Below are 44606 nucleotides of genomic sequence, written 5' to 3' on the forward strand. Positions count from 1 at the left end.
TTCGTTACTACTGTATCCTTTACTTCTTCTACCTTTGCTGTTGGTTTTTCGACAATATTAAAAATTACTAATAATAGAAGCGCAATGCCACTAATAATATAGAACTTTAATCGTTTCAAGTTGATTGTCTCCTTTCCGCTACTTTAAATCATGAAAAAACACACTTAAAATAAGCTTTCACTTTTTGTAAGTATTTTATAGCCATATAGTTGTAACTTAATCAGTTACAACTATAATAAAAAAAACACGCTTTCTCTCTAAATAAGAATGCATTGGAATATTTTTTATATTTGATTACTTTCATACTATTTAACTCTCTTGTAATCATTATAGTTACAAACAAAAAGTAAGTCAATTCTTTTTAGAGAAATTTATCTTCCTTTTAACCTATTAAAATTGGAAGCTTAAAATAATTTTATCGAACATCATTCAGTCGTCTTATAATAAATAGGGAAGCAAAAAGAAAGTAAAAAAGATGAATCTTTACTTGGGAAATTTAAACATGATGTCGAGGATGCTTATGAGGACTATGATAAAATCATAACTGCTTATCCAATGTATTAAAGAATGTGAGGTACCAAAATATGAAATATAAATATACCATAATAAAAAACAAAGACCTAGATTCTTTAAAAATAGAATTGCCAAAAGAACTAGAAATTGTCGCAACATTTTTAGAAAATGATATACAATGCATTCCAATTAATTGGTGGTTACAACAAATTGACGAAGTATTAGATAACTTAAAAGAACATAATGAATTTAAAGGTACATTATGCGCAGTTCAAGTAAAAAAAGATGACACCATAATAGCTGATCTATTTTCTATCCATGATCCTAATATATGTAAAATTGAAACAATCGAATTAAGAAAATTAATTGAAGCTTGGGGAAAAGCACAAAAATCTTATAGAGATAACAACTAATAGAAGGCCAGCTTTCTAAACTATATTATACATAATAGCTCCCCTGCCCTCTCATCTAACATCTACTCCTTTAAATACCAAAACGTCACTTTTCTTTTCCCTTCCATCTTCGCCATTCCTCCTTGCAAATACACACCATTCCACATCAATATCCCAGCCTCCGTAATATTCTAATAACACTTTTGCCCTTCTTCAAACCCAAACAACATTAACACCCTTTCAGTACTTTGAATCGTCTGTTCTCTACTGAATCGATCTACCAAGTAAAGAGATTTGGTATGGTGCAGAACAAGCTAGTGGAGATACAATAGAAATACATTGGTTTATACCAAAAGATATTTTCTATCCTAAAGGGGATTAGAGAAAGAGGTTTTTATATGTGGGAAAATCTGATTTTAGAAATCGAAAAAATAGAGAAAAGCTTTAATGATAAGCTGAATACACCAGCAACAGATACTGAAGTTCAGAAATTAAGAGAACGTGTGAAAAAGAGTTTTAATGTTGATTTACCAAGTGAATATGAAGAATTTCTTAAAACTGTAAATGGCTTAGATTTTAACGGACTAGTGATTTATGGAGTCGATTCTTCTTTACTAGAAACAGACAGAGACGAACCAATTTGTGGGCTTATAGACACGAATGAAATCTGGTATGAAAATGAATTTCAAAAAGAGTATCTTTTCCTTGGAGATTCAAATATTGCTTGGTTTTGCAAAAATTTATCTGATGGTACTTATCTAGAACTTGATAAACCATCTGGTACAGTAATGGAAATATATAATGATTTTAATACGATGCTTGAGGAAGCATTAAAAACACGTCTTAATTGAAAATAAAGCGCAATTTAATTGCATAGATAAAACAGTCTCTCTCATAACGGAGGTAGTAAAGAATATGTTTAATTTTTTGAAAAAGTACGTTGTAGCAGACAGAAGTGTCCGCTCTAACCAAACACCTATTTTCTATCCTATATATCAAGAAGAGATAGATGAAGCAGAAGATCTATTACAAATACAGCTTCCTAAAGAATTAAAACGTTTTTATCAAGAAATTGGTTGTGGCTTTTTAAAATCTAATAAAAGAACGTTTTTCAACAGATTCATGGACCCGATTTCGGTTGCAGATTTTCGTTTAAGACAAGATATTTATGAATATGATCCAAACTTAGATGGTATAGACGATGAGGAATCATTAGCGTTCTTTGAAGTAACGGAATTAAGTTTTTTAACAATTAAATTTAAAGAAGAAAATGAATCAGGCCAATGTCCTATTCATTATGGTGAAACAAAGATAGCAGATTCTTTAGAAGAATTTTTAATTAAAATGGCTGACGAACCTGACTATTATATTCAATAGATATCAAATTTCAGTTTATCCAGTTTGTTCATCTTTTGAAGAACTACTTTCTAGCTTACATGATTTTGAAGATGAAGAATAAAGACGCAAAATAAAAGAAGAACGCCTATCAGTGAGGGTAAACGTTCTTCTTTTTTTTGCTGTAAATTCACTTAAATTTCTTTTGGTGCTGGATAGTCTCCATAAAGATTAGAAGGTGCTCCGCCACCATCTCCTTTATTGTAAGCTGGTGCAGGTGTATCTCCTCCATTATAAGCAGGCGCTCCGCCATCTCCAATATTAACATAGTCAGGTCTTGCAGGTGCTGGTAAATCCGCCTCTCCTGCCTGTTGTGATTCTATAAAAGAATTTAACCCTAAAGAAACAATCCCTGTAAAAGCTAGTCCTACTACCGCTAATTTGAATTTCCCCATTATTTTAACGCCCCTTTTTCTAATATTTTCTTATTGATCTCATGACTCATATAAAAATACTCACTTGCCTTCTGATATACTTCATCATGATGAAATTGAATTGCTAGCTTTGCAGCATATTCTTGAATGCATTCCCATAAACCTTCTTTCTCAAAGTAAGATATCCCTGCTTGAAAGTCTTTTTCTAATTCTGAAGCAGAAACTTTTTGATTTAAAAGTTTTAACATCTTAAAACGATGTTGATATTCAATGTTATTTACTTCCTCACAAATTTTTTCTCCCCTTACAACAAGTTCTGCTGCAATCTTGTTTTCTCCTAATTTACTTCGCTCTCTTGCTTCTACAAAGATTGCTTTAAAATGATTAGGAATTTTTTGAGATACTTCCGAAACATAACGAATTGCTAAACTTGACATATTTTGTTTTGCATACATCAGACCCAGGTTATATCTAATTCTTAAGGACAATATCTCCTCATTTTGTTTGTTTAAAATATTGATTGCAGATGTATAATAAACTTCTGCTTGTTCATATTGCTTTAGATATAAATAAGATGAAGCCAAAGCATTATCACATAACGCAATACCAATCTCATAACCTAAATGTTTAGAATATACCTCTTTTGCTTTTTCAGTATATTGTATACATTGCACAGCTTCTCCTACGTGATAATAAAATGATGCTAATCTATAATTAAACTCCGCTTTTCCTATCTCATCAGGGACATACTGCAATAGCCTTTGAGCCTTTTCATAGTATTCTCTTGCTTCATTATAATTCGTTGTTAATGTAGCATGTATTGCCTTAAAAAAGTGGTAGTAATAAGAAAGAATTTCCTCAGAAGGTTTGTTATATGATTTAATAACATCAAAACTATTTTTTGTAATACTTAAACTATCAGTTAACACTTTATATCTAAAATCTAATAAAGCGTAATATAACAATAAATTTTGATCTTCTTCGACCTTAGCAATCTTCCCATCAATTTCTTCTTTTAAGCTTGTCGCTTTTTCTACATGTTGTTGCAACATTGACTGATACCAAGCGTCTAATGAATGTTTAATTTGCTCTTTCGTTACTACATGTATACTCATAACGCTTCCCCCTTATTTCTACCTTTAATATCCTGAATATTAATATAATTACACAAATTGTATATCAAACCCCTCCTTTACGTTAATTGAAAAATAATTATCAGAATATCCTCATGTTTATACACAATTAAAAACCACCTCACAAGAGATGGCTTTCATAACCCCTTCACAAAAACTGCATCAACCCTCAGTTTTGAAAATAAAAAAGGCAAGTGATTTTAAACCACTTGCCTCATAAGATTTATTTAATTATGAAAAGAAGGCTTATAGAACGAACGATTATCAAGCGCAAAGACACGCTCTGTGTATTCACCTGGTTTCGTGCGTCCAAGGGCACGATCCATCATGTTCATCTTCGCATCTAAATTATCAATGTAATGCAGAATTTCAGCTTCTTTTACTAATGGTGGTTTTGGACTACCCCATTCCGCTTTCCCGTGATGAGATAAGACGATGTGCTGAAGAATTAATACTTCTTCTCCTTCAATTTTCAGTTCATCTGCTGCTTTTCCAATTTCGTTTACCATGATGGAAATGTGGCCAAGTAGATTTCCTTCTAATGTATACGTTGTTGAAATTGGACCAGATAATTCAATTACTTTACCAAGGTCATGTAAAATAACGCCCGCATAAAGTAAATCTTTATCTAGAGATGGATATAGCGTAGAAATTGCTTTCGCTAAATCAAGCATCGATACAACGTGATAAGCAAGTCCTGATACGAACTCATGGTGATTTTTCGTTGCTGCTGGATAGTCTAAAAATTCATTTTGATGCTTATTCAATAAATGTCTTGTGAGACGTTGAATGTTTGGATTTCTCATTTCAAATATGTACTGTGTAATCTTTTCTACCATATCTTCTTTTTTCACTGGTGCTTTTTCTACAAAGTCTGAGATATCTGTCACTTCATTCGCATTTGCAACGCGAATTTGCTTCACACGAAGTTGAATGCGCCCTTTATAGTTTTGAATATCTCCAGCTACTTTCACAATCGTTTCCGCTACATATTGCTTCTCTACCTCAGGTGATACATCCCATAGCTTCGCTTCAATATCTCCGCTTTGGTCCTGCAAGATCACTGTTAAAAATGGCTTCCCATTACTTGCGATACCTTTTGTCGCTGTCTTAATTAACAAGAAGATATCGACTTGTTCACCAACTTCATACTCTGCAATTTTCTTTTTCATCCTGATTCCTCCACCAACTTAAGTACTTTTAGTATAGCACACTACACCTTATTTTCTTTATGCTCACGTGTTAATTTTATAATCTGTTTTTCCGCAAAGAATGATAATAGATGAGCATGACATGTAAAGAAAATCACTTGTCTATCCTTCGCAATTTCTTTTATTAACTGGATTGTTCGTTCTGTTCGTAGTGCATCAAAATGCACAAAGCTGTCATCAATAATAAATGGATAATCATGTTCAAACGTCCGTGCTAGCGCAAACCTTAGTGATAAATACAACTGCTCCGCTGTCGCCTGACTGAGCTCATGACTGTAAAAACGAATACCATCACTTCGTTCTACGATAAACGGCTCTGTTTCTGATGGTGAAAATATTTTACTATACTTTCCGCCTGTTAAGTATACAAAATACTCCTCGGCCTTTTGTAAAATGCGCGGCAGCTGTACTTCATGATAGTATTGCTTCGTTTTTGTTAACACCGTTTTTGCTGCTGCATATGCAGCCCATTTCTTCACTTGCTCACGTACTTGTGATTTTTTCATTTCCCATTCATGTAATAAATCACCGTACGTACTGCCTTCTTCTAAGTTCGCAATCTCCACGCGGTGCTCCGCAATGCGCTCGGTCAATTTCTTCTCTTCTGAAAGGAAGTCTTGTATATGGAGCACTTCTTGATTTAGGTTTTCTTCATACCCTTCCACTTGATAGTGTTCCACTAATGATAAGCTTGTTAAACGCTTTTCTAACATATCAATCTGTGGTGATAGACGCTCTACTTGCTTCTCTGCCTCTTCACGTTTCTCCGCCCTCTTGCCCGCTTCTAAAAACGTTTCTTCATCAGTAGCTGCTGCCATGTTCCAGAGCGCATCTCTTTCTAATGTGAGTTGCTCCACTTGATGCTGTAATAGTTCTCGTTCTTCTTTCCAATCAGCAAGTTTTCCTAAAAGCTGCTCCTCCTTTTGTCTTTTTTCTTTTTCCTTTTGAATACGATCACTAATCATATGAAGATGATCAAAATCTGTATTTTCCATAACGTTCTCTAGTTTATGTTCAAACTGCGAAATCATTTCATATAATATTCCTTTTCGCTCCATTTGTTTTCCTATTTCGCGATATAACTGCTGCATCTTTTCAATGCGTTCAAATGCCGGCAATACATGTGCATATGTATAAAAACTTGGGAAAGAATAACGCTCTTTATATGTATCTACTTGCGCTCCCGCATGAAATGTATCTCGTTCCCATTCTTCATATGCAGAAACACTTTTATCATATGTTCTTTCAATTTGTTGTAACTTATAAGATTCTCGCTCAAATAATTTACGGATTTCTTCATCTTTCTCTAATTGATAACGAATGGACAGTGCCTCTTCATTTTGCCTTCCGCCCGCACTTTGCTGTAGCGAGAGCAGTTCTTCTTGTAAGCTATCTGAAGAAGTATCTTTATACAAAACAAGCGCAAGTACAATTAGAACAAAGACGATAACACTTGTAAATAGCAACGCACGGTTATCTAAAAATACACTTGTCAGCAAAATCACTGTATTAATAGCTAACAAAAGAAAACAAATTGTCTGCCAGCGCTTTTTCTTTTCTTGCGCGGCTTTTGTTCTTTCTTCATATTTACGCTTAATTCGTTCTGCACCAGTACCTATAAAAACTGTATCTTGAAACGATTTTTCCTTTTCTACTAGCGCCTGCCGCTCTTCATTCGATAACATTTGCTTTCGAATGTGCCCTACATTCTCTTCCTGTTCTTCTAGTTGCTCTTGAGCTACTTTAAACCGCTCATCCAGCTGCTCTTTCCGCTTATCTAATTCTCTCTCCTTTTGCACAGTTTGCGTTATCATTTCTTTTGCGGCAAGGCTTGTATCAAATGAAAGTACACTCTCCTTTTCAAAGGTGGTACCAATTTGTTGCTCGAGTTCTTCTATCTCTTCTTTCATATTTCCAATGTTTACTGTAATATCACGCAATTCTTGCCGTGCATTTTCATATGACATATGCTGCATACGAAGTTCTTCTACATAGCTCTCTTTCTGCAAGAGCTCTTCTTGTACTTCCACCCCATCCACTTCTGATTGTACCATTTCCATCCTTTTCTGAATGGAATCCAATTGCACCCCGAGCGGCTCTAGTCTTGCTTTTATCGTTTCATAACGTTCTACTCCTCGAACAGGAAACGGAGCCCCATGCTCTTCCAATACTTTTTCATATGCACGCTTTTCAATCACAAGAGGTTGTAATGCGGCCAATACTTCATAGTCTTGCTTACGTTTCTCTGCCATCTCTTTTTCATTCCGAATATGAGCAAGGCGCCCTTCACTTTCTTTTAACTGCCCCATTAGCTTTTCATACGTACCAATCTTCCCTTGCCACGCCCCAAGCTTTTCCTGGAGCTTCTTTATTTCCTGAAGTGACGCATTAATTTCCGGCTTACGACCGTTCGGTTTAAAACGTTGATCCATTTCTTTTTCTAACTTTTTATCTAGCTGAAGCAATGCATCACTTCCAACTGCACTTGCTGAAAACAAATAATTCCCGATTTCCGCTTCACCAATATGATGAATATTTTGCAAACCATGCATATCAAAAGAAAATACGGAGTCAAACAGGTTTTCATTCATCCCGCTCAGTAAGTCGTGTAATACCTCTTCACTGCCCGTTTTTCCATCTTCAAAATAAACCGTTACTTCCCCGGCAGCTGTTTTCGGCAGGCGCTCAATTTTGAGACGACCATATTTCTCCGTCATAACAGTCATCGTCCCGCCATATTTCCCGCCTTCTTTCGGTTCATAACGCCGCTGTCCCCTTGTTGGAAAACCGAATAAAATACTCTTCATAAACGAACGAATCGTTGATTTTCCGGCTTCATTTTCACCGTACAGCACCATCAGCATCGAAAGGTCCATTTCCACATTTTCTAATTTCCCATAACCGTAAATATGGAGTTTCTCAATTCTCATTTTTTATCCCTCTCTTGCTGGAATAATTGCTCTAATATAATATTTTCCGCTTCCTTTTGAATATCTGCTTTTTCCTCTTCTGAAAAAGACTCAATTACATTACGCGCAACCGGAGATGTCCAAATCGTTCGCAGCACCGCATCCATATTCGTAAATGACTCTAGCTCTTGCAGTACACTACCAACAAAATGATTCTCCTCTTTTAACCTTTCAATTTCCGCAAACGAAACCGTCTCATTCTTCCACTTCATCACATACACAAAATCTCTTCGTTCTTCTCCCGCTGCTAAAATATGAAAAATCTCTTCCACTCGTTTTTCATCACGTAAATAAGGAGACAATGGCCCTTGTCCGGTAAACACAACTGTCAAAAGAGTGCCTTCCTCTGCCTTACGCCATTCATTCAGCGCTTCCGTACAAGCTGTCATAAGATCATCAACTGTTTGCAGTTCATCAATACTAATCTCCGTCTCTCCCCAAACAACATCTGCCGTACTGAAAAAGGAACAATTCGTTCCTCGCTCTGTTATCTCAACAAGATACGCTCCCTTTTCACCTGTTTCCTTCCGGTGACGCCCTTGTATATTACCTGGATAAATGATATACGGCTCCTCTGCTAAAATCTCTCGCTTATGTATATGACCAAGAGCCCAGTAATCAAATCTTTTTTCTTTTAACTCACGAATTTGAAACGGCGCATAACGATTATGTTCCGCATCGCCTTCCACGCTCCCGTGCAGCATCCCAATATGAAAAGGTGCATCGCTCATTTTTTCATACTGCGCCGTCATATTATCCGTTACTGCTTGCTGCAAGTAACTAAATCCATAAATAGAGGCAAGCAGTTCACCATCTTTATAAAACGGCTTTTCTTCTACATATGGCTCTATAAACACATGGACATTTTCCGGAAACTCAATTGCCGCCCAGCTTCCGCCTAAATGATCATGATTCCCATGAATAATATAAACAGGAATCTCATACTGCGAAAGGCGCTTCATCTGCTCTCTCACAAACACTTGGGCCCTGAGGCTTCTCGTTTCCGCATCATATAAATCTCCTGCTAATAATACAAAATCAACGCGCTCTTGAATTGCTTTATCGATAATACGCTCAAACGACTGAAACGTACTTTGCTTCATTCTTTCCCAAACAGATGACGGCACATTCATTTCCATTCCCTTAAACGGACTATCCAAATGTAAATCTGCCGCATGTATAAACTTCACTTGTTTCACAAATAAACGATCCTTTCTTTATCCTATAAAAGTTTCACTCTACCCCGCATTAACGGGCAATAACCCCCACCAAAAATTCAGCAAAGGCTTAGAAGCTAGGTGGGAGAAACTGCCCGTAAAAGCCCGATTGGTTCAACTAATGGTCAGTAAAAAAACACTGACCAAAGTTTCACTTTATTTTAACATGCTATGTCATATATTTCTTTGCATATTCTATCGTTTTATGACAAAATAGTTATAAGATTCTGATTTTAATCTTTGGAGGGGAATTTTCATGGGAGTATACGTTCTAACAGTCTTTGAAAAAGATGGTTCAAAAGCATTAGACGAATCATTCGAGGCGACAACAGAAGCAGAAGCGAAATCAAAAGGAGAATCCATTTTACGAGAAAAAGGATTGTATGAGAAAACACATCGCTGCACATCTTCAGCAGGAAAGCTCGTTTTATTCCAGCGCTAAAAAAAGAAGCGTCATCCGCTTCTTTTTCATTCTATATCTTCATCACACCACGTAAATACCACATCTAGAATCCGGTTACCAATACGCACGCGCCTGTTCCACTCTCCAGTTTGAATTTGACGCGTTAGCTCTTGTTTCATCTTTTCCGTCCAATCGTGAATGGTTCCATTCCCGTCGTACGGATATACGCTAGGAAACTCTTCCTGCAGAAGACTAAGGCTCTCTGCATCCAAATGAAAATGGAAATAGTAGTTCGCCGTAAGCGATGGCTCTTGCAATCGTAAAAATGGATCGTCAATTTGCTTTCTATTTCGGTAAAAAGTAAATATATTCACCTTTCCGCTCGTAATTTGATCAATTTGAATTTCGTGCTTCTCTATAATCACGTTCGCCCACCTCGTTATATACTATTTATAGTATATATGTCTTTTGCACCGAAGTTAACCATTTTCACACGAAATTCATTTCCTTCAACCATTTCCCGTACCTCCAAGTAACAATCAGAACAAATAAACTACACCAAAAATGAAGGGGAGCGATTACATGTATTTCGGTAGCAAAGGTTGGTACGTAAAAGAATTAAAAAAATTAGGTATCCGTTCTTATGAAGGTAGAAAACTAGAATCATATCGTACGCATGTGTTGGCTAGTTTACTTGAGAGAGTTCAGAGAGAATCGGCTTAATACAGGAAAGAAGCAACGTTTGTTTACGTTGCTTCTTTTTATTTTACATTTCATCTACTACATACCAAATATGACTTTCGTAGTTAATGAGCATGAATCATTATGCTCTCTTGATAAAAACCATCCAATATCACTTGGGCTTTTATTATAGAATGATCCTTCAAATGATTATACGTATGTATACTAAATTTTCCATACTTATCGACCCGTCCGCTCCCAATAAGCATGTGGTTACCTGTTAGTACAATTGTTGAATGAGGTTTTGCATGACCTGTTACACACGTATCACTACGTGTCACGGAATCTACCATTATTTTTGTATCAATATAATCAACAGATCGAATACGCTTCTTTTCTATTCCCTCTTCCATTCCCTGAAATGCTTGATTCCTATCAGCTTTTTTAGGACTAAAACTCAAATTTTTTCGCCAACTAAACCTGTACAATGCGGCAATAACACTATTAGATGGAAGCATTCGTGTTATTCTCTCCTCCACTTCTCCAAACATTTTTAATTCATTCAAACCAGTAACATATCCCTGATATAATGAAATAAATTTACAGCTATACACTCTATGAGTAAATAAAAAGAAAATACCCATTGATTACTTTCACATATTATTGCTTGCTAGATACCTTACAAAAAATGTATACAATACAACTTTTTACTCCAGATGCAATAACAACGCTAACCAAAAGTAGCCATGTTACATTCACTAAAGATGGAATCTCTCCTTCAAATACATCCATAATAAGTATTTGACCGATTATTAAAATGATCCAAGAGAGTACATACTGTCTCCTACTTTTGATATATACCATTTCATCCTCATAATAGACTGCCATTATACTTCCTTGCCAAACGCCAATACCAAAAGCAAAGAGTGTAATCGCCAGCAGCTCAGCCTGTAAATCCCAGGTCATAGGATGTGGTATTGTGTATATAATTATCCCTGCAACAATTAGGAAAATGAAAATATCCATCCATTTTATTTTTCGAGGCTTAATTTGAATCCAAACAAAAAAAATCACTATAGAAATGAAAAACAAAGTTACCATTTAATGATTCTATTTCCTTTCTCTATTAGATGATTCTGTATATCTAATAAGATTGAATTGTTTCAATCTTTCTTGACTCTTACTTTTAAAATAAAAATGATAAAACATGTAACTTTCCGATACTTTCTGTAGCATAGCATAAAGAAGAAATAAAAAAATCGTACAAAAGGGCAAGCCTACAATGTACGATTGGGCATATATAATATATTGTTCTACAGATAGATTAACTTCTTTTCAATAGATACAGCTACTGCTTCTGATCGTGAATTAACGCCTAGTTTATTGTATATATTGGTTAAATACGATTTTACTGTTCGTTCTGCTACCCCCATATCAAATGCAATTTCTTTGTTCTTATATCCACGTGCAATCGCTTTTAGAACAAAAAGTTCTTTTTCGGTCAAGTTAGGTTTTTCAACAGGATTCGTATATACCTTTTTCCTTTTATAATTAACTAGCTTTTCCATAACATCTGGTTGTAGTAAAGTCTCACCCCTAATAGCTGCCTCCAATGTTCGAAACAAATTGTCACGACCAGTATCTTTTAATAGGTATCCTTTTGCCCCGAGCTTAATTCCCTTTATCATTAATTCGTCTTCATTATAGGTAGTCAATATAATAATTGGAATATTAATCTGTTGTTTCTTTAAATGTTCAATTGTATCTAAACCATTCATTTTAGGCATATTTAAGTCCATTAAAATGACATCAGGTTTCTTTTCCTCTATCAAACAAAGAGCTTCTTCTCCATTTTCAGCCTCACCTATGATTTGAAATGAATCACTAGTTTCTATTATTAATTTCAGACCTTCTCTTACAACAAAATGGTCATCAACAATTAATACATTATACTTCATGTCTATCCCCTTCTTTATTCATCGGTACTTGAATGTATACTTTCGTACCCTTCATCTTTTCACTTACTATCTGTATTTTCCCCTCAATCAGACGAACACGCTCATTTAAACCAATTAAACCATAGTGTCCAGGATTCTTCCCGATATACCCAGTATCAAAACCAATTCCATTATCCTCAATTTCAATAGTTAGTATCTCAAGGTCATCCATATAATCGACTGTTATATTTACATCCGTTGCCTGTGAATGTTTCGCAATATTTGTTAAACATTCACTTATTAAATATAAACAGTGTTCCTTTACTAAGCTTGAAATATGCGGGGGACTTTGAATATTAAATCTCACATGTATAGATGTGGCCTCAGAAAAACGTTGGATTTCTTCCTCTACCGCTTTATTAAATGAATTGGTGGTATAACGCAAATCATCAATAACCAACCTTGCATCATGTAAAGTTTTTCTGGCTCTTACCATAGTTTGTTTAATAATTTCTTGAGATCGCTTAGTATTCCCTCTTTGCATATGGGCATCTATTGCTTCCAATTGCATAATTAAGCTTGCTAGACCTTGCGCTAATGTATCATGTAAATCTCTTGCCATTCGCTGTCTCTCATTAGCTAACGTCAATTCTTCCACTCTCATATATGCAGATTCTAACTCTTGAATGTATCTCTGTATGCGATTACGTGCATCAAATTGCTGCTTATTAATATAGGAAAAAGGAATAATAATTGCTAACACTAAAAGGAACATCGAGATAAGAATAGATAATTTATTTACACCATAATTGATACTAATTGCAACACAAAATATTGCATACATAATCGTAAAGACAGCAATTACTTTGAATATCTTATTATATACATATAAACTTTGTGCAATTAAAATGGGAGTTAACCCAACAAAAACCGCTATAAAACCATTTGGCACAATAAATGCAGCGAAAAATACAATAAAAAGTTGAATGAAAAAGAAGTAAAGCAATTGATTCCTCTTTAATAAACTAGCACACCAATGAAAAATAGTATGTATAACAATTACGATTGTAAAGAACAAGCTATCAATAGAGAAAAGGTTATTATGAAATCCTAAAAGCATTGAAGCTATATATACGAGTGTTATCCATAACATTATAAATTTCCTCGGAATAAACACCGCTTCTAATAAATTTGTATTTAAATCTATATTTGAATTTACCTTCTTCATTTTCCACCTCCACCATTAGATTATACTATAAATCAATCTTATAACATCCTACATGGCAGCATTCTTAAAGGTGAAACAAATTAACAGTTATATCGATTCAGTGTTTCATAGTCAAGATGCTTTTTTGGAGGAAGTCATTTCGTCCATCCAAGAAAACGGAATGACTTCTATTTCAGTATCTCCCTCCTCTGGAAAACTTCTAACGGGGGTACCGTCACATTACCATCAAGTTAAGAAATTGGTTGTTCCCCAAAACGAAAAAAATGAGCTGAATTCTCATAAATAACTGTAAAAAGATAAAGTTTTCGTTTTTGGGATACTTACTTGATGGCGATGTATGGTGACCCCTAATATATATCATTTAATACAATAAGCAATCACATTTATATATGTTTCTTTTCTAATGTATATAAAAAAGATGGTTGGACACCATCTTTTTTACGCAATTCTAAATTATTTTTAATCTTATCCAGCTTAAAGACAATAATAACAAAAAGAAATTGGATTGCTACTAAATACTATGCTTGTTCTGATTGTTGAACATGTAAAGGAGGTGGAATAATCCAACCTTTTTTCTTATTCATACGAAGCAATATAGCTCCAGCTTGTGCTTTTTTCATATGGAATTGACCAAACATCATCCCTACATCTTCTCGAAGAGATTGTCCCATAGCTTGGCTACATGCTACTAAACCAGCAGCAAGGTCTATAGAAACTTTAGTTGCAATTTCTGCATCATTAATACGAGCACCAGGAGGGATCGTTTCAATAGATGCAACTGGTCTTTCTGGAGGTGCTGGTGGCAATGCGACGCCATTTAATTTTAATAAATTTTTTAATTCTTCAACTTCTGATTGGATATCATTCTCTACAAGATTTTCTAAAAATTTTTTTAAATCCTCATCTCCTGTATGGTTAATGAGAACTTGATAACCAGCAATTGTGCCTTGTGCCGCTGCAAGATAACTCCAAATTCCAAAGACTTCTCCGTAATGCATTGGTTCATGTTGTGGATTCCCACTTAAAACACCCATTAAAATCTTCCTCCTTAAAGAAATTAAACGCTTAACAACAATGCTTAATATAGAAAAAATTTTCCTAACCATGTTCAAGATTAGAGAAAATAAGTTCTTATAACTCATATGGAACACCTTACCCAAATATAGTAATTACATCTTGTAGGATATGCTGTTACAAAAATTTTATTCTTATAAATAACATGTGTATTTTAAGTAACATAATCCATTGTCATCGGTAGAAAAAATGCAAGCACCTAAGTCTAAAAATAATCTTAAAAAATTCTTTGGATAAGATAAATAACAATATAAAAGCAGCATTCCAAAACATCCAAAACTTAATTATAGTAGAAATTTGAAACGTACCTTTCGTAATAACTCCTAAGTTATGGATTTCTTTAACTTCATTGTATTTGTCAGCACTTTTAATAATGGAAATTAAAGATATTTATTATACTTTTAACCTAAATGGCTTTATACATTCTCGAACGAATAATGTTCAAAGAAGCTGGGGACATTATTACTAAATATGAAAGGAGAGAAAACCATGAAGAAAAAATTATCATCTATTTTAGGTGCTTTAGTGTTAACTATTATGTTTTTGGGTACAAATATTCATGCTGAATATGATGGGAATAATATGGATAGAGTTAATAATGATATTACGACTCAAGTTAATGACAATAACTTGAATAGAGTTAATAATGATACGAGAACTCGAAATGTAAACACAACAAATGATTTGAATGATACTCGCGATAATAATAACAATTGGGCGTGGCTTGGTTTATTAGGACTAGTAGGTTTATTTGGTCTTAGAAGACGAGAAAAAGAAACACGTTAATGTAGAACAGTGTATGTAACTTCTTTAAAAGATACTTATTTATCAAAAGGATGGAAAAAGCAGAAATTAGGAATCGCCTTTAATAAGGCGGTTTTTTATTTATCAAAATCAATAATTATTATATAGAAGGGGTTATTATTAGTCGAAAATAACTTGAAATTTGTTTCCATAATATCAGGAAATAAATACTGATATTCAGTCTTTGGCAATAATGAAACGAGACGTTTCTTAGACTCTTCACCAATTGTCTGACAAAAAGTTGTTTTACCAGATCCAGATAAACCAGCAATGCCTAACGATTGATCAGTTGGAAGTCCTGCATCTAATTTGTTAATATTGTTCGCAATTAATTGATTTATTTTCATTGTGATCTCCTTACAATTCTCTAAATTTAATATTGCCATGTTAGTAAAACTTCAAATGAATTTGTTGTGTTTTTTTTGAATCTACAAACTCATACTAATTGTAGACGAAGATTTCTAAATTTCTTGTTATATATTCGCTTATACCGTTTTGAAGAAACAATTTCATGGCTCAAATCCAGCAATTAGTGGTCCTTTTTTCAGCGCACCCCACAAAGTATTTACTTAACTCTCAGTTATATCCTGCCACGTTTGCTAAATTACAGTTATTACAAAACTTGTTATTTAACTTAATCCTTTATTCCATTAAAAATGACGCTTTCCGTGTTCCGGAAAAGTGCCCGATTGCGGAAAGTGGAAATGCGATAGAGCTGCAAAAATGGCCCCTACACTTTTTACTAAAGCACCCGTTTCCTATCGCAAAATCTGAAAATGTAATCAAAATTGCAACTGAATTTGTAATGTGTTTTGTATCAATATTTGTAATTACTTTTTTACGTATGAAGGAAATACATGAAGTGAGACGTATATGTATACAGATAATAATGTCTTTTAATTTTGATGCAAAAAACCAAGAACAACACTACAATTCGTAAGTAGCATTGTCCTTTAAAATTGTTTAAATTTTGATAAATGCAATAGCAAATGCTTTAAAAAGGGATATTAAGGTTGTTTAAGTCTAAGAAATTATTCAATACTCTCGCTCGATCGCTTAAAAAGAAAAAGTCGTAGCCATACAAATGCTTACGACTTTTTCTATAATAAAGATGAATTTAACTGTGTGACATAGCTTTCTTAATGTAGTTAGAAAGCTGTTTATCAATCTTATCTATCCCTAATTTCTCTCCTATTTTAGGATTCTCTTTATAATAACGTTCAGCTGCTTTGGATATCTCAGTATCTCTAAAAGTCAGCTTATTGAGGAGTTCATTCCATCGCTTTGCCAATTGCGTTACGTCTCGTTTTTCAGGTGGTGTTCCTTTCTCATATTCCACTTGTATCTTTGCAGTTATTTCGGCCCATTCACTTACATATTGCTTTCTTTCCTCTAGCCCCATTTGTTTGAACATCTTCTCCTGTTGCTCTTGGGTAAAATATTTATCTTTACTCATATTAATCACCTCAATCAAATTTATAAATTGCTCTGCGCTTACTTCTTGTTGACTATTCAGCAACTCGTATATTCTTTCCAACCGACTACATAATTGTTCTTGTATTCGAATGTGCTCTTTTATACTTTCTAACTGTATTTTTATAACTTCGATCGGATTCAAATTTGGATTTTCCATCATCTCTTTCATTTCACCCAAAGCAAAACCTAACTGTTTAAGTGACATAATTTGTTGTAGCTTGGAAATATCTGTTTCATTGTAAATCCTATGTCCCTTATCAGAAGACTGCGAAGGAGAAAACAATCCAATTTTGTCATAATGATGGAGCATCCGTACCGTAAGTCCGGTTTGCTTAGCTAATTCCCCAACTTTCCAAGTTTTTTTATTCAGAATCAACCCCTCATTTCGTACGAATTATTTTTGCCGGCAACATTACTATACAACCTGACATCGTGTTAGGTTCAAGTACTCCTTTAAAACTTTTTTGTTGTATATATTAATTACAATTTTCATAACAAAGATGCCTTCTTATTTAAAAATCATGCCTGAATTTGGAACTATTGGCTAATGGTGTTTCTTTGAAATGAAGTTTGATAGAAAACATCTTATAAAGTGAAACTTCCATCAGTGGGGGTTTTCTTCATCCCCCACTGATTAAGGTTTCCCTTTATAAAAAAGCTTGATCAAAACTCACTTAGCATTCTTTGATTAAAGGGATAAAGCATCATGACTCTATTTCAAGTCCACAAATGGAAAAAGTCGATACCCTCGTAGTTGAGAATATCGACTTTCATTTTCAAATTACTTTATTTTTCGTAGTACTTTAGACATTCTGATTAACATTCTTTATAAAAAAACTCATTTTTCAGTGGCATCACTAAAAAATGAGGATCTAATTATTCAACAATATATGATAAATCTATTAACTTATCGAATGAAAACCTTACTTTCAAGACTCCGTATCAGATTCTGGAGCAATTGCCTTTTTGATAAATAGCGCAATAACGAAAGCAATACAACATAGGAATAAGGCAAACCAGTAGGCATGGTGTACGCCGATTGTCATGGCTTCATTCATTAACTGTTCTGTTACTGGAGTTGATTGTTTTTCAATATGACTTTGAGTACTTTGGGTCATAATACTTACAAAGATAGAGACTCCAAGTGCTCCTGCAATTGGTTGCAAAGTATTTGCAATAGCTGTGCCGTGTGGATATAGATGCTTCGGTAATTCATTTAATCCATTTGTTTGAGCTGGCATCATAATTGCTGAAATAGATAGCATCAATATGATATATACCATTATGAAAGACCATATCGGTATTGAAGGAGTGATATTACTAAAGAATATCATGACCCCAACCAACATAATTGTACCAGGAATTATTAATTTTCTAGGACCATATTTATCAAATAAAGTACCCATTACTGGTGACATCAAGCCGTTTAATAACGCACCTGGCAATAACAATAATCCAGCTACCTTTGCAGTGTATCCGAGAGGTCCTTGTAAATACATTGGCATTACAATTTCAGATGCAAACATCGCCATAATAACAATAACAAAAAGACTGACGCCTCTTGTGTAACTTTTATATTTGAATACACGAACATCCAATAGTGGTTGCTCTAATTTCAACTGGCGCAAAATAAATAGGACTAAGCTAATTATGCTAATCATGATAATAGAAATGCTTGTTGTTGATAAGAAACCTCTTGAATGTTCTCCAGCACTACTAAAACCATAAATCATTCCACCAATACCAATAGTTGAGAGAATAATCGATATAATATCTATCTTAGGACGTGTAACCTCTCCGACATTTTGTAAATATTTTAACGCAAATACAATTGAAAATAACACGAAAGGTATAACAAATAAGAATAACCATCGCCAACCGAATAAATCAACAATTACCCCCGATATAGTAGGCCCCAGTGCAGGTGCAAACATGATAACCAAGCCAAAGGTCCCCATAATTTTCCCACGCACTTCAGGAGGATAAAGTAAGAGCAAAGCATTCATAATAACAGGAATTAACACCCCTGTACCAATAGCTTGTACCATACGACCGATTAACAACATTGGAAAATTCACTGCACAAGCAGCAATCATTGTTCCAATTAAAAAAATAGTCATAACACCTATAAACAATTGTCTTGTAGTGAACCATTGAATTAATGATGCGGAAATTGGCATTAAAACACCCATAACAAGCATAAACCCAGTTGCCAGCCACTGAACAGTTGGAGCATCAACGTTGAATACAGTCATTAACTTAGTTAAAGCAATATTCAATAAGGTTTCGTTTAATATTACGAAAAATGCACCAATGATGAAAGTTATTAATATTACTCTAGAATTAATCTTCTTTTCCATAAAGTTCCTCCGATATTTCCACCATAAACAAATATAATGAGCAGTAATCCATTATTTAAAATGCCTTCTGAAATAGTCTCATTTGCCATGGCTTGTTTATTTTACAGATAATATATCTTTCTAATTCCTTATACAACGCAAAAATATTTTACATCATTCCTTATTTATCCCAACTACTTCTCTTAGTTCTTTCAAATAATTGGGGCAAGGCATAACCTTAATTATCAATCCATCACGCTCTCTCACTTTTTATTTTTTTACCACCATACCGCTTCCTTTCAAATTAGAAAATCACAGGTAATCTGCCTGTGATTCAGAGTAAAAGGGAATAAACCCATCCTTATGCAATTAAAAGGAAGCCAAAATAGCCGTCACAAAATTACCCTTCTTTTACTGAATAAAAAAAGAAAGGCAGAACAATCCACCTTTCTACATAACACATATTTTTATGCGAATGAAGATTATTAAAAAAGGACAGACTAATCCCATTTACTCTGCATACACAAACAGAGCCTTTGAACATATTTAATTACTGGTTCAAAGTTGGGAAACGAAGTCTCATAGCATGTGTCATTTTTTAATAATCCTCCTTAAAATTACAACTTTTATTATAAAATTTCGTTTAGAAAAGTCAAGGAAAAGTAAGAGTTCTTTTTCTTTTCGGATATCATTCTGATTTAAAACATGGCTTATAACACAATTATTTTTGGAGAAAACATGATATTCTTTTGCAATATCCTTTGTATCAAAAAGATGCATTTATAAAAAAGATTACTTATATCCTCTTCTAAATAGCTGACGAACCGGATACAATACCAAAACTACCTTTTAAGCACTTTTTTATTTTATAGAGGTTATTGGCTTTAAACCCAAAGAAAAGACACCCTTATGGGTGCCCCTCTCCGACTTGATAACCACTTTAATTTTAATAATATGTAATTGGACTCCCATCCAATTACTATTTTACCACATTTATCTACATGGAATGTTGAGAAAATTAAAAACGGCTCTGCTACAGTGCCAAAACTATCTTTTACGTATCTAATTTTAAAGACCTTTTGATAAAACTTTCCACATTATAGAGATAGGATTATTCTCGTAACTGAAAGGAATAACTACAAAAACCCCCTTAAAGTATATCTACTCTAAGGGGATGATCGTCTCATTTCATAAGATACTTTTTTATTTTATATACGTACAGCCGTACCACTTACGGCAACCATTAGCATTCCATCACGAACGACCTCGTAGTCTACATCAATGCCCACAATTGCATTTGCTCCTTTTTGCTTCGCAAGTTGTTTCATTTCTTCCATTGCAATATCACGCGCTTCCTTTAATTTACTTTCATATGCACCAGAACGGCCACCTACAACATCACGAACAGAAGCAAATAAATCGCGGACAATATTTGCACCCATAATCGCTTCACCATTTACAATATCAACATACTCAATAATTTCTTTCCCTTGAATTCCAGACGTTGTTGTTACAATCATTACTAACACTCTCCTATAATCTATCAAAATTTATTGACGTTTCTTATACTTTTATTATTACATTGAAAAAATAAATAAACTATCTAATAACCTTACAGAAAGATGACATCTTTGTAATAATTCATAAATATTTTCTCCATTAAACACTCGCTCTACTTTTTCTAATCTCAATTATGTATAAGCTATAAAGGAGTACCCCTAGACCTAGAATTTGTTCATTCTTAGACGCATTGGAACCTAATGTAATAGTAGGTACATTTAATCCCATAAATCTTTCGCTCCATTCTATAGGCATATACCCTTGCTTACCGATTGCCAATGTACGTCCATCTGTTGTACGAAGAGTACTTTGAATAAAATCAACCTCAACTTCGACATCGGACAACTTCGTTTCTTTATCAGTCATTAAAGAACCACGTATCGAGCCAAGGCTTTGTATCATCTTCTCATTAAACATACCAATCTGGTTATAATTCGAATCATACATTACCCAATCATACCCGTCAGCTCCAGTATGAAAATATGCAAGAATTTCGCCGCTACTCGTTTCTAATCCATAAACATCTCTATTTTTCAAAAAAGGTATTACTGAAAAAAGAATATTAGATGAAATGATCTTTGTTCCAGCAACATATCCACCATCAGGATGGTATAAACCAAATTGTTTGTTCCCTTTAGGTAATTCTAATACGACAAAAGTATCAACATCCCAAAACGCTACATTACTTTTCACCGCATTCTTTTGTATCAAATTCCCTTTTCTTAACTGCCAAAATCCAATTCCGAAAAAAACAGAAGAAACGGTCATAATAAAGATAATCTGTCCCCAATTAACCTGTCCCCAAGTTCCGTATACACACCATAGCGCAAACAGAAAAATACCAGTTCCAATAAGAAGTTTAAACTTCCCTTTCCGCTTATAATAATCAAATAATTCCATTTCTGCATATCTACCCCTTATTTGTATTTCCCAACTATTAATATATCAAAAACAAATTATATCCTCTAGAAAAAAATGGCTCCGATCTAATATCGAAGCCATTTTTTAAGTATAAATTTTTAAGCGCTCTCATTAAAACAATTCATTCATTTATCCAACATTAATTCTATTTTTTTCAGAAAGTTTATTTGCTTTATATCCACAGAAAAGGAACAAAAGTATTGTAATGGAGATGAATAACCAAGAAAATCCTCTCAAAAATGCGAGTTCCCCCGCCAATGTTTACTGTTGATTTAGAATAATGTTTGATCAAATTGATACTAATAACCTTGATAAACGAACAAAAGAAAGAGCGTGTTTAAAAAAAAGATTGATCAAAATACGCTCTTAATATATTTAAATGGATCATTCTTTTATAAAAAAGTTTGATCTTTTTTGTGATCCTTTTTCAATTAAAGCGCCCGATTGCTGAATAAGAAAAGCACATTTCTTTCTCTGCCTATTTTACAAAAAATAAGCTCATAGAGTTGACAAGTAAACAGTCCGCTCTGAAATAAGAGAATAAAATAAAGGGGTAATACTTTATTAATTACGGTATCTAATATGTCGCCTTGAATAAGAAAGGTGATTTCAATACCAGTCATTTCAGCATAGGAAGCATTTCGGTGTCATATGGTAAATGATGGAACAAATTGTTTTAAATCCTATATTGAAAGGAATGATAGTGTGTCAAAAAAAAATATTTTTGATTATATCGTGGTTGGTGCTGGAACTGCCGGAGGGGTAATTGCTAAAAAATTAACAGATGACAAAAAAACTTCCGTCCTCGTCCTTGAAGCAGGAACGAATATGTCGAACAATAGTCCTTCTCTTGAGGAAGCAGCAAATGTAGCTAATGATAACAAGCTTTCGGTTAACACTCTTTCTAAAACGGAGGAAAATATAGGACGTCAGCTTAAATTATCGAATGGTAGAGTAATTGGTGGAAGCTCGCAACATAATTTTATGTATGCAGTACGCGGAAGTCGTAATCTTTATAATGAGTGGGCAAAACTCGTTGGACCTCAATGGAGTTACGAAAATGTTCGTTCCTTATTCAAACAAAATGAAACCTACACAGGAAATACACAAAAACCGGATCAACGGGGAACAAAAGGTCCAATTTTTGTTAGACAACAAATCATCCCAAATGATGGACTTATAAATACTTTAGCTAAAGCAACATCAAAAGTTTTAGATATCCCTATTGTCAAAGATTATAATACAGGCATAAGAGATTGTACATTTTTCAAATCGCAATTTATTCAAAAAGAAGTAGATGGAAAGTTTGTTCGTTCATCTACTGTAACTGGATACTTAAATAAAAATATTGTTACACAGGGGAATGAAGTCCACCCAGATGAGTTTGGGGTCGGTCAGAGAAAATTGGTCATTTTCGCAAAAACAACAGTGAATAAAATTCTATTTAAAGAAAAAAAGGGGGTTAACATTGCTGTTGGCATTGAATATGTCAGGAACGGAGTATCACAACGAAGTTTTGCCCGAAAAGGAATCATTGTCTCTGCAGGCAACTTTTCCTCCGTTATTCTACAACGTTCAGGAATCGGCAGACCGGCTGATTTAGCTAAAGCAGGGATATCAACATTAATAGAGAGTCCAAATGTTGGTCACAATTTTCAAACTCATTATTTTGTGGGAATGGGAGTAGAAGTAAAAACAAATCGACTTCTGCAGGTATTGTCTGCTGACCCTGATCAGCCAATAGTACTAGGTGCCTTTAAAAAGGAAAAAGAACCTGGTGGTCGTCGCCTTCAATTAATAGGGCTTCCACTACCATTCTTTATCCCGATTCAAGATGTGTTTATTAATCAATGGCAATTTAATTCCGAAAAGCAAAGCAATATCATGAGTTTTTCGATTTTAGATCTTAACCCTAAAAGTAAAGGTAAGATTACAATCGCACATAGTGATCCGGAAGCTTATCCATCGATTAGTTTTAATCCGTTAAAAAATCCTGATGACTTAAATTATATGGTGAATCAATATATTGAGACTTTCAATATTATGATGAAAGCTCGTGAACTAGATCCGAATGGTATTTATAAGGTTGTATACCCTCCCGAAAATATATTCAATTTAACGAATGAAGAAGAAAAGCGAAACCGACTTACTGATTTTGTCAAGGCCTCCTACACGAATTTCACTCATTTTGGAGGGCAGTGTAAAATGGGTGAAAATATTGAAGAAGGAGTTGTTGATGGATTCTTGAATGTTTTTGGAACGAAAAACCTTAAAGTCGCTGATCTTTCCATCGCTCCTATTTTACCAGATGGCAACACTTCCACCGCTGCTCAGATGATCGGTTTAAATGCGGTACGATTTATTCGTGAGGATACTTCCCCATATGTGGTGGATGATGAGGAATTGGAAGATTTTGAAGATGAAGATAAAGACGATGAAGATGATGAATGACAGGAGTAAGATATAGAAAACAGGGCCTTTCTGTTTTGGGAGAAGCTCCTTTTCAGACTTTTGAAAAAAACTATCTCAAAGAGGTTGGATACCTTTTTAAGTATCCAATCTCTTTTTATTGACATAAAATCCGATTTAGAAATTCACACTGAATATTGCATTTATTTCCAGTTTACATAATGTTCTTTTATAAGAACTGAACCAAAACCAACCCTCTTGGCGCCCAAGGGGGTTCAACGAGTCTGTTTTTATCGTTTATGTAGCAAGTTATATATTGTTTAAAAATCAACGTTTGCGCACGCCCAAGTGCGCCTGATGGCTGTATAAAGAAGTGATGTTTTATGCAACCTCTTATTTCATTAAATGGCCCGATCGTGGAATAGAATGACCTGCATTTTTTTAACAACTTTATTATTTTTCAAACGACTTTATCGTAAATTAAACAACTGTTTTGTCACTTTACATAAAGTTTGATTATTTTCTATTTTTGTTATTCTACAATTTCCAATTAAATAGAATAACGAAAATAGAAAAACAAATGAAAATCAGCATACCATCTCAAACTAAAGCACCCATTAGCGCCATTAAGAAGTAAAATAACAACTGTTTCATTTATTCTCACTAATTGAACTACCCCCACCTTCACTTCGTTTAGAGGAGGGGATCTTCTCGGTTAAAATAATAAAAACTAACTTCTAATCATTTCTTTACATTATTGATATATAGTCTAGAATCATTGCCCTCTGTACATTAAATAAATTTGATTTGTAATATAATCTGAACTGAAATGAAGCCCCTTTCTTATCCACCACATGATGATACCCACTAATGAGGCCGTTTTAATCTCAATAGCAACATAATCAGCAGGTAAATCCTCCTTGGTATTCTTTCTTCTTGTTTCTACTAATTGCTTTAATAATAAAAATAATTGCTCCTCAAACTGATTCATATTAAATAAAATAGGCAAATAATTTCGATGAATATATAAATAATCAAGCAATTGTGTTAACTGTTGTTTTTCTGATAGATCTTTTGCATGTATTAAAGCAATAATTTTATTAGAAAGCTCTATTAAAATCTCATCGGTGATTTGCGTTAGTAAATCTTGAATATCCTGATAGTGTAAGTAAAACGTTGTTCGATTTAATCCTGCTTTGGCTGCGATTTTCTGAACCGTTAAATTTGAAATAGTGGATTCCTCGCGTAAAAGGGAAAAGACAGCATTTTTAAACATTTCTCTTGAGCGAATTGTACGAGGATCCTCTTTTTTAGGTATAGACATTTTAAAACTCCTTTATAGATTTTCCTTCGACTTTCTCGACATCATATATTTTCTATGTCGATTAGTGAACATTTAATAAAAAATTGTTCATGGTCAGGAATATGTATCTTTGTTACTATGGATTTTATCGACACGATGTCGAGAATGCAAGTCTAAAATAAAGGAGTTTATGGATGCAGAAGGAAATAACAGAGAAAAATAAAAAAGTTTTATTAATTATACTGATTGCAGGCTGTTTTTTATCAACATTAAATCAGACGTTATTAAATGTTGCATTAAGTGGTTTTATGGATGTATTTCATGTAACGGCTACAACTGTACAATGGTTATCAACAGGCTTTATGCTAGTAAATGGTGTTTTAGTACCAATTACAGCGTTTTTAATGAAACGTTTTACAACAAGACAGCTATTCATTAGTTCGATGTTCTTTTTATTCATCGGGTCTGTATTTTGTGCCTGTGCGATGAATTTCGGTATGCTGTTAACAGGAAGAATGATTCAAGCAATTGGTGCTGGAATTATTATGCCTCTAATGATGACAGTTATTTTATATTTATACCCTATCGAAAAGCGTGGAAGTATTATGGGAACAATTGGCTTTGCGATAATTTTTGCACCAGCCATCGCTCCTACATTATCTGGTTTTATAATTGAATATATATCATGGAGATGGCTATTTATTGGGTTAGCCCCATTTGTATTAATCGTCATTGTTCTTGCGTTCAAATATTTAATAAATGTTGTAGAAACAACAAAAGCGAAATTGGATATCACAAGTTTCATTTTATCAACAATTGGCTTTGGCTGTATTTTATTTGGATTTAGTAGTGCAGGAAGCAAGGGATGGGATCATCCCGTTGTTATTACAACAATTATCGTCGGAATAATCGTTACGATTTTATTCTGTTTACGTCAAATGAAATCCAAAGATCCATTATTAAATCTATCCGTATTTAAGTATAAAATTTTCACTCTCACATCGTTCATCAATATACTAATTACAATGATTATGTATGCAGATTTAATTCTTTTACCAATTTATTTACAGAACGGACGGGGTTTTACAGCTTTCGAAGCAGGTTTACTTTTATTACCCGGAGCTGTGATAAATGCCTTCTTATCACCTGTCACAGGTAAGATGTATGATAGATATGGCGCTAAACCACTCTTTATTGCAGGGTTACTATTTATCATTATTTCCATGTGGGGAGTAATTGATTTAACCGAATCCACAACTTATATGTATTTAATGGTTCGCACCTGTATTTTACGAATTGGATTAAGCTTCATTTCTATGCCTTTAAATACAGCAGGATTGAATGCTTTACCAAGAGAATTGGGTTCACATGGTTCAGCAGTAAATAATACCATTCGCCAATTAGCTGGTGCTATTGGAACAGCAGTTGTCATCACAGTGTATACAATTCAAGCAACTTCACATGCCTCTGTGCTATCTATGGAAAATGGAAATATTACAGCTATCCAACTAGCGAAACTAGCTTCTATCTTTGGCTCAAATGATGCTTATGCCTTTATGTTAGTTTTATCTATTGTAGCGTTAATATTTGCATGCTTTATGCCTAAAAAAACAGCAATACAAAAGGCAAAGGTTAATCAAGTAACAGATTAATTAATATTATTATCCATCATATTCAAAATGCAAGCATATCTGAGATTTGTCAGATATGCTTTATTTTAAATATGTTATAGTTCCATGACAAAGAATATATTACAAAATGCATAATATATGCATTTTGTAATATCTACTAAAAGGGATAGCCCACACATTTTCAGGTCCCGGATAAATTCGCTTCTACTTATCAAGGTTCAGGCGGTAGTCGTCAAAATGCTGGTGTGAAAATTCCACTAGATATGGAGCAACTTATTAACCAATTACAGTTTGATGAAACATATGAGATTCCCGAGATTTATATTGGAATGTATCAAAAACTTCCGGATATTGGTATGCATTCTTAGCTTGAGTTAGAGGAATATTATATACCAATTAAATGGAGGTGTTGAAATTGAATATTCAGGAACATAATTATAATTCAAATGAAATCCTTATAACTGGCGCAGCAGGAGCAATTGAGCAAATGAAATATGAAATCGCACGTGAACTTGGAGTTACACTCGGTCCAGAGACATCTGCACGTGCTAACGGTTCTGTTGGAGGAGAAATTACAAAGCGTTTAGTTCGAATGGGTCAAGAACAACTAATGGGACAATATAGAATTCATTAAAGATATCTACATAGAAAAAATAAAGATTAAAAAGGTACCTACTGCTTCGTAAGGTACCTTTTTATCCCGCATTAACGGGCAGTAAGACCCCCACCTCAAGATTCAGAGAGAAACGAGGAAGATAGGTGGGGGACAACTGCCCGTAAAAACCCGATTCGTTCAACTAACCATCAGTGGGGGATGAAGCCCCCCACTGATGGAAGTTTCACTTTATTGGACGTTGCCTCTTTCTTCTTTTCCTTCTATTTATCTACACAATTTATACTCTCCAGTATCTAAAAACACCGCACTGTCATTATTTTAAACTGCTAGAAAGCTCCGTAAAAATAACTCCTAGCGCATAAGCACCAGCATCCGGATACCCTAAGCTTCTTTCGCCAACCGTACCAGCGCGACCCATTCGAGCTACGATTTCTTTTGTATATTCTGCTCCTTTAACGGCAGCCGCTGCTCCTTTTTCAAAAGCAGTCTTAAAGTCTGTGCCAGTTGCAGCACTTTCTGACCAAGAATTTACACAAGGTACAAGTGCATCTACAAGCGTTTTATCGCCTACTTCTGCTCCTCTTCCGAAAGATCGCTTACCGATAGACTGTATCCCTTTAAGTGAAGCCTCCAGCATTTCAGCAAACTCTCCGACTGTTAATTCCATTTTCCCTTCTACAGCCTTACCTGCAGCTCGGAAAGCTCCGCCCCAAATTGGACCAGAAGCTCCACCGCAATGCTCCATAATAACCATAGAGCACGCATCTAGGAATGTTCCTATATTTAAACGCTCTTGATCCAAAATCGAGCGCCATTCTCTCTTTAATTGCTTGAATCCCTTAGCAACGCTCATTCCAAAATCACCATCACCTGCATGCGTATCCAATTCGCAGAATGGTACTTCGTTCTTAATAATAACTTCGCTCATTTTATCTACAAGATAAATCATATTATTTAATGTGATTACCTCATTCTTGATAATCGCATGTTCCTCCGCTGTTTCCGTCTCAAAGAAAACAGGCTTGTCTTCTACTTCTTCTTCAATATCAACGTATTCTACGCTCTCAATTGGTCCATCTACCTTAAACGCAGGTGTATTACACTCTTTAGATAATAATGTTTTCAGCTCATCGTCCAGTTTCATTACAGTTAGAGAAATTCCAGCCATATCAATACTCGTCATGTAATTACCGACAAACGTTCTATTGATTCGTATATTTCTTTTACTTAACTCTCTAGTAACTGCATTGTTAAACAGATACAGTTCTTGAAGCGGTGTACCGCCGAAGCCGTTTACTAGAACAGCAATTTCAGCATCCTTATCTAGTCCTAAATCTTTCACAAGGTCATTTGTCATGCGTAAGGCTAATTCGTCTGCAGTCGCAATTTTTTCCCGTTTTCTGCCTGGCTCTCCATGAATACCGACGCCATATTCCATCTCATCTTCATCCAATTTGAAAGTAGGTGATCCACTAGCAGGAACTGTACAGGAAGTTAGCGCTAGACCAATTGTTCGAACGTTTGCCGCTGCTTTTTCCGCTACAGCTTTGACCTGCATTAAATCCATACCTTCTTCTGCTGCCGCACCAGCAATTTTATGCACTAACACAACCCCTGCAACACCGCGGCGTCCTACTGTATAAAGACTATCTTCTACTGCAATATCATCATCTACGCGGACATATTCTACTTGAATTCCGTCTTCAGTAGCTAAGTGAGCTCCATTTTTAAAATTCATAATGTCTCCACTGTAATTTTTAATAATAAGCAGCGTACCTTTTTTGCTAGCTGTTGCTTTAATTGCCTGATATACCTGGATTTGTGAAGGAGAAGCAAACACATCTCCACATACCGCCGCATCCAGCATTCCTTTCCCTACTAACCCCGCATGTGCCGGTTCATGTCCGCTACCGCCGCCACTAATTAAAGTAACCTTATTTTCATTCATTTCTTTTTTCTTAATTACCTTATATTTCTTTAACAACTCAAGTTCCGGATGAGCCATAACCATTCCATTGCACATCTCCATAACAAGGGTTTCAGGTTGATTTATAATTTTTTTCATTTATTATTCCTCCTCTGTAAGTTTTGTTACACTCTTCGCAAACCTATTCGTATCCACACTTTCATAATTGGATTGATTCATAGGGGATTCCTGCCACGATACATTCCCTTCTGAATTATGATATATTTGAAAGCGCATTCTTATTAACTATAGTAAAATGAAAGCGTTTTATGGTAAACGGACAAAATGAACGATTTGTCTAAAGACACCCACTTCATTTATAGACTAGGATGTTAATTATTAAAAACGAATAAAGTTGTAGGGATGATTATAATGACCTCTTCTATCATTTCAAAAAAAATCATAGCGAACTCGCTAAAACAATTAATGGAAACAGAACCTTTTCATAAAATATCTGTGAGTGATATTATGTTGAATTGTCAAATGCGCAGGCAAACCTTTTACTATCATTTTAAAGATAAATTTGAATTATTAGGTTGGATTTATAAAGAAGAAACGAAGGAAAATATTATAGACTTTCTTGATTATGAAAAATGGGAAAATATTTTCGACCTATTATTCCATTACTTTCATCAAAATCAAAGGTTCTACCTAAATGCATTTAAAGTAATCGAGCAAAATTCATTTAATTATTATCTATTCGAACATACGAAAAACTTATACATCAAGATTATCGATGAGCTATTAATTGGCTGTAAATTAGCGATTTCTGAGGTGAAAAAAGATACACTAGCCTCTTTTTATAGTCATGGCTTTGTTGGAACAATAAAAGATTGGATTGAAAATCATTGCGCTGTAGACCCATCTATCATGTCTTCGATGATGAAAAATATGATAAACAATCAATTAGTCCTTTTACTAAAGCAATCAGCAAACAAATCATAAGGTGGAAAAACAATGAAAAAAATTATGAATGATGTTCAAAATATTGTTCAAGATATGTTGCATGGCTTTTATTTTGAACATAACGATAGAATATCTTATAACCGAGAACACAACGTCATTTACCGGAAAGACCTTGCCAAAATTAGGCAAGATGTTGTCATCATAAGCGGTGGTGGTAGCGGGCATGAACCAGCTGATGTTGGTTATGTAGGAGAAGGAATGTTGTCAGTAGCAGTCAATGGCGAAATCTTCACTCCCCCTACATCAGAACAAATATTAGCAGCAATTCGCTCTGTGCCTAAGGACAAGAGTATCCTATTAATCATAAAAAACTTTAAAGCTGACGTAGAAAGCTTTTTAACTGCTGAATCTTTGGCAAAAGAAGAAGGGAGACTTATTGATCATGTCATTGTAAATGACGATGTTTCCATTGAAGATGATGCTTCCTTTAATAAAAGAAGACGAGGAGTTGCTGGTACAGTTTTCGTTCATAAAATACTCGGAGCAGCAGCTCTTGAAGGCTATTCATTACAACAATTAACGGACATTGGTCGTTCTGTCATTCGGAATCTGCATACATTAGGAGTTGCACTTTCCCCAGCAAACGACCCTATCCAAGGCAAAGCTTCTTTTACTTTACAAGACAATGAAGTTTTTTACGGAGTCGGCATCCACGGAGAAAAAGGGTATCGTAAAGAGGTATTATTCTCTTCTGAAAAACTGGCAATTGAGCTTATGAATAAGCTCAAAAGTATTTACCGTTGGAAAAAAGGAGACAAGTTTGCCATCTTGATTAACGGCTTAGGTGCTACCCCATTAATGGAACAGTATATATTCGCAAATGACATTCGCCGTTTATGTGAACTTGAAGGATTAGATATTCGATTTGTAAAAGTCGGAACCCATCTAACCTCTTTAGATATGCAAGGCACTTCATTAAGCTTCCTGAAAATAGAAGATCCACTTTGGGAGAAATGGCTAAAAGCTAATGTTGGGGTGGCTAGCTGGTAGTTAGAATTAGTCTCAGGTGTGAACGTGTAAACACATCTGGGGCTTTTTGTATTTTGTAAACATATTAATTACTTCAACAAATCGGATAGGAGCCGTCTTTCTTTAAACCATATCGAACTCAGACCTTGACAACCTCGTACATGAATACTAACAAAAGTATTGCCATATGTGTTTTCGCCACTTCCCCCAAAAACCGCCCAAAAACAAGAATTCTGTACATTCTTTACCCTGGTGATATCAATTTGACTATTTGGGAGTACTTATTCTCACTAGCCTGATGGACGATTTAAACAGAAATTACTGCAATCTATGAAATGCAGGATTTCTTAAAATTTTTTCATGAAATAGAAAAGACACCCTCAGTTGCCTTTATCCGACTCGCTCCACATCAACAAGTCTCTTCTTACAATACAAGTATATTAGGTTTCCACCTAATCATATTTATATATAACTATTTATAAAATTTAATATAAATTTTCTTTATACTGTTTCTTTTAGTTTTTCTTGGTTTACCTGTGCGCTTAACTTAATTAATAGTTCACGATCTATTAGTAATACTTCGTTAGCTGCAGCTAGTTTACGTGCTGGTGCTGTGAAATAACTATTAGTTACAACCCAAGCATGATCAGCGTTATAGTATCCTTTTGCTCCAACGATTTCTTGGACAGCTTGGATACCCACGTTATTTTTATAACGTTTTGCTTGTACAATGATTTTATTATTATTATTTGTTAAAATTAAATCCGCTCCAAAATCACCGGATTCCTTCGTAACTTCTACATGATAATCAAGCGATTGGAATAATACCCTCAAATATTGTTCAAATTCTTTACCTTCCATACAATCAATTTCATCGATGTTTGACTGACATATTTCTTGCTCTCTTTTTATTCTAAGTTTTTCCCTTTGAATGTTACGTGCTATTTCTTCTTGCCTGAGAAGATTATATTTCTTTTTATATTTATGTTTTTTATACATATCTCTAACTACTATAATAAGTACTATAATGAAAGCTAGTAGCCAAAAAATATCAGCCTCTGTCATAATACATGTTGCGCTCCTTCATCGTTTAATCCATATGAATATTACTATATAAGAAATTATACACAAAAACTTACATGTAATCAGGTATTAGCAAAAAAATACTTTGTTTCATTTACTCAATGCATTTTTTAGTATCTCTTCCACTTCAATAATTTTACTCTTTTTCCAGTAAAGAATGAATGGATTACTATGAAAAAATATTAGTTTATATTTGGTTCTTGCGTGTATTTTTTATAAATGGCGGTGGTTTATATTAGAAGATAAGTCATACAAGTGGTAATGACGATTGTATTGTAATTAAAAAAATAAACAATTATAATAACCGCTATCCTGACGATAGCGGTTATTGAAGGGTGGATGTTAACACATCCTATATTTTTAATTTGTATCATAACGTAATTCTTAAATGTTGTAAAAGTGTGGAGGGTAAATGCATCTGTATTTTAATTTAATTAAATTCCACCACCATGTTCTGAATATTGAACTGGAATGTTCTTATCTACTGAAACCTGTTTTGGAACGGGTTCATTCAATCCAATCGATAGTACAGCAACACTTACTAAACCTAATACGATTAATTTAATTTTACTCATTTTAGACGCCCCTTTTCTTTTAATAAATTTTTGGCCTCATAACTCATATAAAAGTATTTTCCTGCTTTACATTCATCACCTGCATCATACCATTTTGCTGCCAATTCTTCGGTATAAATTTGCATGTCTTTAAATAATTCTTGCTCTTTGAAATATGAAATAGCTTCTAATACCAAGTCTTCAAGTCTTTCGATTGGTTCATTTTCAATTATCGCTTTTAAAATAGTGAAGTGGTATATGTACTCCTTCGTACAAGACTGTAAACCTTCTTCTACATAGAAACTTGCTTCTTTGTAGTTTCCTAACTTAAAGTGTTCTCTAGCTAATACATAAGTCCCTCTTTTTTGATAAGGTTCTTTGGGATGAGCAAATTGTTTGAAAGCACTTGTAAGATGACGTATCGCTAATTCTGAAAGGTCTTGATCTGCATAGAATAATCCTAAATTATATCGAACTGTTAAAGCTGGGCGTTCTTCATTTTCTTGTTGGAATGTATTTAATGCGGATACTAAGTATTCCTCTGCTAAATCAAATTGTCCCAATGTAACACAGGCCATACCTAACGTATTCTTACATGCCCCAACTTTTGTTTCATACCCTACATTTTCATCAAAAAAATCAAGCGATTTGTTAACATGGTTAATTGCTAAAGTAGGCTGAGATAAGTAGTAGTAATATAGTGCAACACGATAATGAAATTCCGCTTTTTCCGACTCATCTAGAATCATGATAAGTAACTGTTCAGCAAGTTCGTAATGATACTCCGCGCATGAATAGTTGCCTATCTCCGTAGCATAGATAAATTTAAAGAAATGATAATAGTATTTTAAAAAGCTATCTGGTTGATCTTGAATAAATTCAAATCCTTCAAGATCGTTTTCAAAATTCCCACTTAACATTTGGTATCTAAACTCTAACAATGAGTAATAAGTAAAAAGCTCTTTGTTTTCTTTAATTCTATTAAGATTACTATTAACTTCTTTTTTTAGAATGCGTGCTTTCTCAATATGTTGAGAAAGCATTTCATGGTACCAATTTTGTAACAATTTATATTCAGCACTTGTAACAATACCTATACCCAAATGAATCCCCCTTCTCCGCATTTATTATCTAAATATTAACATAATTATTTTTCAGATAGACTAATCCTTATTGCCAACTAATATTTAGAAATATAATACAGAAAATTCAGTCTTTTTAACATGAATGATAACAGCTTGTTTTTTATATCCTAAACTGTTTAGCTTGATGGTAATGGGATAGCACCCAGAAAATACAGATTTACAGCGATAAGCATTTTGAAACAAGTCTTATGAATTCATTATATATTGCTTTATTCTATTAAAATTATAAAAGTTTCTACTTAAATGTAGTGTAGTGTTTAACAAATAAGTGCGAATATTAAACATAGAACTCCCTACTTTTCCTTCAAAAAGCAGGGGGTTTTTGGCAATTTATTTTTTCTCCATCACAGCAAAGTAATTCTCTTCATAGTCCGCAAAGTTAAATACTCTACCTGAAGGCATATTAACAATTTCTCCGACTGTGATATTTTTATTTAATAAGTTGCTACGTAATTCATCGAGATTTTCCGTAAAAAACATTAAAGAAGGTGTACCAAGATTTAATCCAGGCGACATTTTAGCAACGAATTCCTTATTGTGCAGAATGATGCTTGTTTCTGCTCCCTTTGTTGGAGCAATTTCAATCCATCTCATTCCTTGACCATTATTTTCTTCAGAAACTACAGTAAATCCTACTTTTTCTGTCCAAAAGTTCACTGCCTCATCTTGGTTATTTACATACAACATAATTTGACCGACTTTACTAATCATAGACCTTCCCACTCCCTTATATGAGTAAATATCTAACCCTTCCCGTCGCCAAAGTTTCTGAAATCCAATGACAACTTAATAGATACGCCAATAACTAAAAACTTCCTTCAAAAAAACGGAGCAGTTTCATTTAAGTAGGAGTTTCTAAAAGAGAGATAGAATAATAACAAAAGATTTTATAAGGGGGGAATATCATTGCCAATTCCAAAAGGTACTGCTAGTTACACAATTCGTACAGGAAGAGTAGAAGATTCCGAATCAACTTTAGATATACAGAAATCCATTGTTTCTGAAGGCCACTTTCTCATTTCGTTACCTGAAGAGTTTAAAAAAACATCATCAGAGCAAAGAAAATGGGTACAGGGCGTATTGGAAAATGAAAAAGAAACATTACTTGTAGCTGAAAAAGACGGCGAAGTTGTTGGATGGATCGTATTTCTTACCGAAAATAAAAAACGATTGTCTCATACAGGTTCCTTTGGAATTATGATTCATAAAAATTATAGAGGACTAGGAATTGGAAAAATGCTACTACAAGCTTTATTAGACTGGGCAGAGAAAAATCCTCTTATTGAGAAAATAAGTTTAGGAGTTTTCTCAACAAATTATAGCGCAATCTCTTTGTACAAAAAGATGGGCTTCATTGAAGAAGGTCGTAAAATAAAAGAATTTAAAATGAATGATAATGAATATGTAGACGATATTCTTATGTATAAGCTCGTTTAATGATATTTTAACCACAAGTACCACAAAAAAGCCGTTCTCCTTGAAATGCGAGATCGGCTTTTATAATGAATCTCCTTGTTCGGTAACAAATGTTAAGATTTATAAGCTACTATCATAAAACGTTTTGAATTTGTACGGATTCCTTTTTCTGTTTTATTTGTTATGATGAATTTTCCCAAAATGTCAAAGTCCTCTTTCTCTTCACCGAATCTTGGTATGATAGGCGTGTGCTTTAATAGAAAAATGAGATCTTCAGGTGTTTGGTAATAATCAATGGCATCATACTCTAAAATTTGCACATCATGAAAGCCCGCATACTTTAACTCTCGAACATACTTTTCTTTTAATGTACCGTCTTTTTCTCCTAAGCATTGCCCTCTTCCAAACGCTTCTTTTAAGTTCCATTTATCACGTTCGTTGACTTGCTGCGTTAGAAAGACACCGCCATTTTTTATTACTCTTGCTACTTCTGTCGCCATAAAAGGTGCATGACAACAAGACACAATATCAAAGAAATCATTCGGAAATCTTAAATCTTCAGAATCCATTTTGAAAAATTGAACGTTTGACACACACGCTTTTTCCAAGTTAGACTGTGCCATTTCTATCATTCCACTTGAATTATCAATCCCCATTATACTTGAAGCTGCCGATGCAATTTTTAATACATTCTCTCCCCCACCTGTACCAATATCTAGCAAAACATCTGAGGGTTTGCATCTCTTTATTACTTCTTCATAAAACTCCCATAACGCACCTTCAGTTTCGTATTTCAGTTTACTAAAATCCCAGCCGATGGATCTTCCGACTTTATCATAAAATTTTTTATAATCTAACTCATTCATATTGTATATCCACCTTCCAAAAGAGTGTAAAAACTAAGTTTCTGGGACCTTTTAATAAAGTCGGCCAGTTTCTTAGTTCGATAAAAAAAAGCGACTATCACAATGGATTCAAAGTTTTTATTTTCAAAAAAGGCAGACCTCTCCCTTGATGGTTGGTACGCGTTTTTTCCAACCCGAAAACTAGTTACTTCGAACAATACGGAAAGCCATCTACTTCACCTCATTTGAAAGATTCTATTTCATTATACGTCATTACATTTTTTGCGTATATCGTAAAATACAGACTATCAGATGAATTCTGAAACGAAAAAAAGCTACCTTAGCTATCCCTCAAATCTATATTTTATTCAATTTGTTATTTCATTGCACCGAATTATTTGTTATTGTTTAACTTTATATACCACTTGTTTAGAACATGAACGCTCCCTTAAGAAAGGACGATATACATATGACAGAAATATTGGATTTAGTTTTATACTGCATTTTGTTTATCCTAATCGTATCCATAGCTTGTTTCATCTTATTAGTACTCATGAAGATTTTCGGAAAACCGATGAATAAGCATCGTTCTGTTGAAAAAGAACTAAAACAGCATTCTTCCACAACAGATACAGTAGGACATAAAGACTCTAATATAACTACGAAAGATGCCGAAGCAGAGTGGATGGACGCCGTGATGACAGCATCTTTTGTTACTGCATCTATGAAAAGTGCTAGTGAAAACGAAAGTGTTGATCATGATTCAGACACTGGCGGTGATGGTTCTGATTCATCAAACTAGAATCATTCAACTTATCCATCTACAAAACAACAAAAGGAGTGTTTCATAGTCAAAAAATTGGCTTATGAGACACTCCTTTTGAACCTTTTATAAAGTGAAACTTTAATCAGTGGGGTTTTTCTTCATCTCCCACTGATTATTAGCCCTCACCAATCGGGCTTTTACGGACAGTTAATACGGAATAAATATAGATGTACAAAAGAAATATAAATTATTGCAAAAAACAGTTTTGATTTACTAATTTTATTGAAACATTTTTTTAATTCTATTGCGCATGATTAATACAATTCCACCTAGAATGGATAACATTCCTAGAGTAGTTGTATTAGATTCTGTTCCCCCGGCGTTAGGAAGTTCTCTCTTATCATTTTCCACTTTAAGAGGAGTTTTTGTTTGTTTTAATTCCGTTACTTTATTTTCTACATTTTGCTTCGCCTGTTTTAATTCAGCTATCTCTGCTTCTACATCTTGTTTTGTACGTGTTAATTCATTTAATTTCTCATCTATCGCTTGCTTTGTTTGCTTCACATCTGCTATTTTCTCTTCCGCTACAGCGTGTTTTGTACGCATTAATTCCGCTAATTTATCTTCCATCGTTTGTTTCATTTGTATTAACTCTAATACTTTTTCTTCTATTGTTTGCTTCGTACGTGTTAATTCATTTAATTTACTTTCTATCGTTTGCTGTATCTGTTTTAAATCTGATGCTATCTCTTCTCTACGTTGCTTCGTTTCAGATATTTTCGCTTCTGCATCTTCCCTAATCTGCTTTAATTCTGCTATTTTCTCTTCTACATTTTGTTTTGTCTGTTTTAATTCCGCTAATTTCGCTTCTGCATTTTGTTTAATTTGTTGTAATTCTGCTACTCGCTCTTCTCTATGTTGTTTCGCTTCAGTTACTTTTTCTTCTACATTTTGTTTCGTCTGTTTTAATTCTGACGCTCGCTCTTCTGCATGTTGCTTCACTTCAGATACTTTCTCTTCTACATTTTGTTTCGTCTGTTGTAATTCTGATACTCGCTCTTCTGCATGTTGCTTTGCTTCAGATACTTTCTCTTCTGCATTTTGTTTCGCCTGTTTTAATTCTGACACTCGTTCTTCTGCATGTTGCTTTGCTTCAGATACTTTTTCTTCCGCATTTTGCTTCGCCTGTTTTAATTCTGATACTCGCTCTTCTGCATGTTGTTTCGCCTGATTTAGTTCGGATAACTTTTCTTCTGCATGTTGTTTCGCCTGATTTAGTTCGGATAACTTCTCGTCTGCTTGTTGTTTGATAGAATCATGTATTTTGACGGTATCAGGCACTTCAGCGTTAATTGTGTCAGCTCCCGCTATCATCGCTAAAGCTAGTGTAGAGATTGCTACTGTTTTTTTCGTACTCATCATTTTGTACCTCTTTTCTTTCATGAGTAATGAACTATTATGTGTAAATCTGAAGATATAAATATTTATAATACCAGTATAACATTATACCAAATGTTTATAAACGAAACTAGAATAGTAGGGACTCGTAGGGTGAATCATTATAGAGAGAATGAGAAAAGGGAACTCATATATAGAGTTCCCTTTTCTTATTAAAACGTTCTTCTTAACGGCATTATTGGATTCTTCCGTATCCAACAAAGTGCTTACGATTATAAGGTCAATTTAAAACTCGGATATCTACATGATCCCCACCAACATCATATGTACTGTGGAAGAAAACTAAATCACTAAGTTGAGGGTTTATATTTTTTAGAAATTATAAAGCCCTTGTGATATTGGTCAGAATACCAGATATCCTACGTGATTAAAAACATGACTAACAAAGCCAGAACAGTTGAACATTGAACATATACAACCTTAAATATTATATATTAAAAATCTGTTATTCTTCCAAATCCAACCAAGTTATTACTATACCAAGAAGTAGATAACTTAGAATACTTAACTTTCATACTATTACCACTAGCAGCTTCAATAATATCATCTCCGCCAAGATAAATAGCTACATGAGTAATGTTGCTTGCACTATGTGATTCGCTAAAAAATACTAAATCTCCTGGCTCAGCATTAGCTCTGCTAATACTTTGGGAGTTATTATATAATCCTTGAGAAGTCTGATATGCTCTTGAATATCCTGCTTGATTCCATGAATAATAAACAAATCCCGAACAATCAAGACCTCTTGCATCTTTACCTCCCCATACATAAGGAACACCCAAATAATTTTGAGCAACATCAAGAACCTTTACCCAGTGACCACTAGAAGTGAAATATTGCCATTTATTGTCAATTTGTAATTGTCCAGTTACCATTGCGCCGCCTTGGTTGGCATCTAAATAATACCATGTACTACCTTCTTGGAACCAACCTGTTTTCATTGCTCCACCATCATCGGCATTTAGATAGTACCATTTTCCATTATCTTGTAACCAGCCCGTTTTCATCGCTCCACCATCATTGGCATTTAGGTAGTACCATTTTCCATTATCTTGTAACCACCCTGTTTTCATTGCTCCGCCATTATTTCCATCTAAGTAGTACCATTTTCCATCTACTTTTTCCCAACCTATTTTCATTGCCCCACCATCATTGGCATTTAAGTAGTACCATTTACCTTCTACTTGTGCCCAGCCTAGTTTCATCGCTCCACCGGCATTTGGATCAAGGTAGTACCATTTGCCTTCTAATGCAAGCCAACCTGTTTTTTTCGCACCGTTTTCATAAAAGAACCATGTTCCACTTTCTTCTTTCACCCAGCCGCTTTGTTGAGTCGCTTGTGTATTTTGAGCTGTTTCTGCTGAACTTACAATTGGTTGAATGCTCAATCCAAGAGTAGTTGCTAATGTAAGTGCTGCAATTTGTTTTTTCATATTTCTCTCTCCATTCTTAGAACCGTATTGTATTTAATATATATCACTCTTTTAAATGTTGAATCTTAAATTCTATTTAAATGGTAAATATGGAGTTGGATTAATTTGACCAAATTTATATTCCGTTTTCAATTCAAAGTGTAGATGAGGACCAGTAACTCTTCCTGTTGCTCCTACCTTACCTATTACTTGACCTTGTTGAACATAATCCCCTTTTTGAGCTATTCTTTCACTCATGTGGGCATATAACGTGTAATATCCATCTGCATGCTTGATAACTACAACATTTCCATAGTCGTTAAATGAACCAGGTGAGCCAAAGCCAGAAAATTCTACAGTACCAGATTTAGCAGCCATAATCGGTGTACCTGTTTTTGCTGCAAAGTCAATACCCTTATGAGATTCATCCCAACGAGGTCCGTACCCTGAACTCACATTTGGGTTTTTTATAGGCATTTGGTAACCATATGCACTAACTTCTCCAGCATTTTCAAGCCACTGACCATTATCAGCAAATACATAAGTCTTTCCGTCTATAGTAGCTTGTCCAGTTACCATAGCTCCGCCTTTATTCGCATCTAAGTAGTACCATGCACTTCCTTCTTGGAACCAGCCTGTTTTCATCGCTCCGCCATCATTTCCATCTAAGTAGTACCATTTCCCGTCTACTTTTTCCCAACCCGTTTTCATTGCTCCACCATCATTGGCATTTAGGTAGTACCATTTTCCATTATCTTGGAACCAGCCCGTTTTCATTGCGCCGCCATCATTTCCATCTAAGTAGTACCATTTTCCGTCTACTTTTTCCCAGCCTGTTTTCATCGCTCCACCATCATTGGCATTTAGGTAGTACCATTTTCCATTATCTTGAAGCCAGCCTGTTTTCATTGCTCCGCCATTATTTCCATCTAAGTAGTACCATTTTCCTTCCACTTTTTCCCAACCTATTTTCATTGCCCCGCCATCATTGGCATTTAAGTAGTACCATTCTCCTTCTACTTGTGCCCAGCCTAGTTTCATTGCTCCACCGGCATTTGGATCAAGGTAGTACCATTTGCCTTCTAATGCAAGCCAACCTGTTTTTTTCGCACCGTTTTCATAGAAGAACCATGTTCCACTTTCTTCTTTCACCCAACCACTTTGTTGAGTTGCTTGCGTATTTTGAGCTGTTTCTGCTGAGCTTACAATTGGTTGAATGCCCAATCCAAGAGTAGTTGCTAATGTAAGTGCTGCAATTTGTTTTTTCATAATCCTAATAACCCCCTAAATTTATAAATAGATATATAGATAAATTGTTTTTAAGGTAATACATATATTTTAACTGTTTTTCTTCCCCAATTACTTGCTTCCTGTTTTGAAGGAATAAATACATCTATTTTATTACCTTTAATAGCACTACCTGTATCTCTAGCCTCAGCTGGTCCATAACCTTCAACGTAAACTTTTGATCCAAGACGAATAACTGAAGGATCTACTGCAATCACTTTCAAATTAGGATTAGCTGTTAAATCATCGCCCATTTTTGTATATACATGTTGTCCAGGTTTATAGCCATTTTCTGCTGGATCATTTGTATATGCTGTTGACGTCACTGTTAATTCACGAGTATTTATCCATTGACCATTATCTTTAAAATAATTCATTTTTCCATCAATTCTATTCCAACCATTCACCATGGCCCCACCATTATTGGCATCTAAGTAATACCATTGATCATTCTCTTGGAACCAGCCTGTTTTCATCGCTCCGCCATCATTACCATCTAAGTAGTACCATTTTCCGTCTACTTTTTCCCAACCTGTTTTCATTGCTCCACCATCATTGGCATTTAGGTAGTACCATTTTCCATTCTCTTGAAGCCAGCCTGTTTTCATCGCTCCGCCGTTATTACCATCTAAGTAGTACCATTTTCCGTCTACTTTTTCCCAACCTATTTTCATCGCTCCACCATCATTACCATTTAGGTAGTACCATTTACCTTCTACTTGTGCCCAGCCTAGTTTCATCGCTCCACCGGCATTTGGATCAAGGTAATACCATTTGCCTTCTAATGCAAGCCAACCTGTCTTTTTCGCACCGTTTTCATAGAAGAACCATGTTCCAGTTTCTTCTTTTACCCAGCCACTTTGCTGAGTTGCTTGCGTATTTTGAGCTGTTTCTGCTGAACTTACAATTGGTTGAACGCCCAATCCAAGAGTAGTCGCTAACGTAAGTGCGACAATCTGTTTTTTCATATTTTCATTTCTCCCTTTAAGTATTCATAATCGGTAAATCATTATATAACATTATTAATGTATTTTGTATAAAAAATTTCCGTTAAAGTTATTATTTTCACTCTATTCAACCTTTTATGAATCCTAGTTCATCATAAAAACGAATAACCACTTATTAAATTCATTACTTCTTTTGAATCATTATGTATAAAATATTCAGAAATTCAATTTCACTTTCATATCTTTAAAGATGAAGAGTTTTGTTGATTCATATATAAAATTTCAGCCTCCTAACATAAGAATTCCTCTAAAAACATTGTTAATTCTTAAATAAAAAATTTAGTAGTACTCGTTAACCCTGTATAAAATTAATAACCTGAAAAGAAATACTCATGCAGATACTTACATAACTTAATTCATTATTTCACATCCTTCCTAACAAAACCAGAACTAACGTTCGTTTTTTATTATATAATATAATAAATTAAATGTACAAATTTATTATCCTAGTTTTGGAATTAATTTCTCTCTGTTTTTTCATAGTTTGAATGCAAAACAATTAAAAGTCCCTTAGCATGGTTAATTTCCTAAATGTTGGCGCCACTCCTTGATGAAATTTAGTGATTTAGCAATATATAAGGGGTACGGAAACAATTCTAGGTATGAGGGGTTATCTGGAAAAATATTTAAATGAATACTGTAAGTAGGGGAGTACCACATCGCTATCAAGCTAAAATAATTCTATCTCTATTAATAGAAAACAGTTTAAGTGTTACTACAAAAGATGAACCGTAATGTATTTGTTTTTTCTTATTGAAAAATTGAAGAATTTAAAATAAATGATAATGAATATGAGGATGATATTCTTAAGTACAAATTAGTTTAGTGAACCAACAGGTACTTTACTTAAGCAAGATTAAATCAAAAGGGCAATTTCTACAGGAGATTACCCCTTTTGATTGGAGTGAAACTTACTTCACATTGTAAATTTGCAGATTCACAGTATCATTGTAATTTTAAAAATGTACTAAGGATCTAAAAATGAAGTAGCTATTTCTTTTGAAAACATAAGATACTTATAATACAAATTAATATTATATATTTCCGTTTCTGTTCTGTCCCTACAAAAACTCCTAAAACCACATTTGACACTTAATTTATCGAGAATGCCCATGACCGCGCGTTCTAATTTGATAGGACAAAGCTGCCAGACTAATCGTCACTCCCCATATAAAAAATCCTCCATAAACCGGGATTATCACCCCTGGCTCGAAATCCTGGATGTCAGAGAGTCTTATGGAACCCACAATTAATTTATAAAATGTCACGATGCAGACACTGGTAAAGGTTAACCCTCCGAGCCAAGCAGGAATGAGTAGCAGCCAGCCAGGAACCTTCCGTCCACCAATGCCCGGTAATCTTTTTGGGATAATCACTCCCCATGGCCGAACCAGCGCAAGTGCAAGCAATGAAGCGATGATAGCTAAAATAACAGTTAGATCAACCCCGTAGGAATATAAAAAACGGCTAACCTGATCAGCGTTGGTTCTCATAGATGCATGCAATGCCTCAACACCATTCTCAGAAACCAATAAGGGAACTCCAAACGCCCAAAGCGTCTTTAAAATGGCATAGGGAATGAGAGCGACCGATGCTGCATATCCCCACTTCTTAGACAGCCACCATTCACCGGATGTGTTTCGTGTCATGTTAATAACCTCCTTATTAAAAGATATGTGGAAAAACATAACCATTACACCATTTATAATAGTACAGAAAAACTACTTTGATATGCGTCCATAGACCTGTTTATACACACAACCAGAGGTCTGTTTACAAACAAAATCGGATACTATTTTGAGTGCAGCTTTGAGTAGAAACATGCTGACAATCCTCCACGTACATCAACTTAAGAAATGAATTGTTCTCTAAAAATTTCATTATTGGAATACGCCAAAGTATTAACTTGATGGCGACGGGATAACACCACTTACCAATAGATTTTCAAAATAGCAGATTGTTATGGAAATATTTTCAATGTATAATTATGTCATTGTTTGTTTTTATGAAAAAATATGGGGGAATTTTTAATGAAAAAAATCATACTAGGGGCACTTACAAGTTTCTTTTTATTAGCTGGATGTAATAATTCTACTGAAAGTAAACCAGTCGATACAAAAAAGAATACGGCAGAAGAAACAACTAA

43 protein-coding genes and 2 pseudogenes (1 of these 45 only partly in view) are annotated in these 44606 nt (G+C 34.4%); 15 read left to right on the forward strand and 30 right to left on the reverse strand.

All coding sequences use genetic code 11. The annotated features are described in order from the left end of the window. Nucleotides 1-119: the beginning of an alpha/beta fold hydrolase gene (locus tag J4P91_RS20050; RefSeq protein ID WP_207995553.1), read on the reverse strand. It extends 760 nt beyond the left edge of the window; the window shows 119 of its 879 coding nt (coding positions 1-119); it begins with the start codon at nt 117-119; its stop codon lies off the left edge, out of view. Nucleotides 120-584: 465 nt separating this feature from the next. Here J4P91_RS20050 and J4P91_RS20055 point away from each other — a divergent pair, with 465 nt between their 5' ends. The 3 genes from J4P91_RS20055 to J4P91_RS20065 all read left to right on the forward strand — a co-directional run bounded on the left by J4P91_RS20055 (nt 585) and on the right by J4P91_RS20065 (nt 2282). After that, nucleotides 585-926, forward strand: a complete 342-nt coding sequence (locus J4P91_RS20055; protein ID WP_207995554.1) for a hypothetical protein — start codon at nt 585-587, stop codon at nt 924-926. Nucleotides 927-1303: 377 nt separating this feature from the next. Then, nucleotides 1304-1756, forward strand: coding sequence for a YrhA family protein (locus J4P91_RS20060; RefSeq protein WP_207995555.1), 453 nt, complete (start codon nt 1304-1306; stop codon nt 1754-1756). Between the two features lie 64 nt (nt 1757-1820). Next, nucleotides 1821-2282: an SMI1/KNR4 family protein gene (locus J4P91_RS20065; RefSeq protein ID WP_207995556.1), complete on the forward strand. Its 462-nt coding sequence runs from the start codon at nt 1821-1823 to the stop codon at nt 2280-2282. Nucleotides 2283-2434: 152 nt separating this feature from the next. Here J4P91_RS20065 and J4P91_RS29005 read toward each other — a convergent pair whose 3' ends face one another. The 5 genes from J4P91_RS29005 to J4P91_RS20085 all read right to left on the reverse strand — a co-directional run bounded on the left by J4P91_RS29005 (nt 2435) and on the right by J4P91_RS20085 (nt 9186). Continuing rightward, entirely contained in the window at nt 2435-2695 is a 261-nt protein-coding gene (locus J4P91_RS29005; protein WP_243763926.1) for a Phr family secreted Rap phosphatase inhibitor, read from the reverse strand. Continuing rightward, the gene (locus tag J4P91_RS20070) at nt 2695-3789 is read right to left on the reverse strand and encodes a Rap family tetratricopeptide repeat protein (RefSeq protein WP_243763927.1); all 1095 of its coding nucleotides are present in this window, start codon (nt 3787-3789) and stop codon (nt 2695-2697) included. Before J4P91_RS20070 ends, J4P91_RS29005 begins: the two co-directional genes overlap by 1 nt. A 245-nt stretch (nt 3790-4034) precedes the next feature. Then, a complete protein-coding gene (gene yhaM, locus J4P91_RS20075) occupies nt 4035-4979 on the reverse strand; it encodes a 3'-5' exoribonuclease YhaM (protein WP_017152974.1) in 945 nt (314 codons plus the stop codon). Between the two features lie 41 nt (nt 4980-5020). Next, the gene (locus J4P91_RS20080; RefSeq protein WP_207995557.1) at nt 5021-7948 is read right to left on the reverse strand and encodes an ATP-binding protein; all 2928 of its coding nucleotides are present in this window, start codon (nt 7946-7948) and stop codon (nt 5021-5023) included. Beyond that, nucleotides 7945-9186, reverse strand: a complete 1242-nt coding sequence (locus tag J4P91_RS20085; protein ID WP_207995558.1) for a metallophosphoesterase family protein — start codon at nt 9184-9186, stop codon at nt 7945-7947. Before J4P91_RS20085 ends, J4P91_RS20080 begins: the two co-directional genes overlap by 4 nt. Nucleotides 9187-9460: 274 nt before the next feature. On the opposite strand from J4P91_RS20085, the gene J4P91_RS20090 reads away from it, so the two are divergent. Next, entirely contained in the window at nt 9461-9646 is a 186-nt protein-coding gene (locus tag J4P91_RS20090) for a YhzD family protein (protein WP_207995559.1), read from the forward strand. Between the two features lie 26 nt (nt 9647-9672). Here J4P91_RS20090 and J4P91_RS20095 read toward each other — a convergent pair whose 3' ends face one another. Further along, nucleotides 9673-10032 carry a hypothetical protein gene (locus J4P91_RS20095; protein WP_207995560.1) on the reverse strand — a complete coding sequence of 120 codons (360 nt, stop codon included), beginning with the start codon at nt 10030-10032 and terminating at the stop codon, nt 9673-9675. Nucleotides 10033-10189: 157 nt separating this feature from the next. Here J4P91_RS20095 and J4P91_RS20100 point away from each other — a divergent pair, with 157 nt between their 5' ends. Beyond that, nucleotides 10190-10330, forward strand: a complete 141-nt coding sequence (locus J4P91_RS20100) for a YflJ family protein (protein WP_017152979.1) — start codon at nt 10190-10192, stop codon at nt 10328-10330. 83 nt (nt 10331-10413) lie between these two features. Here J4P91_RS20100 and J4P91_RS20105 read toward each other — a convergent pair whose 3' ends face one another. From J4P91_RS20105 to J4P91_RS20120, 4 genes are all read right to left on the reverse strand, one after another. After that, nucleotides 10414-10854, reverse strand: coding sequence for an Ig-like domain-containing protein (locus J4P91_RS20105; RefSeq protein ID WP_243763928.1), 441 nt, complete (start codon nt 10852-10854; stop codon nt 10414-10416). A 94-nt stretch (nt 10855-10948) separates the two neighbouring features. Beyond that, a complete protein-coding gene (locus J4P91_RS20110) occupies nt 10949-11389 on the reverse strand; it encodes a hypothetical protein (RefSeq protein WP_207995561.1) in 441 nt (146 codons plus the stop codon). Between the two features lie 212 nt (nt 11390-11601). Then, a complete protein-coding gene (locus tag J4P91_RS20115) occupies nt 11602-12246 on the reverse strand; it encodes a response regulator (protein WP_207995562.1) in 645 nt (214 codons plus the stop codon). After that, a complete protein-coding gene (locus J4P91_RS20120; protein ID WP_207995563.1) occupies nt 12236-13453 on the reverse strand; it encodes a sensor histidine kinase in 1218 nt (405 codons plus the stop codon). The genes J4P91_RS20115 and J4P91_RS20120 overlap by 11 nt, the downstream gene beginning before the upstream one ends. A gap of 70 nt (nt 13454-13523) precedes the next feature. On the opposite strand from J4P91_RS20120, the pseudogene J4P91_RS29600 reads away from it, so the two are divergent. Then, nucleotides 13524-13658, forward strand: a pseudogene (locus tag J4P91_RS29600) (O-methyltransferase); the annotation flags it as partial. A 313-nt stretch (nt 13659-13971) separates the two neighbouring features. Here J4P91_RS29600 and J4P91_RS20125 read toward each other — a convergent pair. Next, on the reverse strand, nt 13972-14487 hold the full coding sequence (locus J4P91_RS20125; RefSeq protein ID WP_207995564.1) for a DUF3231 family protein: 516 nt from the start codon (nt 14485-14487) through the stop codon (nt 13972-13974). 529 nt (nt 14488-15016) lie between these two features. Between J4P91_RS20125 and J4P91_RS20130 the strand changes: the two genes are divergently transcribed. Beyond that, nucleotides 15017-15313, forward strand: coding sequence for a WGxxGxxG family protein (locus J4P91_RS20130; RefSeq protein WP_207995565.1), 297 nt, complete (start codon nt 15017-15019; stop codon nt 15311-15313). 113 nt (nt 15314-15426) lie between these two features. Here J4P91_RS20130 and J4P91_RS20135 read toward each other — a convergent pair. Then, nucleotides 15427-15678: pseudogene (locus J4P91_RS20135) on the reverse strand (ATP-binding cassette domain-containing protein); the annotation flags it as partial. A 164-nt stretch (nt 15679-15842) separates the two neighbouring features. Here J4P91_RS20135 and J4P91_RS20140 point away from each other — a divergent pair. Then, complete coding sequence (locus J4P91_RS20140) at nt 15843-16271, forward strand: hypothetical protein (protein ID WP_207995566.1); 429 nt, start codon at nt 15843-15845, stop codon at nt 16269-16271. A gap of 177 nt (nt 16272-16448) precedes the next feature. Here the strand turns inward: J4P91_RS20140 and J4P91_RS20145 are convergent, their stop codons facing one another. The 5 genes from J4P91_RS20145 to J4P91_RS20165 all read right to left on the reverse strand — a co-directional run bounded on the left by J4P91_RS20145 (nt 16449) and on the right by J4P91_RS20165 (nt 21606). Further along, a complete protein-coding gene (locus tag J4P91_RS20145) occupies nt 16449-17183 on the reverse strand; it encodes a MerR family transcriptional regulator (RefSeq protein ID WP_207995567.1) in 735 nt (244 codons plus the stop codon). Nucleotides 17184-17736: 553 nt separating this feature from the next. Then, nucleotides 17737-19167, reverse strand: a complete 1431-nt coding sequence (locus J4P91_RS20150; protein ID WP_207995568.1) for an MDR family MFS transporter — start codon at nt 19165-19167, stop codon at nt 17737-17739. 529 nt (nt 19168-19696) lie between these two features. Further along, on the reverse strand, nt 19697-19741 hold the full coding sequence (locus J4P91_RS29760; RefSeq protein WP_142301762.1) for an erythromycin resistance leader peptide: 45 nt from the start codon (nt 19739-19741) through the stop codon (nt 19697-19699). A gap of 613 nt (nt 19742-20354) precedes the next feature. Continuing rightward, nucleotides 20355-20666, reverse strand: coding sequence for a heavy metal-binding domain-containing protein (locus J4P91_RS20160; RefSeq protein WP_207995569.1), 312 nt, complete (start codon nt 20664-20666; stop codon nt 20355-20357). A gap of 139 nt (nt 20667-20805) precedes the next feature. Continuing rightward, complete coding sequence (locus tag J4P91_RS20165; RefSeq protein WP_207995570.1) at nt 20806-21606, reverse strand: ABC transporter ATP-binding protein; 801 nt, start codon at nt 21604-21606, stop codon at nt 20806-20808. 672 nt (nt 21607-22278) lie between these two features. Here J4P91_RS20165 and J4P91_RS20170 point away from each other — a divergent pair. Further along, on the forward strand, nt 22279-24078 hold the full coding sequence (locus J4P91_RS20170) for a GMC family oxidoreductase (protein WP_243763929.1): 1800 nt from the start codon (nt 22279-22281) through the stop codon (nt 24076-24078). 733 nt (nt 24079-24811) lie between these two features. Here J4P91_RS20170 and J4P91_RS20175 read toward each other — a convergent pair. After that, entirely contained in the window at nt 24812-25360 is a 549-nt protein-coding gene (locus J4P91_RS20175) for a TetR/AcrR family transcriptional regulator (RefSeq protein WP_207995571.1), read from the reverse strand. Between the two features lie 173 nt (nt 25361-25533). Between J4P91_RS20175 and J4P91_RS20180 the strand changes: the two genes are divergently transcribed. Together J4P91_RS20180 and J4P91_RS20185 are read left to right on the forward strand one after the other, a co-directional pair. After that, nucleotides 25534-26991, forward strand: a complete 1458-nt coding sequence (locus J4P91_RS20180) for a DHA2 family efflux MFS transporter permease subunit (RefSeq protein WP_207995572.1) — start codon at nt 25534-25536, stop codon at nt 26989-26991. A gap of 394 nt (nt 26992-27385) precedes the next feature. Then, nucleotides 27386-27604, forward strand: a complete 219-nt coding sequence (locus J4P91_RS20185; RefSeq protein WP_279538676.1) for an alpha/beta-type small acid-soluble spore protein — start codon at nt 27386-27388, stop codon at nt 27602-27604. Between the two features lie 295 nt (nt 27605-27899). Here J4P91_RS20185 and dhaK read toward each other — a convergent pair whose 3' ends face one another. Next, the gene (gene dhaK, locus J4P91_RS20190) at nt 27900-29651 is read right to left on the reverse strand and encodes a dihydroxyacetone kinase subunit DhaK (protein ID WP_207995574.1); all 1752 of its coding nucleotides are present in this window, start codon (nt 29649-29651) and stop codon (nt 27900-27902) included. A gap of 273 nt (nt 29652-29924) precedes the next feature. Between dhaK and dhaS the strand changes: the two genes are divergently transcribed. Then, nucleotides 29925-30497 carry a dihydroxyacetone kinase transcriptional activator DhaS gene (dhaS, locus tag J4P91_RS20195; RefSeq protein ID WP_207995575.1) on the forward strand — a complete coding sequence of 191 codons (573 nt, stop codon included), beginning with the start codon at nt 29925-29927 and terminating at the stop codon, nt 30495-30497. A 12-nt stretch (nt 30498-30509) separates the two neighbouring features. Next, nucleotides 30510-31508 carry a DhaKLM operon coactivator DhaQ gene (dhaQ, locus tag J4P91_RS20200; RefSeq protein WP_207995576.1) on the forward strand — a complete coding sequence of 333 codons (999 nt, stop codon included), beginning with the start codon at nt 30510-30512 and terminating at the stop codon, nt 31506-31508. Nucleotides 31509-31988: 480 nt separating this feature from the next. Here dhaQ and J4P91_RS20205 read toward each other — a convergent pair whose 3' ends face one another. From J4P91_RS20205 to J4P91_RS20220, 4 genes are all read right to left on the reverse strand, one after another. Next, complete coding sequence (locus J4P91_RS20205; RefSeq protein ID WP_243763930.1) at nt 31989-32552, reverse strand: restriction endonuclease; 564 nt, start codon at nt 32550-32552, stop codon at nt 31989-31991. Nucleotides 32553-33004: 452 nt separating this feature from the next. Then, nucleotides 33005-33145, reverse strand: a complete 141-nt coding sequence (locus J4P91_RS20210) for a Phr family secreted Rap phosphatase inhibitor (protein ID WP_207995577.1) — start codon at nt 33143-33145, stop codon at nt 33005-33007. Then, entirely contained in the window at nt 33142-34227 is a 1086-nt protein-coding gene (locus J4P91_RS20215) for a response regulator aspartate phosphatase (RefSeq protein WP_374192060.1), read from the reverse strand. The genes J4P91_RS20210 and J4P91_RS20215 overlap by 4 nt, the downstream gene beginning before the upstream one ends. A 372-nt stretch (nt 34228-34599) precedes the next feature. Beyond that, on the reverse strand, nt 34600-34980 hold the full coding sequence (locus J4P91_RS20220; RefSeq protein WP_207995578.1) for a VOC family protein: 381 nt from the start codon (nt 34978-34980) through the stop codon (nt 34600-34602). 195 nt (nt 34981-35175) lie between these two features. Here J4P91_RS20220 and J4P91_RS20225 point away from each other — a divergent pair, with 195 nt between their 5' ends. Continuing rightward, nucleotides 35176-35706, forward strand: a complete 531-nt coding sequence (locus J4P91_RS20225; RefSeq protein WP_207995579.1) for a GNAT family N-acetyltransferase — start codon at nt 35176-35178, stop codon at nt 35704-35706. A 92-nt stretch (nt 35707-35798) separates the two neighbouring features. On the opposite strand, the gene J4P91_RS20230 is transcribed toward J4P91_RS20225, so the two are convergent. Next, nucleotides 35799-36551, reverse strand: coding sequence for a class I SAM-dependent methyltransferase (locus J4P91_RS20230; RefSeq protein ID WP_207995580.1), 753 nt, complete (start codon nt 36549-36551; stop codon nt 35799-35801). A gap of 448 nt (nt 36552-36999) precedes the next feature. On the opposite strand from J4P91_RS20230, the gene J4P91_RS20235 reads away from it, so the two are divergent. Beyond that, the gene (locus tag J4P91_RS20235; protein ID WP_207995581.1) at nt 37000-37332 is read left to right on the forward strand and encodes a hypothetical protein; all 333 of its coding nucleotides are present in this window, start codon (nt 37000-37002) and stop codon (nt 37330-37332) included. Between the two features lie 243 nt (nt 37333-37575). Here the strand turns inward: J4P91_RS20235 and J4P91_RS20240 are convergent, their stop codons facing one another. The 5 genes from J4P91_RS20240 to J4P91_RS20260 all read right to left on the reverse strand — a co-directional run bounded on the left by J4P91_RS20240 (nt 37576) and on the right by J4P91_RS20260 (nt 44109). Next, the gene (locus J4P91_RS20240) at nt 37576-38715 is read right to left on the reverse strand and encodes an LPXTG cell wall anchor domain-containing protein (RefSeq protein WP_243763932.1); all 1140 of its coding nucleotides are present in this window, start codon (nt 38713-38715) and stop codon (nt 37576-37578) included. 473 nt (nt 38716-39188) lie between these two features. Then, nucleotides 39189-40187 (reverse strand): NlpC/P60 family protein, encoded by a 999-nt coding sequence (locus tag J4P91_RS29765; protein ID WP_207995583.1) that lies wholly within the window; start codon nt 40185-40187, stop codon nt 39189-39191. Nucleotides 40188-40259: 72 nt separating this feature from the next. Further along, complete coding sequence (locus J4P91_RS29450; RefSeq protein ID WP_207995584.1) at nt 40260-41435, reverse strand: peptidoglycan DD-metalloendopeptidase family protein; 1176 nt, start codon at nt 41433-41435, stop codon at nt 40260-40262. Nucleotides 41436-41485: 50 nt separating this feature from the next. After that, on the reverse strand, nt 41486-42421 hold the full coding sequence (locus J4P91_RS20255) for a 3D domain-containing protein (RefSeq protein WP_207995585.1): 936 nt from the start codon (nt 42419-42421) through the stop codon (nt 41486-41488). A gap of 1136 nt (nt 42422-43557) precedes the next feature. Beyond that, nucleotides 43558-44109: a hypothetical protein gene (locus tag J4P91_RS20260; protein ID WP_207995586.1), complete on the reverse strand. Its 552-nt coding sequence runs from the start codon at nt 44107-44109 to the stop codon at nt 43558-43560. Nucleotides 44110-44606: the final 497 nt, after the last annotated feature.

Origin of the sequence: Bacillus sp. XF8 (genome assembly GCF_017498755.1) — a bacterium.
Taxonomy (GTDB): domain Bacteria; phylum Bacillota; class Bacilli; order Bacillales; family Bacillaceae_G; genus Bacillus_A; species Bacillus_A bingmayongensis.

Bases quoted from the DNA above. Each gene is read 5' to 3' on its own strand.
- J4P91_RS20150 (WP_207995568.1), bottom strand. From the start codon at position 19,167: ATGGAAAAGAAGATTAATTCTAGAGTAATATTAATAACTTTCATCATT.
- J4P91_RS20255 (WP_207995585.1), bottom strand. From the start codon at position 42,421: ATGAAAAAACAGATTGTCGCACTTACGTTAGCGACTACTCTTGGATTG.
- dhaQ (WP_207995576.1), top strand. From the start codon at position 30,510: ATGAAAAAAATTATGAATGATGTTCAAAATATTGTTCAAGATATGTTG.
- J4P91_RS20205 (WP_243763930.1), bottom strand. From the start codon at position 32,552: ATGACAGAGGCTGATATTTTTTGGCTACTAGCTTTCATTATAGTACTT.
- J4P91_RS29765 (WP_207995583.1), bottom strand. From the start codon at position 40,187: ATGAAAAAACAAATTGCAGCACTTACATTAGCAACTACTCTTGGATTG.
- J4P91_RS20090 (WP_207995559.1), top strand. From the start codon at position 9,461: ATGGGAGTATACGTTCTAACAGTCTTTGAAAAAGATGGTTCAAAAGCA.
- J4P91_RS20160 (WP_207995569.1), bottom strand. From the start codon at position 20,666: ATGATTGTAACAACAACGTCTGGAATTCAAGGGAAAGAAATTATTGAG.
- J4P91_RS20220 (WP_207995578.1), bottom strand. From the start codon at position 34,980: ATGATTAGTAAAGTCGGTCAAATTATGTTGTATGTAAATAACCAAGAT.
- yhaM (WP_017152974.1), bottom strand. From the start codon at position 4,979: ATGAAAAAGAAAATTGCAGAGTATGAAGTTGGTGAACAAGTCGATATC.
- J4P91_RS20240 (WP_243763932.1), bottom strand. From the start codon at position 38,715: ATGAGTACGAAAAAAACAGTAGCAATCTCTACACTAGCTTTAGCGATG.
- J4P91_RS20070 (WP_243763927.1), bottom strand. From the start codon at position 3,789: ATGAGTATACATGTAGTAACGAAAGAGCAAATTAAACATTCATTAGAC.
- J4P91_RS20055 (WP_207995554.1), top strand. From the start codon at position 585: ATGAAATATAAATATACCATAATAAAAAACAAAGACCTAGATTCTTTA.
- J4P91_RS20165 (WP_207995570.1), bottom strand. From the start codon at position 21,606: ATGGAATTATTTGATTATTATAAGCGGAAAGGGAAGTTTAAACTTCTT.
- J4P91_RS20100 (WP_017152979.1), top strand. From the start codon at position 10,190: ATGTATTTCGGTAGCAAAGGTTGGTACGTAAAAGAATTAAAAAAATTA.
- dhaK (WP_207995574.1), bottom strand. From the start codon at position 29,651: ATGAAAAAAATTATAAATCAACCTGAAACCCTTGTTATGGAGATGTGC.
- J4P91_RS20130 (WP_207995565.1), top strand. From the start codon at position 15,017: ATGAAGAAAAAATTATCATCTATTTTAGGTGCTTTAGTGTTAACTATT.
- J4P91_RS20080 (WP_207995557.1), bottom strand. From the start codon at position 7,948: ATGAGAATTGAGAAACTCCATATTTACGGTTATGGGAAATTAGAAAAT.
- J4P91_RS20120 (WP_207995563.1), bottom strand. From the start codon at position 13,453: ATGAAGAAGGTAAATTCAAATATAGATTTAAATACAAATTTATTAGAA.
- dhaS (WP_207995575.1), top strand. From the start codon at position 29,925: ATGACCTCTTCTATCATTTCAAAAAAAATCATAGCGAACTCGCTAAAA.
- J4P91_RS20125 (WP_207995564.1), bottom strand. From the start codon at position 14,487: ATGGGTGTTTTAAGTGGGAATCCACAACATGAACCAATGCATTACGGA.
- J4P91_RS20060 (WP_207995555.1), top strand. From the start codon at position 1,304: ATGTGGGAAAATCTGATTTTAGAAATCGAAAAAATAGAGAAAAGCTTT.
- J4P91_RS20065 (WP_207995556.1), top strand. From the start codon at position 1,821: ATGTTTAATTTTTTGAAAAAGTACGTTGTAGCAGACAGAAGTGTCCGC.
- J4P91_RS29450 (WP_207995584.1), bottom strand. From the start codon at position 41,435: ATGAAAAAACAAATTGCAGCACTTACATTAGCAACTACTCTTGGATTG.
- J4P91_RS20115 (WP_207995562.1), bottom strand. From the start codon at position 12,246: ATGAAGTATAATGTATTAATTGTTGATGACCATTTTGTTGTAAGAGAA.
- J4P91_RS20230 (WP_207995580.1), bottom strand. From the start codon at position 36,551: ATGAATGAGTTAGATTATAAAAAATTTTATGATAAAGTCGGAAGATCC.
- J4P91_RS20175 (WP_207995571.1), bottom strand. From the start codon at position 25,360: ATGTCTATACCTAAAAAAGAGGATCCTCGTACAATTCGCTCAAGAGAA.
- J4P91_RS20140 (WP_207995566.1), top strand. From the start codon at position 15,843: ATGGCTCAAATCCAGCAATTAGTGGTCCTTTTTTCAGCGCACCCCACA.
- J4P91_RS29005 (WP_243763926.1), bottom strand. From the start codon at position 2,695: ATGGGGAAATTCAAATTAGCGGTAGTAGGACTAGCTTTTACAGGGATT.
- J4P91_RS20170 (WP_243763929.1), top strand. From the start codon at position 22,279: ATGGTAAATGATGGAACAAATTGTTTTAAATCCTATATTGAAAGGAAT.
- J4P91_RS20260 (WP_207995586.1), bottom strand. From the start codon at position 44,109: ATGACACGAAACACATCCGGTGAATGGTGGCTGTCTAAGAAGTGGGGA.
- J4P91_RS20210 (WP_207995577.1), bottom strand. From the start codon at position 33,145: ATGAGTAAAATTAAATTAATCGTATTAGGTTTAGTAAGTGTTGCTGTA.
- J4P91_RS20235 (WP_207995581.1), top strand. From the start codon at position 37,000: ATGACAGAAATATTGGATTTAGTTTTATACTGCATTTTGTTTATCCTA.
- J4P91_RS20180 (WP_207995572.1), top strand. From the start codon at position 25,534: ATGCAGAAGGAAATAACAGAGAAAAATAAAAAAGTTTTATTAATTATA.
- J4P91_RS20110 (WP_207995561.1), bottom strand. From the start codon at position 11,389: ATGGTAACTTTGTTTTTCATTTCTATAGTGATTTTTTTTGTTTGGATT.